This is a genomic window from Pseudoalteromonas sp. S2755, assembly GCF_005886535.1.
Classification (GTDB): domain Bacteria; phylum Pseudomonadota; class Gammaproteobacteria; order Enterobacterales; family Alteromonadaceae; genus Pseudoalteromonas.
Genome location: NZ_PNDS01000140.1, coordinates 1 through 57,671 on the forward strand (window position 1 = coordinate 1; position 57,671 = coordinate 57,671).

A 57,671-nucleotide genomic window follows, 5' to 3' on the forward strand; every position below is an offset into this window, starting at 1 on the left:
TCTAACCAACTGAGCTACGGTCGTACAATAACATTTTCTTATTAAATTTTTTCAGGTCTGTGCCTGTCAACGCGTTGTAATATATAGTGACTCAGCTAACGGATCAAGCGGCTTTCCGTAATTTTTTGATTGTTTGCCTTTTTTTTGTTCATACTGGAGGGATTTCACACAACTCGTAAAATTTTTGCCACCATTTTACGTGTGCTTTCGCAGAATCTTTAAGGTTATCCAAGTGTTGTTGAAGCGTGAGCGGATCGGCAACGTTATTATTTTGATACAATAGGTGGATGGGTTGCCAGGCTGCGATCAATTCTTCCATAGAACGAGAGAGCACCGCCTGATAAGGCTGAAGAACGGATAAATAATACTTGTTGAAGATATTGCTTATGATCTTAGCCTGCTTTTTGTTTCCGCCACTTTTGCAAATATCATCTCTCAGCCTAAGTTGTTTTAATTGACGTGTGGTCGCATTATTCAGTTGAGCTTGTTTACGGACGCTCGTCACCAAAGATGAGATAAATCGCTGAGAAAGCACTTTTAAAGCGGGTGTGAGTGTGACTGGGTTGAGATTTTCTGGCGTGTCTAAGTGTATTGCCAGCTCTGCGAGCTCGTTAACTGCCTCTAGCATGTTGCTGTGGGCTGCTGGCGACTCTAGTGGCACTTCTTCAGCGATTAACAAGCTCAAACTTGCCAACTCTCTTTCAAATGTCATCATATGAAGAAAGTAAAGTGGAAGCTGTTGTTTCTTTTCCTGTATTGCTTGGGTGAATGTTTGTTTCAACTCGTCGCTTGTGTTTGGGTGCTGAATGCAGTGAGGCGCTTGCTGAATAAATAAGATGGTGTATTTCAAGCGCTCGCTTGGGTAACTTACTTTCCCTAATTGATTATTTTGCGCAGCGATGAGATTTGTGACTTTGCAGTGTCCAGCGGTCGCGATGTCTAACATAGAGATAGTTAGCTCACTTGTCGGCAATGGTACTTTTTGTACCTCCGGATTGTAAAGTGGTGCAGGGAGTACCACTTCTATGTCAGTTACGCTCGCCAAACGTTGTTGATATTCAACAGCAATATCGCTCGGCTGCTTGCTGCAGCCGGCCAAAGTAAATAGTATTAGCGTACTAGCTATTCGCTTGACTAATCTCAAATTTCACCCGTTTGTTTACGCATGTCACCAATAATACTGCCGCCGTACTCAAGCCAATAATGATACCAATCCAGAAGCCTTGAGGACCCATTGCAGGCGTTATTAGATCGGTTTTTGCTAATACATAGCCTAATGTAAACCCAATTAGCCAATATGATACAAAGGTAACCCAAGATATTGGTTTAGTATATTTGAGCCCCCTTAACACACCATTTGCCGAGACTTGTAATGCATCGGGTAATTGATACAAACAAGCCAGCACCATAATGCTGGTTGCAAGAGCGGCTACTTCAGTATTGTTGGTATAGAGCCAAACAATCTGATCTCTTCCTATATACGTAATGAGTGCGACAAATAGTGCAATTAAGGTGGCCAAGAGAAACGCGGTATTGACTGAAAGCTTAAGCTGATCTAGCGCTCCTTGTCCAGTTAGATTACCGATCCGTATCGCAATAGCCATCGACAAACTTAATGGCATCATAAACAGCATGGTAGTGACGCTAGCTGCGATTTGGTGACCGGATACAGAAATAGGGCCTAGATCCGCAATAAATAACGGAATGCATGCAAATAGCGTCACTTCAAAGAAGGTTGCCAATGCAATTGGAAAGCCAAGTGCTGCAACATATTTCATCATAGAGAGACTGGGTTTGGTAAAACCGCTGATGAGGACTTTTCCATCTATGTGTTTACTCCTCAAGCTATACACCCACTGAGCAATTGCCATTGACCAAAGCACGATGGATGTAGCTAGGCCACAGCCCGCACTACCAAGCGCTGGCGCGCCAAATTTGCCATAGATGAAAATATAGTTAGCAACGACATTAATACAAAGACCAACAATACTGATGTAAAAAGCAGGCTTTGTTTGCCCGACCCCTTCGGTGACATTGCGGTACACCGTAAAGATCAAAAAGCCCAATAGACCCCATTTCACAAAATCAATATAGCTTTGAGCGAGGGTCTGAACATTCTCACTTGCCCCGATATTTGAAAAAACCATAGAAGTAAAGTTCGCTAAAACCAAACCGACGGTAAAAAGCGCTAAAGCAAGATACAAGCTTTGCTGGAAAAATAGTTTGATCCCTGCGGTGTCTTTAGCGCCATGGCAATGCGCAACAATACTGGTAAGTGCTAGCAAGATCCCCTGTAAACTAAAAATCAAAGGGTTCCAAACACCCGTAGCAATAGAAAGAGCAGCCAAGTCCTCAGCACTGACTTGACCTGCCATCATCGTATCAACGACGGTCATTAAGACTAAAGTAACTTGAGCGAGAAAAACAGGGAGCGCAAGTTGAAGCAAGCGTCTGGCTTCCCAAGTTGAAAAATTCATGATGAGATACTACTTAAGGCGTAAAAACGTTAGTTTATTTTAGTGCTTTGTTTTTAGCAAAACTTTGTGGCTAGCAGTCACAACTATTTTTATCTAGTTGGATATTAAAAACAAATTAAGTACATCTCTTAGTGCGATTTCGCTACAATCTCAAGGATAAATTAAGAGGGTAGATATGTTTACAGGAATTGTACAAACAAAAGCGACTGTGGTGTCAGCGAAACAGGTTGATAATATATTAAAATTAGTTATTTCTGTTGGTGCTAAATACCTCGATAAACTGACCTTGGGTGCGAGCATCGCAATTAACGGATGTTGCCTAACTGTGGTGCATTTCGAACAGCCAGAAAACGATGTGGTAGGGCAAGTTTGCTTTGATGTGATTGATGAAACATTGAGACTCACTAACCTAGGTGAAGTACAAAGAGGGGCACAGGTAAATTTCGAGCGCTCGATGACGTTTGGGACGGAACTGGGCGGACATATAATTTCAGGCCATATTCAAACAAGCGCGAAGATAAGTGAAATACATCGGAACGAAGGCAACTGTAGGATGCATATAGCCTTGCCAGAAGCGTGGCATAAGTATGTTATGTATAAAGGCTTTATCGCAGTTAACGGTGCGAGTCTGACAGTAGGAGAGCTTGACCATAACGGCTTTTGGTTACATCTAATACCCGAAACACTAGCACTTACAAATCTAGGCAAGATGGATGTGGGAGACTGTGTAAATATTGAGGTTGACCAACAAACCTACACAATTATTAATACCGTTGAAAACTACATGAAGAAGCAAACTTTATTGAAGCACAGCTAGTACCTTGCCTGAGTAAAACCCTTTAAGTCTATCTTTAGGCGAAAAAGTAATGGCTGAGGTTGTACCAACTTGACAAGCAGCTCGTAAATGAGCTGCCCGTTATCTATATGGCGCCTCTGCTGTGGTTAAAACACTTGCTCGTCATCGCTATCAACTCTAAGTTCAAGCTTATTGTGCAGTTGGTCTAAGTGCATATTTAGGTGTATTGGATTGCAACAAGCCGCACAGTCTTCGTAGTAATCCTGATCGCCCTCACTCGTATCAAGATTAACAAAAATATGATGTCCACAATGCGGGCATTCAATACGTTGTTGATATAGGTTTTTCATTGGCCCTCCACCTGAATTGGCCAAACTAAATACCTTTTAACTATAGCGCATTGTGACGAAAATATGGCAGTTATTTGAGCAGGGCTTGCACTTGTTCTGCCGCGTCCCGTATGTACTTGCCAGCAAACAAGTTTGCTTGCACTAGAAGAGGATATAAGCGATAAATGTCTACACGCTCAGCCGCATTTTCTGCAAGTGGATAGATAGACTCATAACCACGGTAGAAGTCATCTGGCAATGGAGCAAATAGCGAAGCCATAGCAATATCAACTTCTCTATCACCATAGTAGCAAGCTGGAGAAAATAGTACGGGCTTTTGGCGGCTAAAGCCAATGTTACCATGCCAAAAGTTACCATGAACCAAAGACGGTTGAACTTGGTGTGGAAGGAGTGGTTTAAGTTGCTCTACGAATGTGTCGATATCGGTGAGGATAATCCCTTTTTCAGCCAGCAGTTGCAGCTGCCAACCAATTCTTTCTTCGGCGAAAAAAACTTCCCATTTTTTATGCCATTGATTTGGTTGGGGCAGCTCGTGAATGTAATTGTCTTCTTCTAGGCCAAACATTTCCTGTTCATGACGTTGGTGCATTTTAGCTAGGCTTTGGCCACACTCAAGCCAATTTTCATTGCGATGATCAAGCTCTAACCATTCCAGCACAATAAAGCAGAACTCAACACTCGTCCCCAGGGTAATTGTATCGGCAACGAGAAAATCAGAGTCACGGATGAGCTTTTCTCGATTAGATGCCTCACACTCAAACCGCTCTAAAGCCTGAATCGGAGCTACTTTGACTAAAAATTGATGGGTATCATCTGCAATCTTATAAAGCTTTTTAGACCCATAACTTTTTAAGGTTTGCTTTGATGAAAGCTCAAACGCGTCATGGAGAGATTCAGAGATTTGTTGGTTGACTTTGTTCCACATAAGTTAGATCCAACATATTCACTTATTCTAAAATATGGTTGAAATTCTCAAGATCACAAATACTTGAGGCCTTTTTCTAAAAAAAATAAAATATCGCGTCTGTCATTTTATCCAAGGGAAGTACATTGAATAAAAATATCATCACCAATCTACTGGCGATACTGCTAACAGTTACTGGGTTCACACTAGAAAACGATGTGCTGTTTTCGATAGGATTGTTTGCACTATCTGGCGCATTGACGAATTGGTTAGCGGTACATATGTTATTTGAGAAAGTACCTTTCCTCTATGGTTCGGGGATTATTACGCTTAAGTTCGAATCGTTTAAAGCGTCGATTAGAGAGCTCATCTTGAGCGAGTTTTTTAGTAAAGAGAAACTAGAAAAGTTTCTTGACAAGGGGCATCCAAAGTTTGACTTAGCGCCGATAGCCAATAAAGTCGATTTAAATCCGGCGTTCGACCGTTTGTTAAGTGTTATTGAAGCGTCTCAATTTGGCACGATGCTACAGATGTTTGGAGGGGCTGAAGCGGTACAACCGCTTCGAGAGCCATTTATTGAGAAAATGCGATTAGCAATAGTTGAGCTCGGTGAGCAGCCTGAGTTTGATGCGGCGATTAGTGAATCGCTCAGTAACGGTCTACTTGGTGATGATTTACATCACACGATTGAAAAAGCGGTGGATGAGCGACTTAATGAGCTAACGCCGAAAATGGTAAAAGAGATTGTACAAAACATGATTAAGACTCACTTAGGCTGGTTAGTTGTGTGGGGTGGAGTCTTTGGGGGTCTATTCGGATTATTGGCTGCAGTTGTGTAGCTGATTAATGAAAAAGGCGTAGTCAGGGATTTCTACGCCTTGCTTTTTTGTTTACAAAAATGTCGACATGACTACTTAGATCCTGAGACAAAAATGGTCTTTTTATCTAGTTTAGCGATGTCTTGAATACTGGTTTCTACAGTGCTGTCTACACCAAGGAAATCCGCAGCTTTATTAAACCCGTAGGTTGCTGCAAACTTGCCAACTGGCATATCATTGCAGTGCAGCTTTTCTTCTACAACACGTCTTTTTAGGTGGTTCTTTTTAATGGTGTGGAACAAGTGAATCTTATTGTCTTTGACTACCGACATACAAACTTTAGTCGCTTTACTATTATCTGCAGCAACGAAGTCTGCCGCAGACGCGGTACCTGCGATCAGAAGTGAGGTTGCACATACTAAATTGAACAGTTTCATGGTTAGCTCCTTGGCTATCTCTAGGACACGTTCTTAGTATTATCAAAGTTACCGCAGAATGCTGTAAATCAAATAATTCTGAATGTAATAGAGTATGTCAAATGTGTGCAGACTTTCTATCTACCTGTAAAGTATTAAGTTATTTTATTTCTAAGGATACAAATAATAAAAATTTTTTTCATCATTAAATACTATTATCGATAATTTAACACCTCGTTCTTAGATTTGCTTCCGCTTTGTTACTTATGCCTCTTGATGTGTCAAAACATGTCAATATTGACGCTAATTTACATTCGGTTGTGATAACTAAGCTTTTCTAAATTACTCACTGATGACAACATGCGTTATAATGTTTGGACGTTCGTCGTAATTACTTGTCACTAAAACTCATAATTGCGTAAAGTGCGATTGCATGAGTTAAAGTCACAAAAAAACAATAGAGATGACAAAAATGTATAAATTTACTCCCTCCTTAGTCGTAGCTGGCATCGCCGCAGCTTTGATGGGTTGTCAGGACAACGGCCCACATAAAGAAAAAGTTACTATTGAGAAAAATCCATATCCAAGTACATACAAGCCTTTACCCTCTCAGTCGACCCTAATTACTAATGCAACCGTTCTGACCGGAACAGGTGAAAAGATAGAGCAAGGTGATGTATTTATTGTTGACGGTAAAATCAAGCAAGTTGGTAAAGACCTATCTGTCACCGCAGACATCACCATTGATGCGGAAGGTAAATGGGTAACACCTGGCATTATCGATGTACACTCTCATTTAGGTGCTTACCCCAGCCCAAGTGTAGAATCGCACAGTGATGGCAATGAAATGATTAACCCTAATACTTCTCAAGTATGGGTTGAGCACTCTGTATGGCCGCAAGATCCAGGCTTTAACCGAGCTAGAGAAGGGGGGATCACGACGTTACAAATCTTACCTGGCTCTGCAAATCTATTTGGTGGCCGAGGGGTTACCTTAAAAAATGTGCCAGCATCAACAATGCAAGCGATGAAATTCCCTGATGCGCCATATGGATTAAAAATGGCATGTGGTGAGAATCCAAAGCGTGTATACGGCTCTAAAGGTGTCGCGCCTTATACGCGTATGGGTAACATGGCTGGATACCGTGAAGCTTGGATTGAAGCTGGTGAATATAAGCGCGCGTGGGAACAGTACGAAGCTGAATATGCTGCTGGATTGAATCCGGATGCGCCAAAACGTGATATCAAGTTCGATACGCTTCGTGGTGTGCTAGATGGCGAAATCTTGATCCATAATCATTGTTACAAAGCGGAAGAAATGGCAATGATGATCGACTTGTCCAAAGAGTTTGGTTATCACGCAGGGACGTTCCACCACGGTATTGAAGCATACAAGATTGCAGATCTGTTAGGTGAAAACGGTAACTGTGCTGCGCTTTGGCCAGATTGGTGGGGCTTTAAGATGGAAGCCTATGATATGGTTCAGGAAAACGTTGCAATCGTTGATGCAGTGAAAAACTCATGTGCAATTGTTCATTCTGATTCAGACACCACAATCCAACGCTTGAATCATGAAGCTGCAAAAGTGATGAACACGGCTAACCAGTCTGGTTTTAACATCAACGAGCAGCATGCAATTAAATGGATCACCTCGAATGCTGCGAAATCGTTAGGTATTCTGGATAAAACCGGATCGCTTGAGCAAGGCAAACAAGCCGACGTAGTAATTTGGAACACCAATCCGTTCAGCGTGTACTCTCGTGCAGAGCAGGTCTTTGTAGATGGTGGTAAAGTCTATGATCGTCACGATGAAAAATATCAAGCGGTTAGTGATTTTATGTTAGGTCAAAAGTAAGGAGTTGATGAGATGAAAACCATGAAACTAACCATGATCACTAGCGCATTGCTAGCTCACTCTGTTGCTTTTGCCAATGTTACCGCAATTACCAATGCAACAATCCATACCGCAACAGATGCTGGCGTACTTGAAGGTGCGACCCTAGTTATCGAAAACGGTAAAATAAAAGCGATTAACCCAGATAATGTAACTGCTGATGTAACGATTGACGCCAGCGGTAAGGTTGTTACTCCAGGTTTTATTGGCTCAATGAACCAACTTGGTTTAGTTGAAGTTGGTGCTGTTGCCGCTTCTCGTGATGCTGGTGACGACGATGCCGGAGTAGACTTTGACGCAAGCACCGCATTTAATCCACGTAGTAGCTTAATTGCCTATGCAAGAAAAGGCGGTGTAACGCAAAACTTTGTTGCACCATGGGGTGGTAAAAGTGAGTTTGCAGGGCTCGGTTTTGTTGTTGACTTATCTGGTAAATTTAACAGTGTGACCGACAAGCAAACAGCGTTAATTATTCACCTGGGTGCCAAAAGCAAAGGGTCTCGTGCAAAAGCGTTAGATAACGTTGTTAAAAAGCTTGAAGCACAGCAAGAAAAGCTTGCTAAGAAAGACAAAAAAGACGAGGGAAAACCGAGTTCAGAAGAACAAGTGTTAACGCAAGTGCTCGCGGGTGATATGCCAGTGGTTGCAACACTTTCAAGAGCGTCGGATATTCTTGAAGCGATTAAGCTAAAAGAAAAGTTTGGTTTAGATCTGATTATTCAGGGTGCTGATGATGCAGTGGTAGTCGCTGAGCAATTAGCTGAGGCGAAAGTACCTGTTATTATGAGTGCGGTATCAAACCTACCAGCTAGCTTTGACTCAATGCATGCAAGTCTAGATAACGCAGGTAAGCTTGAGAAAGCGGGTGTCAATGTCATCCTGTCAATTGGTGGCGACGGTAGTCATAACGTCTACCAGCTACGTTTTGATGCGGGTATTGCCGTAGCAAATGGCATGAGCCATGAAGGTGCACTTAAGGCGGTTACCGCTAACCCTGCGAAAGCGCTGGGCATTGATGGCGGTGTGATTGAAGCTGGTAAACGTGCAGACATCGTAATGTGGAGCGCGGATCCTTTCGAATTCAGTACCACAATCGATAAAATCTGGATCAATGGTGAGGAAGTCTCTACTGAATCACGCCACGATAAACTAAGAGACAGATATACGACAGATTCTGATATGCCAAGAGCGTATACGAAGTAATGCTTTTAAATTAATATAAAAAGGCCTCATTGAGGCCTTTTTTAATTCGGTTTGTCCCGTCCTAAATACACTTGGCGGGTTTTGGCAATCCTGCTATTTTTGTTGCTTGTTTGGCTGGACCTTTTGGAAATAGCTTATATAAATAGATGCTATTACCTTTATCTTCGCCTAGCGCTTTAGCCATTGCCTTTACCAGCATGCGGATCGCGGGGCTGGTGTTGTATTCGAGATAAAAATTTCTCACAAACTCAATGACTTCCCAATGTGCATCTGAAAGCTCAATATTTTCTTCTGCGGCTAAAAGGGGTGCTAAATCTTTAGTCCATTGAGTATGATCTAGCAAATAGCCTTGTTTATCTGTTTCGATAGTTTGGTTGTTAAATTCTAGCATGGTGATTACCAAGTAATTGAATTGTTCATAGTAATGGTCAGCTCAACCCAATCTTTGTCAGAAATAAGCTTTACTCCGGCTTCTGGGACAATGCCTCTGGCATTGGCGCAAGTTTGCAGCATCACCACATTTGCATCCCCAGCTGAGATACGCGTTTGACCAAAGCAGCCATCATTACATAATAAAATAGTGTCGTGATGGGATACAAACTGCAGCTGATCGCATGCTTCGATACTAGAAATAATATGTAGCGTACTCATAATGTCACCACAAAGTCATGTTGTTTGATTAACGCGAGGATCTCATGTTGATTTTTGACTTCAGTATCAACAGCAAGGGAGTGTGGTGATACGTTAAACTCATTCATAGCTGACTGACAGGCGTAAATCCGCTCGACATCATAAATTTCCAAAGTTTTTAATTGCTTAAACATATCTTTTAAACCCAGTATGGGCGCATTGAGGGTTTTTTGGAGCGATAGCACAGCAGGACCAGTAAAAAGCCAACTTACTTGCTGATCAATTGCGGCATAGATTAGTGCGACATCGAGCGCTTCTTTAAGACTATTTTGGTCAAACGGACTGGTTTGAGAAATAATTAACACGGTTTTACTCATTTAAACTGTATCCACTTATCTGACTTACTCGAGATCATGGCAAACTCGGCAAGGCCAGCAACGGTGAAAGGGCTAACGTCTTCGATGCTAACGCCGCGCTTTTCCGCAGCGGTGACACACAGCAACAGGGGGATCCCTTTATCTTTGATGCGTTGCCAAAGTGCGTTGATTTGCAATTCGTCGGAAGCGTGTACGATATTTTGACTGGCATGATAGACACCATCTTGGTATAGAAAGATACACGCGACTTGATGGTCACTTTTAATAGCGGCATCGACATACCGTTCTAGTAAAGTTAACTTTGACTGTGCAGCTACGCCAAAGTGCACTGATATGGCTATTTGACTCAAATTTTACTCATAAAAAAAGCCCCGTAATGGGGCTTATTTTATCAGAAATTCTGAGTTAGTCATCCGACGCGCCTAAAAGGGCAAGGATACTGGTAAATAAGTTATAAATACTTAAATACAAGCTCACAGTTGCAAGCACGTAGTTTGTCTCGCCGCCGTTAATGATGCGGCTTGTATCATAAAGGATAAAGCCAGACATTAATAACACGACTGCCGCGTTAATTGCCATAAACGCGATGCTTGATCCAATGAACAAGTTTACTAGGCTTGAGATAATAACCACGATTAAACCAACCGTTAAAAAACCACCCATAAATGAGAAGTCTTTTTTCGTAGTTAGTGCATAAGCAGATAAACCGAAGAAAATTAATGCTGTTGTGCCTAGCGCTTGTGCTATCAACATGCCACCATTTGGTAATGCAGCATAGTGATTAAGCATAGGCCCAAGGCCGAAGCCTAGAATACCAGTAAATAAGAATACAAGACCGATAGCAGAAGATGAGTTTGCTTTTTTACCGATAACAAATAGCAAACCAAATGCAACTAATGAACAAACAATACCAGTGAACGCTGGTAATGCCATCGTCATTGAAATTGCGGCTGTTACTGCACTAAACGCTAATGTCATTGCCAATAGGAAGTAAGTGTTTTTCAACACTTTGTTCGTTTCCATTGTCGACATAACAGGTTTTGCAGTGTTGTATGAATGATTGAATGCCATGATTCAAGCTCCTTAATAAAACATGCTAGTCCCAAAAATAACTGAGATAAGAGTATCAATTGTTATATGTTGGGGCAATGATTTCTGGATCAATATCTGTCGTTAATTGCGTCTCTACGGTAATATTTAGTCAATACGTAAGACTTTGAATATTTTCAAAAGTTCGCTGAAATATCAAAAATACGCATAATCTTGACTGGTTCTTAGACGATTAAGCCAAATTTTACGCAAACGATCAAATAATTGAAAAAAAAGCTTCACAAGCGCATAGGGATTCTCTATTATTCGCCCCGCTGCGGAGAGATGGCTGAGTGGTTGAAAGCACCGGTCTTGAAAACCGGCATACGTTAATAGCGTATCTAGGGTTCAAATCCCTATCTCTCCGCCACTTATTTTAGATTCATGCTTGTAAGCGTGGACCATAGGTTTTGGAGAGATGGCTGAGTGGTTGAAAGCACCGGTCTTGAAAACCGGCATACGTTAATAGCGTATCTAGGGTTCAAATCCCTATCTCTCCGCCATATTTAAAGCCCTCATGTTTGAGGGCTTTTTTGTTTTTGATATCTGAAACTTCCAGTCATCAGCATAACTCTCGATAAAAATACCTATTAGACCAAAGTCGGCTAGTGCCGAGGCACTGCTTGCACAATACTCAATGGTATTGAATGAATAATAAGTGTAGAGAGTGTTGAATATGAAACAAGTTAGCAAAGGAATTGGGTTCTCTTTATTATCACCGTTAATCGTAGGTGGTGTGCTTGGGATTTACTACAGCTTTACACTCGGTCGCAGTGAGATGTTCTTTAACTTACTACTGAGCGCAATTTCTAACGCATACATAGTTGGTCTTGCTATGTGTCTATTCGTCGTTCCCGGATATATCCTTATGTTTAGATACAACAAGGTGCAATATGGTGGTTTGTTAACACTAGGATTACTTGGTGGTGCGATATTTAGCTATCTTTTCGCTGTACAATCGGGGGTCGGTTTCATTGTTAACGCCTTAATGTCAATGCTCGCCGCGGGGCTATTCTTGTTTGGTTTGCGGGCAGGTCATCGTAAAACTGAGTGATAATTAACCGAGCAGTGTCAGTTTTACAGATAATTAATACTTTTTCAGTCGAAAAGGTTTTAATTATTTCTCCGAAAGAGTACCTTTAGCTTTTGTCGTTTAATTCGTGAATTTGATGGTAATGCAAAAGCAAGACTTTTATCAGACTTTAGTTAAACAAGCTCAAGGACTAATCAGTGGTGAACACAATGTGATTGCCAATATGGCAAACTTGAGTGCGCTTTTATTTACAACTCTTGAAGATATCAACTGGGCGGGCTTTTATCTTATGGATAGCGCTGAAGAGTTGGTTCTTGGGCCATTCCAAGGTAATCCAGCCTGCATCCGTATTCCTGTTGGTAAAGGAGTGTGTGGCACGGCAGCAGCAACCTGTGAAACGCAATTGGTTGAGGATGTTCATGCGTTTGCAGGCCACATTGCTTGTGACGCTGCATCAAATTCAGAAATCGTGATCCCTGTTTTTAAAGGTAATAAAGTGATTGCTGTGCTAGACATTGACAGCCCTAGTCTGGCAAGATTTGACGAGCAGGATAAGATCGGGTTAGAAGCGTTAGTTAAAGTGTTTGAGGAAACGCTTTAATGAAAGATATGCTTCAGGTACAAGATTATTTGTTTTCTTACGCCGATGTTGGTGATTGGGAAGGCGAAGAAGAATTTGTTGCAGAACGCTTAAATGAACTTATTCATCACGCATGGGATTTGCTTCCCGAAGATTTAGACTGTGACACAATAGATAGGCTCATTGAAGGTATTTGGGAACATCTTCGCGGTGATTTAGCGCTTCTTGAAGCAGATATAGAAGAGCTAATTGACTGGGTTACACACTATATAAACTCGTCGCTCGATGAGCAGATGTAATTAATAGGTTTAAAAATGGAAACCACAAACAAGCTAAAAGACACAAATGAAGTATTAGACTTCTTATTTTCAGAATTTCCTAACTGCTTCAAGCAAAAGGAAGGGATTAAGCCGCTAAAAGTCGGTATTTTCAAAGACATCGCTGAGCGTATAGAGGGATCTGACAAAGTCAGTAAAACTCAAGTACGTCAGGCGCTTCGTAAATACACTTCAAACTGGCGTTATCTCGAAGCAGTTACTAAAAACGAGTTTCGTGTAGACCTAGACGGCAATCAAGCAGAAAAGGTTGAACAAGAGCACATTGAGCACGCAGAAAAAGCATTGGCTGAGAGCCGTGCAAAAATGGCTAAGCGTAAAAAGCCACAGCGTCCAAACAATCGCGATGGCGAAACAAAATCTTACAAAAAGAAACCTCACTCTAGGGATCGCCAAGACCAAAAACGCCCTAAAATGAGTAATAAACCTGCTGAAGTTAAACCAAAGCGCAGTGGTAAAGTTGAACCTTTACCGGCTGAACAGGTCAAGGTTAATAACAAAGTTAAAGTTAAACTTGGTCAAGCGCTTGTTAACGCTACTATCACCGAAGTCAAAAATGATGAAGTGCACGTAGAGCTTGTAACAGGAATGCAAGTTAAAACTAAAGCAGATAGCCTATATATCCAGTAAGGAGTTGTATATGAGTAAAAAGTTACCACTCATTTCCCTAGTCGCCGCGTTCATATCGAGTGTTACTTTAGCCTCAACAAGCACAGTCACTATTAAGGACTTGCCGATTCTCAAACCTGAAGCGCAACACACAACGGCTAGTAAACGAGTGACTAACCTATTTACTCGACAACACTACAAACGCTTCAGCTTTGATGACAGCTTATCGGATAAAATCTTTGATCGTTACGTAGAAGCCATCGACTTTAATAAGTCTTTGCTTCTACAGTCAGATATCGATAGTTTTCAACAATATCGTAAACAATTTGATGATGCATTGATCTCAGGAAAACTGGGCTTTGCTTATGATATGTTTAATCTAAGCATGAAGCGTCGCTTTGAGCGCTATGATTTTGCGATTGGCTTACTCGACAAAGAAATGAATTTTGACAAAAAAGATGAGTTCATTTTTGATAGGGAAGAGCAAAATTATGCAACCGCGACAAGCGAACTTGACGAATATTGGCGCCAGCGCGTCAAATCTGATGCGTTGCGCTTAAAGTTGACTGGCAAAAATTGGGAAGAGATCAAAGAAGTTCTTACCAAGCGCTACAAAAACGCGCAAAAACGTCTAGTCCAAACGAACAGTGAAGATGCATTTCAAGTTATCATGAATGCGTTTGCACGCAGCATTGAAGCGCACACTTCCTATCTCTCGCCACGCCGAGCTGAACAGTTCAAAATGGATATGGACTTAGAGCTGGAAGGTATTGGTGCGGTATTAAGTTACGATGAAGATTACACTGTGATCCGTAGTTTAGTTCCTGGCGGCCCTGCGGACAAAACCGAAAAGCTTAAGCCGGATGACAAAATCATCGGTGTAGCACAAGATGACAAAGAATTTGTCGATGTTATCGGCTGGCGTTTAGATGATGTGGTCGATTTGATCAAAGGCCCTAAGGGGACCAAGGTTCGACTTCAATACCTCAAAGGTACTGATAGTCACGGTACACCTAAAGTTGTTGAAATTGTTCGTGACAAAGTAAAATTGGAAGATCGCGCAGTTAAATCTTCTGTCTTTGAGGCTAAGTATTCTGAACTACAAAGCAAAATAGGCGTGATAGAAATCCCGAGTTTCTACAATAATCTTTCTCAAGATGTAAAAACTGAAATTGCAAAACTTAAAGAAGCTAAAGTAGATGGAATTATTATCGACCTTCGCCAAAATGGTGGAGGTTCGCTTTACGAAGCGACCCAGCTATCCGGCTTATTCTTTGATCAGGGTCCAGTTGTTCAGATACATACCGCTTATAACCGCGTTGAAAGTCAGCAAGATAGAGACGGTATTACCTTCTACGATGGACCTTTGACTGTTTTAGTTGATCGTTACAGTGCATCTGCATCCGAGATTTTTGCTGCTGCAATGCAAGATTATGGCCGAGCAGTGGTGATTGGTGAGCAAACTTTTGGTAAAGGCACCGTGCAACAACATCGTGGTCTTGGTAAAAACTACGATTTATTCGAAAACCCTTTGGGAAGCGTAACTTACACGATTGCGAAGTTTTACCGTATCGACGGTGGCAGTACACAACATAAAGGTGTGATCCCTGATATCTTGCTACCTTCGGCAATCAACCCGGAAGAGTGGGGGGAAAGCCAAGAGGATAATGCTCTACCTTGGGATAGTATCGTTCGTGCAAAATATGCGAGTTTAGATAACTTATCGCCAACTATACAGTACTTGAGCAAACGTCATGATGAGCGAGTAAAAGTTGAGCCGGAGTTCAAATATATTTACAAAGATATTGAAGAATACAAAGCACGAAAGGACGATAAAGCGATTTCTTTAGTGGAAGCTGAGCGTATCAAAGAGCGTGAAGAGCGCGATGATCTGGTATTGAAACGAGCTAATGAAAGGTTGAAGCGTCTCGGTTTGGAGCCAGTTAAAGATTTGGACGATGCACCTGATATTATTTCGGAGTTAGACCCTTACCTTGAAGAGGCAGCGCTTATCACGCAGGACCTAATTTCATACGGGCGGATTGCCAAAAACGAAGTTAATAAATAATAAAAGGCGCTTCAAGCGCCTTTTATTATGCCTTTTACACTTACTTTTACTTTACAAATTTTGTTATCATCTGCCAGATTTTCTAAGCTGATACTCTTTTGAGGCTTTTTGAGAATGGTGCGTGGCTCGACCACTGGCAACCTAGCTACTCAAAACGGCTCAAAACGGTATACTGCAAATAAAATAATTATAAGCATGGGTCGTCGTGCGTAGGAGTATTCCTTTTGAAACAACAAAAACAGCCGTCATTTATTGACGCTCTTATACCGATCACATTATTGGTCGCTTTGCTCGGTGCTGCGGTGTACCTCTATGGTGACAGTTCATCATCAGGTCCAAATCAAATAGCCTTGCTTTTTGCAACATTCACTGCGGCGCTCGTCGGCCTAAAAAATGGTTTTACGTGGAAGACGCTTGAAGAAGCGATGATAAAGGGGATCACTATCTCTCTTGGTGCCATTATCATTTTATTGATGGTAGGTGCCCTAATAGGTACTTGGCTGCTGTCTGGTACCGTTCCTACACTGATTTATTATGGACTACAAATTATCAATCCAAGTTGGTTTTATGCCGCGAGTTGTTTGATTTGTGGGATTGTGGCGATGAGTATAGGTAGCTCGTGGACGACGGCCGCAACCATAGGTGTAGCGCTATTAGGTGTAGCGACAGGGCTTGGCTTGGATCAGGTCGTAACCGCAGGTGCAGTCATTTCAGGCGCATATTTTGGCGATAAGTTAAGCCCATTATCTGAAACCACGAACTTAGCGCCTGCAGTTGCCGGTAGTGATTTATTTGATCATATTCAACATATGCTTTGGACCACAGTACCTAGCTTTGTAATCGCACTTATCATATTTATTGTCATGGGCTTTAATGCTGAAGTGTCAAGTGAAGCGGGGCGAATAGATGAAATTGTTTCGATACTACAAACTAATTTCAACATAAACCTGTTAATGCTAGTTCCTTTGCTGGTGCTGCTTGGGCTTGCTATCAAAAAGATGCCTGCTTTTCCGGCGATTTCAATCGGCGCTGTGATGGGGGCGATATGGGCAGTGCTGTTCCAAAGTGACCTAATTGCAAGCCAAATTGACGCTAGTCAAGGGGAGTTAGTGGGTTATGTGAAATTGGTGTGGGCGACTTTCTTTGATGGTTTTACGTTACAAACAGGCGATGCAAAAATGGACGACCTGTTAAGTGGTGGTGGCATGTCATCAATGCTTACGACAACTTGGCTGGTGATGACGGCATTGATGTTTGGTGCCATTATGGAAAAAACTGGCTTACTTGATGTCTTTGTACGCAGTATTCTTAAAATTGCAAAAAGCACGGGTTCACTGATTGCCTCGACTATTGCAACTTGTATTGGTACAAATTTAGTGGCAGCGGATCAGTACATCGCGATTGTTGTCCCTGGTCGTATGTTCAAAGAAGAATACAAAAAGCGCGGTTTGAAGAGTGTAAACCTCTCTCGTACGCTGGAAGATGGTGGCACAATCACCAGTCCACTGATCCCTTGGAACACGTGTGGTGCATATATGCAAAGTGTGCTACTGATCAATCCGTTTGATTATGCCATGTACGCGTTCTTTAACTTGATCAATCCTGTGCTGGCTGTTATATACGCGTATCTCGGTATCAAAATCCTTAAGATTACGCCACCAACGGTAAACGCGGAAGAACCAAATGAGAAAGTAGGCCGAGCGTAAAGTAGCGCATTTGCAATCTTGCTCAGGCCTTTTCCAACAGGTCAAATAGAAATAAAACGCCTATCCTTAGAATTGGCGATATCAAACTTGTTTTATCACTCGCCCCTTTTTGGGGCGTTTTTGTAAGGACTATATATGACTCAAAAACCACAAGCTAAATTTCTTAAAGATTACCTTGCACCAAGCCATACCGTTGATGCGCTTTGTTTGACCTTTGAGTTAAGCCCAAGAAATACCATTGTGACTGCAGTAAGTCAGTTTGTCGCGGTAGGCGATGCGACACAATTAATATTGGATGGTGTCGACTTAGAATTGGTGTCTTGTCAGGTAAATGGTGAAGAGTGGCAAAGCCTTGAAAAATCCGATTCTGAGCTGATCCTTTCTAACTTGCCAGAGGCTTTTGAGCTCAAAATTGTCACTAAGATTTCACCGCAAACGAATACGTCGCTTGAAGGCTTATACCTCTCTGATGGCGCATACTGCACGCAATGTGAAGCAGAAGGTTTTAGAAAAATCACCTACTTCATGGATAGACCGGATGTATTGACGACTTACACGGTGACTATCATTGGTGAATCAAAGTATCGTTACTTACTCTCAAATGGTAATAAAGTCGAAGAAGGGAGCCTAAGTGATGGTAGACATTTTGCAAAATGGCACGATCCACATAAAAAACCAAGCTACTTGTTTGCCTTGGTTGCCGGCGATTTTGATGTATTAGAAGACAACTACATCACTAAATCGGGTAGAGAAGTGAAGTTGGCGCTATTTGTCGATAAAGGCAATTTACATAAAGCTCCCCACGCTATGACGTCACTAAAAAAAGCCATGGAATGGGATGAGACAAGGTTCGATTTGGAATACGATCTCGATATATACATGATTGTCGCAGTTGATTTTTTCAATATGGGGGCAATGGAAAACAAGGGCCTAAATGTTTTTAACAGTGCCTGTGTGTTGGCAAGCCAAGAGACTGCGACAGACCGAGACTTTCACACTATTGAATCGATAGTTGGACATGAATACTTCCATAACTGGACTGGGAACCGGGTTACTTGTCGTGATTGGTTCCAGCTTAGTCTAAAAGAAGGCCTGACCGTATTCAGAGATCAGGAGTTTAGCAGCGATCTAGGTTCCCGAGGCCTAAACCGCATCGACGCAGTAATGGCGATGCGTACGCATCAGTTTGCAGAGGATGCGGGGCCAATGGCGCACCCAATAAGGCCACAGCAAGTTATTGAAATGAATAACTTCTATACTGTGACTGTTTATAACAAAGGTGCTGAAGTGATCCGTATGATGCATACCTTGCTGGGGGAAGCAAACTTCCAAAAAGGGATGAAGCTCTACTTTGAACGTCACGATGGACAAGCCGTTACGTGTGATGATTTCGTCAATGCAATGATGGATGCCTCTGGAGTTGATTTAACGCAATTTAAACTATGGTACGAGCAATTTGGTACGCCAAGAGTAAAAGTGTCAACCGAGTATGACAAACAGACTCAAACATATGCAATTACGGTGAGCCAAAGCCATTCTGATTGCGATCCCGTAAAAGCGCCACTACATATTCCATTTAAGCTAGAGCTTTTGGATGAGCAAGGTGAAAGTATCCCGTTGCTAACAAAGCACGGAGAAATAAAGCGAGCGTTAGATATTACTGAATTTGAACAGCGGTTTGAGTTTGAGCAAGTTGCACGTAAACCGGTTCCTGTATTACTAGAGGACTTCTCAGCACCTGTGGTTATGGAGTACAGCTACACCATTGATGAGTTACTACACATATTGCGTTTTGCGCGTAGTGATTACGCTCGTTGGGAAGCAATGCAGCAAATTTTTATGAGTGAAGTTAAACGCACGGTTACATCAGACGATTTTGAACTGGATTCAAAAGTCCTCGGTGCCTTGTCCTCATTGGTGGAAGCGTTAGATGGAGACCTTGCACTACTGGCTGAGTTATTGACTTTACCAACGTTTGATACGTTAGCCAGTCAATTTGAAATTATCCCAGTAGACAAACTCGTTTCAATTTCCGATGCATTTGAAATGCAAATTGCGCAATCACTTCAAACGATGTTTGAACACGCTTATTTCTCTTTACAAGACTCTGGCTCACTAGAAGCAAAGGATGTTGCGATCAGAGCCTTTAAAAATAAAGCGCTTTATTACTTAGCGAAAACAGACTCTGATAGTGTTGACAACGCGCTAGATAGTCAATTTTCATCAAACAATATGACCACTAAGCTGGGATCACTAAAAGCGGCTGTCGCCGCGCAGCACACAAAGATGGAAAGCTTGTTCAGTCAATTTGATAGTCAATGGCGTCACGATAGCCTAGTCATGGACAAATGGTTTGCATTAAGTGCAAGCTTATCTAATGACGAGGTGATATCGAATATAAATACGCTTTATGGGCATCCTTGTTTTGATAAGGGCAATCCCAACCGCGTTCGTGCATTGATAGGAAGCTTTGCAAGAAGTAACCCCGCGCAATTCCATCGTACAGATGGCAAGGGCTATGCGCTATTAGGTGACTTATTAGTGGAGCTAAACAACATCAACCCACAAAATGCGTCTCGTATGATCACGCCGTTCATGTCATGGAAACGCTATGATGAAACGCGCCAACAGCTGATGCGCGTACAGTTGAACCGCTTGGCTAACTTAGAAGGCTTAAGCGACGACTTATATGAGAAGGTAGAGAAGGCGCTAGCGCAGTAGATGAAAGAGTACTTCTTTTACATGGATTTGAGCTACGATAAGTGCCTCGGTTACTACTACGGGCACTATACTTCCGTGCAAGTGATTGAAGATGGGGGGAAGAGTATTCGCTTCCCCGCAGAGCGTATTCGCCCCTTTATTTCATCCATTGGGATCAGGGGGAGATTCCGTCTTATCTTGGATGATAGCAATAAGTTTCTATCGTTAGAAAAAGTCACTTAATCGAAGAAGAACTGCAAAACATATTTTATTTTTGTTAAATGAGTTTGTTATAAGCTTGAAATACGTGTTATAAATTATCTGGTAGGACGTCTTACCAAGAGTAAAATACGCCCCTAGAGGCGAAAAAGCGTTGATTTAGTTGAGCAGTATTTGTATTTTCGCGGTTTCGCTTCTATCGTTTAGACAACAAAAAACAATAACTCTAAGAGCTTAAGCTCTAGACATGACCCGCCAAAAGGGGGAGAAATAATGATAAAAAGATCGCTCTTTGTGAAAAACAAAATCATGCTCGGTCTTAGTGCGGCAGTAATGGGAGCTGCCGCCACGTCAGTACACGCGGCCAGTTTTGAGGTTGGTGATTTCGAAATTACCTTCGACTCGACTTTTTCTTATGGTCAAAGCATTCGCGTTGAAGATCGTAACTTTGATTTCATCGGTAAAAGTAATCATCCACAGTTTAACTGGGATGGTTATAAAGCAACCACTGGCAACACCATCTATTCTTCGTCACAGATCTGGTCACAACAGGGGGCCTATTCAAATAATGGTGATGCTGGTAACCTAAATTTTGACTCTGGAGATACTTTCTCTCAGTTGTTAAAAGGTACCCATGATTTAGCAATTACCAAAGATAACTATGGTTTGTTCACTCGTTTCATGTATTTCTATGACTTTGCGATGGAAGATGGGGATTTTGCGTATAGTAACCCTGTTTCCGGCAAAAAAGTGGATCCATGTGAAGACGACGATACCAGAAAACAAGTCTGCTCTGATTTACGTTTACTAGATGCGTTTGTTTGGGCGGATTTTGACCTGAATGATGGCAAAAACCCGCTCTCTGTTCGTTTAGGTCAACAAGTCGTTAACTGGGGTGAAAGTACGCTTATTTCCCATGGCATTAACGTCAACCCGGTGGATATTGACCGTTTGAAAGCGCCTGGCTCTGAAGTAAAAGAAGCCTTTATCCCTGTAGGTATGCTTTGGGCATCGATTGGTTTATCTGAAAACGTCAACCTTGAAGGTTTTTATCAGTATCAATGGCATGAAACCAGATTGCCGGCAACAGGTAGTTACTTCTCAACCAATGATTTTGCATCTGAAAATGGTTATATGCAAAATGTTCAGCTTGGTTTTACCTCAAATCCTGATATCGATTTGTATCACTTAACGGATGCGTTAAACAGCTTATATGCTGATGCAACGGCCGCATTGGTTGCTCAAGGCGTCGTGCCGACAGCAGAAGCAGTAGGTAGTGCCGCAGCGTCCATGTATATGGCTTATCCGACTAAAGTGGCGCTTAAAGGAAAAGGGAATAACGGTAAGAGCGAACCTGATGATGGTGGTCAGTACGGTTTACGCTTAGGTATTTTCTCTCCAGAGCTAAACGACACTGAATTTGGTTTATACTATATTAATTACCATAGCCGTAGACCTTTGATTTCTGGTAAAGCATCTAATTTTACACAGCAAGCGATAATGGCGGATTTAGCTTACATCGCACAAAATCAAATTACTGCAGACAATATCACTAACCTAAATGCCTTTACTCAAGCGCAAATTACCTACCCAGAAGACATCAAACTGTATGGCTTAAGTTTTAATACTGCGATTGGTGAAACCGCATTTGCTGGTGAAGTGGCATATAGACAAGATGAACCACTGCAGATAGATGACGTTGAACTACTTTACGCGGGTATGGTTGAGCAGTTGGCTGCTGCGGGTCTGCGTGATGATTTGGCTGGTTTATCTCAGCTTAGTCAAGGTGACGATATCGCTTATGTGGGTCCTGGTGAAGTCGCGCAAGGTTATATTTTGCGAGACACTATTCAAGCACAGTTTACTGCAACACATTTGTTTGGCCCGTCGTTAGGCGCAGATAGCTGGGCAGTGGTTGGTGAAGTCGGTGCTGTTACCATCAAAGACATGCCAGAGTACGATGAGCTTCGTTTGAATGTTTCAGGTACTGGCCGAAGTGGCACGATTGAGGGGCTTTCTGGCCGAGATTACAATCTTATCCACCAAGCGGTTTCAAACGGTCCAGAGACCAACCCATTCCCATCGGCTTCTGCATGGGGCTATCGCCTTATTGCTAAGGGTGAGTATAACAACCTATTCAGTGGTGTGAATTTTTCTCCACGCGTAGTGTTCTCACATGATGTTAACGGTATCACCCCGGATCCTATGTTCTTATTCATTGAGGATCGTAAATCGCTAGGCATTAATCTTAACTTTAACTACCTAAATTCGTGGTCATTTGATTTTGGCTATAACACGTTTTGGGGTGGTGGTAAGACGAATACCTTTGCAGACCGTGATTTCATCTCATTTAACATTAAGTATTCAATTTAAGGGCTTTCGATATGTTTAGAAAACCTACATTTATCGCAGCAACAATAATTACAATGCTGTCTGCCAGCAGCGCTATGGCTAAAATGAGCGCTGACGAAGTTGCACGTTTAGGTAAAGACTTGACGCCTATCGGTGCAGAGAAAGCGGGTAATGCTGATGGCAGTATTCCGGCTTGGAATGGTGGGATCACAGCGCCGCCAGCTGGTTATGAAGTGGGCATGCACCATCCAGATCCATTTGCTGATGACAAAGTATTGTTCACAATTGATAAATCAAATTTAGATAAATACAAGTCACTGCTAAGCCCAGGTCAGATTGCACTATTTGAAACGTACCCCGAAACGTTCAAAATGAACATTTACCCAACTAGACGCAGCGCTTCTTATCCACAGTTTGTGTACGATGCAACAAAGAAATACGCATCTACAGCAGAGCTTATCGAAGGTGGTAACGGCATTAAAAATACTGCTATCGGTATTCCGTTTCCGGTGCCAAAAGATGGCTTAGAAGCTATCTGGAACCATCTATTGCGTTTCCGTGGCTTGTCGATTGCACGTTTCGGCGGTCAAGCTATGCCAACGGAGTCAGGTGCTTACAACATTATCGGTTTCGATGAGCAATTACTGGTTAAGTACTCTGCAACAGATGCAACGCCTGAAGCGTTGCAAGAGTCAAATATCCTGTTTAAGTTTAAGCAGCAAGTGACAGAACCTGCACGTCTTGCTGGAACTGCATTGCTTGTACATGAAACCATGGACCAAATTTTGACACCTCGTCAGGCTTGGACCTATAACGCAGGCCAGCGTCGTGTAAGACGTGCGCCAAACGTTGCATATGATGCACCAGGAACTGCGTCAGATAGCTTACGTACAACAGATGACTTTGATATGTTTAACGGCTCTCCAAACCGTTATGATTGGAAACTTGTTGGCAAAAAAGAGATGTATATCCCTTACAACAGTTACAAACTACATAGCGACAAGTTGAAGTATGATGATATCTTGATGGCCGGTCATATCAACCCTGAACACGTACGTTACGAAAAACACCGCGTATGGGTAGTTGAAGCTAACCTGAAAGAAGGTACTCGCCATATTTACAAAAAGCGTGTGTTCTATATTGATGAAGATAGCTGGCAAATCCACGTAACGGATATCTATGATAACCGTGACCAGATGTATCGCGTTGCGATGGCACATGGTCTTAATTACTACGAAGTGCCGACGCATTGGAGTACGTTGGATGTCTATCATGATCTAAACTCTCGTCGCTACCTTGCGATTGGGTTAGATAACGAAGAAGACATGTATGACTTCAGTCAGTCTTTCAACGATAACGAGTTTACTCAGGGTGCGCTGCGCCGTGAGGGTCGCCGTTAATCAAATATTATCAGGCTGAAGCAACCTCGCTTCAGCCTTCTTCCTCCTTTCCTCTCACAACTCGAGTGTTTTCTCATGATGAAGAAGTTAGTAGCAGCCTCGATTTTAACTATGGCGCATGTAGCAGTAGCCGAAAGTAGTGATCAGATTTCAGCAAAATCAGCCCTGATGGTCGCTCACCCAGAACAAACGCTTTTCACAGATATTACAGATAGCGGTGATGCGTTAATTGCGGTAGGTAAACACGGCACAATAATTATTAAACAAGAAGGGCAAAACTGGACGCAGGCAGAGGTGCCAATTCAATCACTGTTGACCTCTGTGACATTCAAAGGCAAAGATATTGGTTGGGCTTGTGGCCACGACGCTAGCATAATCAAAACCACAGACGGTGGTAAAACATGGGCACTAAAACAATATCTACCAACATTGGAAAAGCCTTGTCTTGATATTGAGTTTATTGATCAACAACACGGCTTTGCTGTGGGTGCTTATGGCATGTTTTTTGAAACCACTGATGGTGGTGAGTCTTGGACAAAACGTTTTATCAGTGAATTTGTTCATCCCGATGATGTCGACTACTTAGCCGATTTAAAAGAGCAAGACCCCGCGGCATACGAACAAGAAACGGCGTTTATTCTTCCCCATTTTAATCGCCTGTTAATCGCCGAGGGCATGATGTACCTTGCCGGTGAAATGGGACTTGTGGCACAAAGTGATGACTTAGGAAAAACATGGCAAAAATTTGAGCCTTTTTATCGCGGTTCATTTTTTGCTGTTGATCAAACCTCAGATAACCAACTTATTGTTGCAGGCCTTAGGGGCAACGCATTTATTGGCAATGCACAGCAAGTAGTGCAACTTGATACTCAAAAAACGGCGACAATAAATAGTATTGCCCACAAAGATAATGTGACCTATATGTTTGCTAACAGCGGCGTAATATTCACGTTGAAAGCAGGTAAGCTAACCTCAAAACAACTAAAAACCGGCCACTCTATTTTAGCAGGTGTGGTTAAAAAGAATCAGCTAGTTCTAGCGACGGAGCAGGGGATTGCTGAGGTAGAGGTGAAAAACTAATGCAAGCGTTATTAAATCAATTGGTATACACCATTTTTAGGCATCGTATTACCGTCGTGTCTTTTTTCGTACTGACGACGATATTTTTGGGCTTCAAAGCCACACAAATTCAGCTCGATGCCTCATTTAACAAAAATATTCCACTAAATCATGAATACATGAAAGTTTACTTGAAGCACGAAAAACAGTTTGGTGGTGCAAATAGTATTCTTATTTCTGTTTGTGATAAAGATGGTGACATCTTTAATGAGCCATTTTTCACTCAGCTAAAGGCGGTGCATGATCAGCTTTATTTTATCCCAGGCGTTAATCGTCCATTGGTAAATTCAATCTTTGCTCCTAGTGCGAGATTCGTTGAAGTAGTGGAAGACGGCTTTGCTGGCGGGCCTATTATTCCAGCTAATTTTCAACCCACCGAACAAGGCCTAGCAGTTGTAAAGCAGAACATTGAAAAAGCAAAAGTTGTGGGTCGTATGGTTGCGAGTGATTATTCATGTGCCATGGTAACCGCACAGTTAATGGAGACCGATCCGCAAACTCAAGAGAAACTTGATACCTTAGCTTTTGCGCAAAAACTAGAATCTGAGGTCAGAGAGCCACTTAGCACTGACAAGGTGAGTATCCATATCATTGGCTTTGCAAAGATGGCTGGTGACATTGCTGATGGCGCGAAAGGTGTAGTGCTCTTCTTTGCATTAGCGATTGCTTTTACCTTTATTATGGTTTGGATGTTTTGTAAGAGCTTTAAGTTAACCTTATTACCTATCGCCTGTTCATTTATTGCTGTGATTTGGCAGATGGGCTTACTCAGTACTTTGGGTTTTGGTGTTGATCCCATGTCTATTTTGGTGCCTTTCTTAGTATTCGCCATTGGCGTGAGTCACGGTGTGCAAATGATCAACGCGATAGGTAAAAAAGTAGCGCAAGGGGTAAGCTGCAAAGTGGCTGCTGAAGCGAGTTTTAAAGCATTACTTATCCCTGGTGGCATTGCTCTACTTTCGGACACCGTTGGCTTCTTAACCTTACTGGCAATCGACATCGGCATTATTCGTGAACTTGCTATTACTGCCAGTTTAGGGGTTGCGGTTATCATCTTTACTAACTTGGTGCTGCTTCCTGTGATGGCGTCGTTCTTTGAGTCTGCAAATATTAAGCGACTTGGTGATGGTAAAAACGCCAGCCATGGTATGTTTGAGGCAATGCGAGAGGCCTTGGTGAAAACCACAGACAAAAAAGTGGCCAGAGTGATTTTACTTATCAGTGCAGTACTGTTCGCATTTGGCTACTGGCAATCTGAAAAAATGCGTATTGGTGATTTACATGCTGGTGCACCGGCGCTGCATGAAGATGCCAGATACAACCAAGACACTTTCCTTATCTCTGAGCGTTATGCCATTTCTTCTGATATCTTAAAGGTCATTGTCGAAGCAACACCTGCGGCTTGTACTGAACACGATACAATGGAGCGTATTAGTCGTTTTCAATGGCGAGTAGAAAACTTACCGAGTGTACAATCAGCAGTTTCTTTAAGCTCCGTTGCACAAGCGGTTAATGCTGGGTACAACGAAGGTAACTTAAAATGGCAGACGTTACCAAGAAATACCGCTTCATTAGTTCAAGCTACCTCTCGAGTGGAGACAAGCTCAGGACTACTTAACGGTGATTGTTCGGTGATGCCTATTATCATCTTTATGGAAGATCATAAGGCCGAATCTATCGACCATGTGATTGCAAAGATCAAAGCGTTTTCAGAAGAAGAGGGAACTGATGACGTTGCTTTTAAATTAGCATCAGGTCCAATCGGGGTAATGGCGGCGACGAATGAATCTGTTTCTGAGGCACAAGTCCCTATGATGATTTACGTGTACGGTGCCGTGATCCTGTTGTGCCTAGCCAGCTTTAGGAGCGTTCGAGCGACTATCGCAGTGGTACTACCTCTGTATGTAGTATCAACGTTGGCTCAGGCGCTTATGGTGCAGCTTGAAATCGGTTTAACGGTATCGACGCTACCGGTAATTGCTTTGGGTGTGGGAATAGGTGTCGATTACGGCATTTATATTCTATCCTCTATGATGGGACAGCTTAAGCAAGGTATGCCGTTGTCGGTTGCCTACCGAAATGCGCTTGCTGAACGAGGCAGTGCGGTACTGTTTACTGGTATCACGTTGGCTATTGGAGTAAGCACATGGATTTTCTCTGCGCTTAAGTTCCAGGTTGATATGGGTATCCTTTTAACCTTCATGTTCTTGGTAAATATGCTGGGTGCTGTGCTGCTTTTACCGGCAATTGGAACGCTTATCTGGTCTGACCAGAAAAAATAATGTGAATAATTGTGCTCCTTTTTATTTGGTATTGGCGATTTATATCTATTTTTTGTGAATAGATGAGCAAACAGCTGAAAAGCTTGAAATGTTTTCGTCAAAAAGGCTGTTTATTAGCGTCAGAAAGGTTAGAATTTACCTGACTCCACGCTAATAAATGGCTGTACAAATAATCTACCGTTCAAAGGTGGTATAGATTAAGGAACACATAATGACACAAAATGAAGGCACAGCTTCTGTTATCCTAGATAACGTCTGCAAGCTTATCCATAAAAAAGTCCATGCTGACAAAGTGTCACTTGTCGAAACGTTTGCCAAAACCTTGTACAGCAATATGTCTAAAGAGGATTTGGCACATCGTAACGACAGTGACTTATACGGCGCAGCATTGAGCCTTTGGAATGCCCTTGATAAAAACAAGTCTGACGATGCCGTCATTCGCGTTTTTAATCCTGAGGTTGCAAAGGATGGATGGCAATCATCGCATACGATTGTCGAGATAATCGCTAAAGATATGCCGTTTTTGGTTGATTCAGTACGCATGGCGATGAATCGCAAAAACATAGTCTCTCACCTATTACTTCATTCTCCACTTAAGTTACAAAGAAATGATGCTGGTGCAATCACCGCAGTTTCTAACTTAAAAGCAGAACAAGAATCTACGTCTACTAAGACCGTATTCTTTATCGAAATCGACAGGCAAACAGATGATTCGGTGATCGCTGATTTTACAGCTGAGCTTGAATCTGTCTTAAATGATGTTTCTGTTGCGGTTGCTGATTGGCTGCCAATTCGCGATAAATTGGTGAGCGTAAGTAAAGAGCTGCCGACCCGTCATTATAGTTGTTCAAAAGAAGAAGTTGCTGAAGCCGTCGAGTTTTTAGACTGGCTGGTTAGCGACAACTTTACCTTTATGGGCTACCGCCAATATGATTTGACTCCAGTTCAAGGTGACTATGAGCTGAAGCCAGTTGAAGGCACAAGTCTCGGACTGATGAAAAACTCAGGTGATGACCACAGTCGTTTATTGTCTGAATTGCCTGAAGTTGCGCGCAAAGAAGCACGTAGTAACAATTTGCTGATCTTAACCAAGACGAATTCACTTTCACGCGTTCATAGGCCAGCGTATATCGACTATGTTGGTATCAAGCGTTTTGATGATGAAGGTAACGTGATTGGTGAAGACCGTTTCATTGGCTTGTTCTCTTCTAGCTTCTACAACAACAGTGCGGTAGATGTTCCGGTACTTAAGAGTAAAATTAACCGTATCATGGAGCAATGTGACTTTGCTAAAGGCACACATGCATACAAGGCGGTACTTAATATTCTTGAAACCTATCCTCGTGATGAGTTAGTACAAGCACGTGAAAGCGAGCTACTTGAAGTGGCAATGGGCGTTTTGCAAACTCAAGAGCGTGACATGTGTCGCCTATTTGTGCGTAAGGATGTGTATGGTCGTTTCTTCTCTTGTATGGTTTATGTGCCAAGAGAGCGATATAACACAGCGTTACGCCGTGAAACTCAACAATTGCTAGGCCGTGCATTTAAGTCTAGCGACAAAGTAGAGTTCACCACCTTTTTCTCTGAATCAACACTAGCGCGTACGCATTACATCGTGCGTGTTGATGACAACAATATAGATTACAACGTGAAAGAAATCGAAAATAACTTGGTAGAAGCCGCTCGTACTTGGGAAGACAAGCTACAATCAGCACTTCTTGAAAGAACAGGCGAGTCTCGTGGTAACGAGTTAAACCGCAAATACACGAATGCGTTCCAGTCTGCATATAAAGATCAAGTTTTGCCAAGCGCAGCAGTTGTAGACATTGAAAAGCTAGAGCAACTAAATGACGACAACAAACTTGAGATGCTGTTCTACAGACCTCAAGAAGAAGCAACATCGCAGCTTGTTCGTTTGAGTCTGTTCCACAAGGCAGAGCCTATTCATCTATCAGACGTGATGCCAATGCTTGAAAACTTTGGCCTACGTGTTATTGGTGAAACTCCGTACGCCGTGAAGACAACTGATGGTCAAGTAAACTGGATCATGGATTTCTCTATGCTTATTGACAGCAAAGGGATCACTGATTTTGATAAAGTATCAGCACGTTTCCGCGCAGCATTGACTAATGTGTGGAATAACCGCCTAGAAAACGACGGTTTCAACCGTTTAGTGTTATTAGGTGGTCTAACTGGTCGTGAAGCATCTATCTTACGTGCATATGCTAAATATATGCGCCAAATTGGTGTGACGTTCTCGCAGTCTTACATCGAAAATACATTTGACCGTTACCCGCACATTGCAGCGATGATCGTTGATCTCTTCGTGAAGAAGTTTGCACCGAAGAAAGTTGCCACTGAAAAGGCACTTCAGAAGGTTATTGATGCAATCTACCTTGAGCTTGAAAACGTAGCGAACTTAGATGATGACCGTATCATGCGTTTGTACGTTGATATGATCAATGCAACGCTGCGAACTAACTTCTATCAAAAAGAAGCAGACGGCACGAACAAGTCGTACACGTCATTCAAGATCCAGCCAAGTGCAGTGCCAGATATGCCATTGCCATTACCAGCGTTTGAAATCTTCGTATACTCTCCACGCGTAGAAGGTGTTCACCTACGTGGCGGTAAAGTGGCTCGTGGTGGCCTGCGTTGGTCAGACCGTCGTGAGGATTTCCGCACAGAAGTACTTGGCTTAGTCAAAGCACAGCAGGTTAAGAATACGGTTATCGTACCTGTGGGTTCTAAAGGCGGTTTTGTTTGTAAACAACTTCCAACTGAACGTGAAGCATTCTTCAAAGAAGGCCAAGAGTGTTACAAGATCTTCATCCGTGGTCTACTAGACATCACAGATAACATCGTACATGGTGACATTGTGCCGCCGGTGGATGTTGTACGTCACGACGAAGATGACCCATACCTAGTTGTCGCAGCAGATAAGGGGACAGCTACCTTCTCTGATATCGCAAACGGCATCGCTGAGTCTTACAACTTCTGGTTGGGAGATGCGTTCGCTTCTGGTGGTTCAATCGGTTATGACCATAAGAAGATGGGTATTACTGCTAAAGGCGGTTGGGAATCGGTTAAGCGTCATTTCCGTGAAATGGACATTGATTGTCAAACAACTGATTTTACAGCAGTTGGTATTGGTGACATGGGTGGTGACGTATTCGGTAACGGTATGCTGCTATCTAAGCACATTCGTTTACAAGCGGCATTTAACCACATGCACATCTTTATCGATCCAAACCCAGATGCGGCAAGCTCGTATGTAGAGCGTGAGCGTCTATTTAATCTGCCACGTTCAAGTTGGGAAGATTATAATAAGGATCTTATCTCCGAGGGCGGTGGTATTTTCTCTCGTGCAGCGAAAGCAATTACGCTAAGCGCTGAAATGAAGAAGATGATAGGCACTAAGAAGTCGAGCATGACACCAAACGAGTTGATCAAAGCATTGTTGAAGATGCCAGTTGATTTACTTTGGAACGGTGGTATCGGTACTTACATTAAGTCTAAATCTGAAACTGATGCTGAAGTAGGCGACCGTGCAAATGACGCGCTACGCATCAACGGTGGTGAGCTTGGAGCGAAGATCTTTGGTGAAGGTGGTAACTTAGGTGCTACTCAGCTAGGTCGTATCGAGTTTGCTTCAAACGGCGGTCGTATTAACACCGACTTTATTGACAACGTAGGTGGTGTTGCCTGTTCGGATAATGAAGTTAATATCAAGATCCTACTTAACGGCCTAGTTGCTGAAGGTGAATTGACGAATAAGCAGCGTAACGAATTACTGTATTCAATGACTGATGAAGTATCAGAATTGGTACTGAAAGATTGTTACCGCCAAACGCACACGCTTTCGATTACTAAGTCTAAAGGTCCTGCAACGCTGAAAGAAAAAGTACGCTTTATTCATGCACTTGAAAAAGAAGGCAAGTTAAATCGTGCAATCGAATTCTTACCAACTGATGAAGAGCTAGCAGAGCGCGCGGCGGCAGGTAAAGACCTAACACGTCCTGAGCTATCTGTATTAGTTTCTTACTCTAAGATGGTATTAAAAGAGACATTAGTTGTTGATGAGATCTCAGAAAATCCATACTACCGTCAGTTGCTAGTGAACTCGTTCCCAGCACCGCTGCGTGAGCGCTTCAATGCTGCGATGGATAATCACCCGCTACGTAAAGAGATCATTGCAACGAAACTTGCAAACAATATCGTTAACGATATGGGTCTAAACTTCATGGTTCGTATGCACGAAGAGACAGGTGCAACGGATGCAGAAATTGCGGTTTGCTACTCAATTGCAAGTGCAATCTTTGAAATGAAGGAAACGTGGTCAGCGATTTCTGCGCTTGATAATAAGATCCCAGCAGCAGTTCAAACGGAAATGCTATATCAATTACGTCGTACGGTTCGCCGTTCAACGCGCTGGTTCTTGCGCCACCGTGATAAGTCTCAAACCATCGAGCAAACTATCGCGTTCTTTGCACCAACATTTAAAGATTTAAGTACAAATCTACACAACTACATGGTTGCAAATGAAAGCGAGCAGATCGTTGATAAAGCGCGCGACCTTGAATCTCAAGGTGTACCAGCTGAGATTGCACTGCGTATTGTGTCACTTTCAAGCTTGTTCTCGGTCATGGACCTAGCGGAAGTGGCGCATAACTCAGGTCGTAAGATCGGTGTTGTGTCTAATACCTACTTCACGCTCGGTGCAAACATGGGTCTACATTGGTTCCTTGACCAAATCACGGCTCAACCTGTTGCAAACCATTGGCAGGCGCTTGCTCGTGCTTCATATCGTGAGGAGCTTGATTGGCAACAGCGTTCATTGTCAGAGGTTGTATTAAACAGCTTTGCTGGTGATGACAGTGATATCAATGAACAAATTGAACAGTGGATGGATAAGCAAGCAGGCTTACTACACCGTTGGCAGCAAATGTTAACTGAGTTTAAGACGTCGCAAAGTCATGACTTTGCTAAGTTCTCAGTTGCACTTCGTGAGCTAATGTTACTAAGCCACAACTGCGATACTTCCAAATAATCCAGAAATCGCTACAATACCCCAGCTTTGACTGGGGTATTTTTTTGTCTAATGCCATTGGCATAATCCATTTAGCTAAAGTCACAAAACGGTGATTTTAGCTAAGTCGATTACGTTACCAATACTGAGGAGCTACCATGTTTTACGATCTTGCGCGTCGTTTTATGTTTAACAAAGATGCGGAGTGGGCACACGATTTTGCCCTAAACAACCTGCGCCGCTTTACGAATACGCCAATGAGCCTTGCATGGTCTCAATCAGTTCAAGACAAACCGGTTAATTTTCTAGGGTTAGAGTTTAAAAATCCAGTCGGGTTGGCCGCCGGTCTTGATAAAAATGCCGAGTGTATCGAAGCATTTGCACAAATGGGTTTTGGTTTCATTGAAGTGGGAACTGTCACGCCGAGACCACAAGCGGGTAACGACAAGCCTCGGATCTTTCGTCTACCCGAAGCAAATGCGATTATTAATCGCATGGGATTCAATAACAAGGGCGTTGATTACCTAGTCAACAACGTAAAAGCAGCAAAATACGATGGGATCCTTGGGATCAACATTGGTAAAAATAAAGATACACCGAATGAGCAAGGTAAAGATGACTACATTCACTGTATGAGAAAAGTATTTGAGCATGCCTCATATATCACTGTGAATATCTCTTCACCAAATACACCGGGTCTGAGAGATCTACAATATGGCGAGGCGCTGGACGATCTATTGCAAAGCCTAAAAAATGAACAGATGGATCTTATCGCCAAGCATAACAAGTCAGTGCCTATGTTGGTAAAGATCGCACCAGATGTCGATGGCGTTCAGTTAACCCAGATCGCAGAATCATTAGTTAATAATCGTATCGATGGTGTTATTGCAACTAACACAACATTAGCCCGAGATGCGGTAGAAAACCTAGAGTACGGTAATGAAGCAGGTGGTTTGTCTGGTAGACCTGTTCGTGAAAAATCGACGCATGTTGTCAGCGAATTGAAGCGTATTACCGACGGTAAGCTACCAATCATCGGTGTAGGTGGTATTGACAGTGCGGAATCTGCAAAAGAGAAATTTTCAGCTGGTGCTGATTTAGTACAAGTCTACACAGGCTTTATTTATGAAGGGCCAGCGCTTGTTAAAAAGATCGTTTCGTCCTTATAAGGATCGGTCATATAACCAAATGATCCAAAACAAAACGTTATTATAAAAAATTTCATCATTGCGTTTTTCGCGTTATACTCCCACTTACTAGTTGAGCTAATTGGTTGGTGGGAGAGAAGTTTTGCAAGCTTCAAAAGAGTGGCAATGGATCCGCTGCACAGAAAGGAACAGGTTGTTAATTGATTTGGGTGACGAGCTTCAGCTTTGCACGCCTTTTCGTTTGCGCCACCTTACTGAAGACTCCACCGTTAATCCTAATTTTAGTCTCAGCGAAGCTGAATTTTATCAGAGTGTATTTTCCTACCTTTGCGGTTTTGGTGTTTGGAACGAGCCCAGATGCTGCCAAATCGCTTTAAATGCCACTGCGGCAAAGTTTCACCTACAACCTATGCAAGCAAAAAGCTGGTTTTTTAAGCCATATTTTGGTGGGGAACCTGTGAGTGAGGCGGTTGTGTGTTTAAATTCTAAGTTAAGCCGCGGCGAGTTTCTAATTATCGAGCATGATGGTCAGTCAAGTCTTTGTTTAAGCCTAAACGAGCAGTTTATGCTTGATGAGGGAATAGAGCTTGAACAATTTCAAGCGATAAAAGTACTGAACGATCGGTTAGCGCCTCTTGTATTAACACATCGGGTACATCAAAGCGCATAGCCAAGTTCATCCCATCGTTTTATTGACCAGCAATTATTCCCTGTATTAATCTGTACCTAAGTTTGCAGATCTAGGGAACAGAATGCGCTGCCTTTGCGATAAAACATTAAAACTAACTTATGCCGACGCTGAAGGACATTGCGGTTATCAATGTCAGTCATGCGGTGCCATTTGGCTGCCGCGCAAATTTATTGATTCCATTAAACATACTTATCACTTTAGTTATACCGATTTTATTGCAAAGCGGTCGTTGGTTGAGCGTGACGTTTTACAATTATGCCCTGATGATGGTGATACACTTAAAGGCTATACGCTCTTTGAAGCTAGTTTTAGTGAGTGCGGGTGCTGTGGTGGCGTGTGGTTTGAAAAAGGGGAGCTCCATAACTTACTACAAAATTACGAAAGCAAGAGTTCGGACATAAGCGCGCTAGATAAGTTAGACTTTCTGAACTTGCTAAATTTTTAACGTAATTTATCCCCATACAACTAAGCTCAACTAATAACTAACGATAACTTGTGTGTTATACTGCGCCCAGTTGAAATTTAAGGGTATTCAAATTGCAATTTATCGCATTGACATCTATTGGTGTAGAGCAGTTACTGGTTGAAGAGTTAACCGAGTTTGGTTTTGAAATAAATAAGCAAACCGTTGGTTCAGTTAAGTTCACAGGTGCTAATCTAGACGTACAAAAGTTCTGTATGATGACACGATTTGCAACGCGCGTGATGTTGCTTATCGATGACAAACCAGAAGTGAATGACAAAGATTCTCTCTACAAGTTTGTTCGTTTTCAGGCATGGCAAGATTGGTTTAGCCCAAAGCAGACCTTTGCAGTAGAGTTTAATGGTACGAATAATGCGCTTAAAAATACGCAATTCTCTGGTCTGGTTGTTAAGGATGGGATCGTTGACTACTTCAATGACCTGTTTGAACAACGTCCAGATGTTGACAAACAGACACCGGATATTCGCATCATAGCGAAATTATCTAAGCAAGGCTGTGCGCTATATATCGATTTTTCGGGACCTCGCTTATCTGATAGAGGTTATCGTGACAAACAAGGTAAAGCGCCAATTCGTGAACATTTAGCGGCAGCGCTGGTTAAACGTAGCGGCTGGCTTGAAGATACTAATAAGCCACTTTTTGATCCCTGCTGTGGTTCTGGCACGTTATTGATTGAAGCAGCTTCTATGGCACTTGGCTTACCTACTAACCTAAATAAAGACTTTGCCTTTAAACGCCTGCCGAGTTTTCGTGAAAGTAAGTTCACCGAGCTTAAAGCACAATTAAAGGTACAGCCAGAGCAAAAGAGCTTATGGCTGATCGGTAGTGATATCGATGAACGTGTGCTGTCAATTGCTGAGCGTAATGCCAAGCGCGCAGGCGTTGAGTCACATATAAAGTTTAAGTTTGAAGATGCCAATCAGCTTAGCCTTGCTGCTAAACGTCCCGGCACTGTGCTGAGTAACTTGCCTTATGGTGAACGTCTAGGAGGTATGGCCGAAATTATTACGCTATATCGCAATATGGGGATCGCCTTTAAAAAGCACTATAAAGACTGGAATTTGGCGTTACTTGCAAGCGAAGAAAGCCTGTTAAAAGTGTTAAAATTGGCGCGTAAAAAGTCTTATAAATTCAAGAATGGCCCACTAGATGTACTACTTAACCTGTATGAAATGAATGAAATGCAGGTACAGCAAAATAAACAGAGCAGCGGTCTTAATTTTGAAGGCTCGATTGCGTTTGGCAACCGTTTGAAGAAAAACCTGCAGGGCTTAAAATCTTGGCTGAAAAAAGAAGGCATTAACGCGTATCGGGTTTATGACGCGGATATTCCAGAGTACAATGTTGCAGTTGATGTATATAACGACAGCGCAGTAATCTTTGAATACAAAGCGCCAAAAGAAATTGACGATAGCGTTGCGCAAAAACGTTTGCAAGACGTGATCACACTTACCGCCGAGCAGCTGAATATCGACCCGCTAAACATCGCGGTAAAAGTAAGAAAGCGCCAAAAAGGTCAAGAGCAATACAAAGCCCTGGACAAGCAAAACCGTACTGAGGTAGTAGAAGAGTACGGTGCTAAGTTCAAGGTTAACCTATTTGATTATCTTGATACGGGTCTATTCCTAGACCACCGCTTAGCTCGCAAGTTTATTCAGCAACATTCGAAAGATAAACGTGTGTTAAATCTATTCGCGTACACAGGTAGTGCTTCTGTGCACGCCGCAGTTGGCGGTGCAAAGTCTGTTACCACAGTAGATATGTCAAAGACCTATCTAAAGTGGGCTGAGGAAAACTTTGAGCTAAATGGTTTGAAGAATCCACGTTTCAGATTTGAGCAAGCGGATTGCTTAAAATGGCTTGAAAGAGCCGTTGGTCAATATGATCTCATTTTCTTAGACCCACCAACATTCTCTAACTCTAAGCGTATGTCTGACGCATTTGACGTACAAAGAGATCATTTAAAACTATTTAGTTGGGTAAAGAAAATATTAGCACCGAATGGTGTACTGCTGTTTTCTAATAACAAACGCGGATTTAAAATCGATGAAATGGGACTTGCGGCACTTGGCCTAACCGCTGAGGAATACTCATCACAAACTTTGTCTTTGGATTTTAAGCGTAACAAGCAAATTCACAACAGCTGGTTGATCCGTCATGATTAAATGTACCTTATTCCACACCGATGGTTGTCATCTTTGTGAAGAAGCGTTGGCGATGTTAATTCAATTTTTGCCTGAAGCCGAAATTGAACTCGTCGATATCGTCGATAGTGAAGAGACGATGACGGAATATCAATATAGAATTCCAGTGATTAAAAAAGGCGAGACAGGTCAGGAACTTGGCTGGCCTTTTACTCAACAACAACTACAAGAATTTATAGAATAATATGGATCTCATTCGAATTGCTAAAGCCCAACTGGCTTTTGGCTCACACCCTATACTTGACCAAGCTGATGCCGTTATTGAATCAGGCGAGCGCGTTTGTATTGTGGGCCGAAATGGTGCTGGTAAATCAACGCTATTGAAAGTACTTGATGATCAAGTTCAACTTGATGATGGTGAAATCAACCGTGTTGGTGGATTAAAAGTTTCAAGGCTAGAACAAGACCCACCAAAGGGCGCAAATGGGTCGGTTTTTGATTATGTTGCGAACGGTTTACCTGATGTCGCTGAGCTGCTCATTGAATTTCATGAAGTCAGTGAAAAACTGCAAACCAGCCAGTCAGATAAACTGATGACCTCGCTTGAGCGCCTGACTCAGCGCTTGGAAAGCGAAGACGCGTGGCGTTTTGAGTCAAGGATCAAGCAAGTGCTTAGCCAGTTGCAATTAGATGCGAATATGCGCCTAGAAGAGCTCTCAGGTGGCTGGCTACGCAAAGTCGCTCTGGCCAAAGCGTTGGTGAGCGACCCAGACTTGTTGCTACTCGACGAGCCGACCAACCACCTTGATATGCAAAGTGTTATCTGGCTTGAGCAATTCCTGAAAGAGTTTAAAGGGGGGATCGTATTTATCTCTCACGACCGTGCCTTTATTCGCGCAATGGCAACCCGAATTTTAGATTTAGACCGTGGCAAGTTGGTTTCATACCCAGGGGACTATGCGCAATATCTAGAACAAAAAGCCCATGATTTAAAAGTGGAAGAGCAACAGAATGCCTTGTTTGATAAAAAGCTTGCCGAAGAAGAAACTTGGATAAGGCAAGGGATCAAGGCCCGTCGAACCCGTAACGAAGGGCGTGTGCGAGCACTAAAAGCGCTTCGTGTTGAGCGCAAGCAACGCATTGAGCAACAAGGTAAGACAGACTTCAACATCGAGACGGCAGATCGTTCCGGTAAGCTGGTTTTTGAAGCAAAACATTTAGACAAGGCATTCCAAGAAAAATACATTGTGAAGGACTTTTCAACGCTGGTGATGCGTGGTGACCGTATTGGCTTGGTCGGTCCTAACGGAGCGGGTAAAACCACGCTGTTAAAAATGCTTTTTGGTGATATTAAACCTGATTCAGGCAGTGTAAAACAAGGTGTGAATCTTGAAGTTGCGTACTTTGATCAATATCGAGAAAAATTGGATGAAGAAGCAACCGTGCAGGATAATGTCGCAGAAGGCAAGCAAGAAGTAATGATGGGTGGCCGCTCGCGTCATGTGCTTGGCTATCTGCAAGACTTTTTATTTCCGCCAGCGAGAGCTCGAACCCCAGTAAAGGCATTATCAGGTGGTGAAAAAAATCGCTTGTTGCTTGCAAAGCTTTTCCTTAAGCCTTCAAATATTATTGTGCTGGACGAGCCGACCAATGACTTGGATATTGAGACGCTTGAGTTACTTGAAGAAATCTTAAACCAATACCAAGGTACAGTGCTGGTCGTTAGCCACGACCGAGAGTTTATCGATAATACCTGTGGCAGTGTTTGGGCGTTCGAAGGCGAAGGCTTGGTGACAGAAATTGTTGGCGGTTATAGTGACTTTGAGCTGTATCAACAAAGACGTGAGCAGCAAAAGAAAGAAGCGCAAAAGGTTCATCAAGAAAAACAGCAACAAGCCGAGATTAAAAAAGCAGCTGCGCCTGCTCGTTCAAATAAACTGAGTTACAAATTAAAACTTGAATTAGAGTCGTTGCCCAGTAAAGTAGAGGAACTTGAAGAGGCAGTGAACAAACAACAAGCACTGGTCAGCGATCCAGACTTCTTTAAACAAGATCAAGAAACGACCCACAAGGCATTGAACCATTTGACTGAGCTAGAGTCGAAGCTGGAAGCCGCGTTTGAACGCTGGGAAGAACTAGAAGCATTACAGAATCAGCAGTAAGGATTAAAATGAAATTTAAACTTTTAGCCGCGAGTGTCGCCGTAGCCCTTTCACAACAGGCGACCGCTGCCACCTATCAGTTAACTGAATTACCAAGACATGATAATAGCAAATATAGCTACGTGTCGGATGCTAATGAAGCTGGAGATGTGATTGGTCACGCTTCCAACTTATTTGGTGTAAAGATTGATGTGTCGTATATCGACTTCGATGATTCAACACTAAAAAATTATTACGACAGTACAAAAAAGCAGTATGAGCTGATCGAAGAAGAAATCACCTTCACACTAGAAGATATTCAAAATAATGATGCAGCTAATACGAATGCTCAAGCTCATGCATTTATGCTGTCTTATGTTATGAATTCGAGTAGAGTAGTTAGCCAAGAGTATCAAAGAATTGAAAGAGCAATTTCTTTGACATATAACAACAATACCGCAGAAGAGTTTGTGGTGTTTGATGAACAATCTCCTGATTACGAAGGACTTACTCGCTCGGTTACTAACTATCTTACAAGCATCGCAGAAGACGGGACAATAGTTGGCTGGGGCTCTGCACCTTTTAAAAAGATAACTTTTACTCCTGAGGGTGAAACAGAAGAAGAAACTTACTTTGTACGTGATTGGCGAAATAAAGGTATTTTAGTTACACCAGCTGGAGAGAAAATTAGGTTAGAGCCTGCCTTTACAGAATACGGCGGTTTTTCTCTCGCCACTGATATCAAACAAACTGCAGATGGCGGCTATATTGTTGTGGGACAAAGCTCGACGTCGTTATCGCAAAGAGCAACAGAAAATATAGAAGACAGTTGTGACGGTGTAGATGAGCCAGTTGATGTGTGTATTCAAAGGCTGACCTCGCCATATCATACTCGAGCGTATAAGTGGACGTTTGATAACGATTTTAACTTAGTCAGCGCAACCGATCTTGGGCTTGGCTTTACACCTGATGAAGATGATGAGCGAGCCTATTCAAGCTTGGCTTTGGCAACTAATGCGGACGGCTTAACTGTTGGTGAGTCCCGAGTGCGTCGTCAAAGTAATAATGATTTATTGCCATATGGACAGGCTGTTTATTATAAAGATGGTGAAATCAAGCGCATCAAAGAAGTTGAAAGCTTCATCGAGTATAGCCAAGCAGTTGATGTAAATGACAATGGCACGATTGTTGGTGTGTTTGGTCGGTCATCAAATGGCTCAAGAGATTATGACTCAACCGGTTTTTATTTTGATACGAAAACATCAGAATTTAAAGAGATGCCTGCATACTTTGAGGGCTCGGCGACAGCAATCACAGATATCAACAATAATGGCTTTGTTGTAGGCCAAGGTGTTACAGAAAAGAGTGGCTCTAACCGTCGTCGCGAAGCGTTTTTATATGAAATCGGTGCAGAAAAACTAGTTAATTTAAATTCACTTCTTCCTTGCAAGAGCGATTCTTTCCCCTACACCATTGCAGAGGCCGTGAAGATCACGGATGACAACAAGATATATGCGATTGCAACCAAAACGGTTGAAAGACGCAATACGTTGGGTGAAATTGAGAAGGACAGTAAGGGTGAGACTGAGTATGAATCGGTAAGCTTACCTGTTCTACTTACCCCAATTTCTGGCGAACCAGAAAACTGTACACCACCTGAAGCAGAGACATATGAGCGTCAATCTGCAAGCTGGTCTTGGCTTAGTTTACTCGCGTTACCACTAGTGGCGCTGAGAAGACGTCGTAAAGCCTAGAGTACAATTTAGACGATAAAAGCCCGGAAGGGCTTTTTTTATGTGTGAAAAGAAATATAGGTAAGTTCAATTCGATATTTAGTTCAAGCTGTATAAATCTTAACTATACTGATATTAGTCTTGGCCGCGACTTTGCCAAGCTTTGTTTACTGAGCGTCGCCATAGGTAATCGATACCGAAAAAGCCGACAATGGCGGCAAGTGTTGCGCAGATCAAAGAGCCGACGATAAATGCAGGCCCAATCGTTGTCAGACTTTGTGCAAGCCATTCCCAACTCGCCTCAAAATGGAATGGTTGTTGTTCTTGGCCAAGAGCAAATACACCGACTAAGTATGAGCAATAAAATATAGGCGGCATTGTGAGTGGGTTAGTGATCCACACGAGTGCAATAGACAACGGCAAGTTGACGCGAAATGGAATCGCTAGTGCTGCTGCCAGTACCATTTGAAAAGGAACAGGGATGAATGCGAAAAATAGCCCCACCGAAAATGCGCCGCGTGCTGAGCGCCGGTTTAAATGCCAGAGGTTGGCATCATGCAGTAACTTACCAAAGATTTTTAATGATTTCTGTTGTTTGATTTTATTATGATCAGGTAAAAAGCGTTGAATCGTTTTTTTCGCCATTTGCAGCTGCCATCTACTTGGATTCTGATATGTTTTGGAATAATTCTGGGTTGCTTCAGTGCGGTATTTCTTCTCGACAATTGGCGATTAGCCGCAATAAGCATATTCCTCTACTTCATGGGCCGCTATTCTAAGCTTTTTTGTCCTATATTGGCAGGGTTTATTTTAGGGATTTCCATTGTTCTTAGCCATTACTTTGTTTTTTATCAGTTAAAAACACCAGAAATGTGGCAATCGCAGCCTGTAACTGCTTCGGGTAAAGTTATTGAGGTTGATAATTCTGTGATTGGTGAAGCGTTAAAGGTACAGCTAGAGCAAGTTGACGGCTATCAGTTTGCGCGTTGGCGTACGGTAAATGCAAAGCTTTATCGTGACTCATCAGCGCCTATATTGACAGTTGGCGACCACATTGAGTTTACGGTAAAGCTTAAGCGTTATCGTAGCCGAGTTAATATCGGACTTTTTAACGCTGAATTGCATGCGTTTAGAAAGCACATGTATTTTAAGGGCAGCATCAAAACAATCAATTTGGTAGTGAAGGACACTACGTGGCGAAATAACTACCGCTTATTCATAGATAAAAAGCTAAACGGGCTCAGTTATGCTTGGCTGTATTATATTTTGTTAACCGGCGATACAAGCAAAGTCGACTTTGAAAACAAAACACAATTTAGAAGTCTAGGTTTGAGCCATTTGTTAGCGATTTCAGGGCTGCATATCGGGATGGTATTTGCCATCGCGTTTTTGCTGATAAAAGTCGTGCTGTATTGTATCCCGGTAATAATCTCCCAGGCAGCCAACTTGCATCAGTGGTGTTTAGTTTTTGCATTACTGTTGTGTTTTGGATACGTCATTCTCTGCGGCTACAGTGTATCGGCGACTCGAGCTGTGATCATGGCAATGGTATGGGTTGCCTGTTACCTCTTTGCTGTGCGACTTAAAGCGCTTCAAGTGTTAACGGTTGCGTTGACAATCGTCTTGGCGGTAGACCCGTTTTCGCTACTTAATCCTGGTTTATATTATTCCTTTTTTGCGGTTGCTATCATCGTAACGTTAGTGACAAAAGTTGGTCGAGGTATAGGTGCAAAACTGCTTGCGTTAATTAAGTTGCAGCTTGCGTTATTTATCTGCCTGTTGCCACTTAACCTATATTTCTTTTCTGGTGCGAGTATTATCTCACTGGTTGCGAACATCATGGTGATCCCGTTGATTTCTGTGGTTGTATTTCCGCTACTACTGCTTCATGTTACTGCGTTGCACGCTATTGGTTGGCAACTTCCACTTCACTTAGTTGATAATGGTTTAGTGGCTCTTTTTGAGCTGTTGCAAAGCGCTCCTCTAAGTTGGGTAGATATACCCAGCGTTTCGTCCGTGTTTCTCATAACCAGCTACTTAAGTGCTTTGTTGCTTTTTTTATTCAGAGATTATCTCGGTTTATTACCTGTATTATTTTTCCTTGTTCAGTATCAATTTCGAGTTTATCCACTATGGCAAATCGATATCTTTGACGTGGGTCACGGAACGGCAGTGTTAGTTTCTCGTGATAACAAAGGGCTGCTCTATGATGTGGGGGCTAAGTATTTTGGTTATTTTTCGATGTTCGAGTTTGTGATCAAACCCTATCTTTTAAATAATCGAATTACGCTGCAAGATACCATCATTAGTCATAACGATGGTGACCATAATGGTGGCGTTGACGACCTCATTGCTTTTGATGGCGGGAAGTCGTTACAGCGTTTTCACCCAGCAAGTGTTGCTGATAGTTGTGTGCTAGGAATGCATCAATTTCAGGGACTAGAGGTATCTGTGATCTGGCCTCAAGAAATGTCGAACAATGACAACAATAACTCTTGTGTGGTTCGTATCTCTGATGGGCAGTTTACGCTTTTATTACCAGGAGATATTGAGAAAGTCATTGAAGCTAAGTTACTTACTCTAGAAAAAGAAGCACTCAAAGCCGACATTTTACTGGTTCCACACCATGGTAGTGGCAGCTCTTCAAGCGAGCAGTTTATTCAAGCAGTTGACCCGGATATTGCGATATTTTCTCGTGCCTTTTATTCGCCTTGGAAAATTCCCAATGAGAACGTGATTGAAAGATACCAAAGAGTAGGGAGCACGCTATTGGATACCGCCTTAGATGGCCATATAAAGATCTCAATTTTTGCTCAAGAAATCACAGTTGAACGAGCTCGAGAAGTGGAAAATTACTGGTTTCTCAGATAATCCATTCAGTTTTAACGATTTGAAAGTTACAATAATGCCATATAGAAAAGTAGAGGCTGGCAATGCAACCAACCGACAAGCAGATTTACGCTAGATTATTTAGCTATGTAAAAGACTTTAAACTCGCTGCCGTATTTTCAGTAATTGGCATGATAGGGTACGCTGCGATGGACGCTTCGTTCGTTGCCTTAATGGATCCATTTATCGATGAGGGTCTCACTGCAGGCAATCGCGATGTACTAAAACTAGCGCCCTTTGTTGTCATCGCGTTAGTTATTGGTCGCGGTATATTTAACTATATGGCATCGTATTGCTTGTCTTATGTTGGGTCTCAGGTTGTTCGCACTTTGCGACAGCAACTATTTGAACACATGTTGTATCTACCCGTGTCGTTTCATGATCAACACTCTAATGGCGAACTGATATCAAAAATCACTTTTGACACAGAGCAAGTACAGCAAGCCGTCACTAAGGCGCTTCAAGTGCTGATCCGTGAAGGTGCATTTGTGTTTTTCTTACTTATCACGATGTTTTATGCAAGTTGGCAGCTCTCGCTTATTTTCTTAGTTGTGGTACCAATCGTGGCGGTGATAGTTACGGTGGTGTCCAAGCGTTTTAAGAAAATTTCCAAGAATATTCAAGATGCGATGGGAGAAGTGACGAAAAGCTCTGAGCAAATGATGGCGGGTCATAAAGTTATTCATGGGTTTGGTGGTCAAGATAAAACCATCTCTCACTTTGCTAAAGTTAATAATCATAATCGCCAGCAACGCGTAAAAATGGATGCGACTAAAGCGCTGAGCGTGTCTATCATCCAAATCATAGCGGCGAGCGCAATGGCGGTGATACTCGCGATTGTCGCAATGCCTTCTATGGTAGATAAAATTTCATCGGGCACCTTTGTCACTTTGATCACCTCTATGATGATGATGCTGCGTCCTTTAAAACAACTTGCCAATGTGAATAGCGACTTACAACGCGGGATCTCTGCAGCGAAAAGTGTGTTTGCGGTGATTGATCTTGAAAAAGAAAAGGACACTGGCACGCAGTCTTTATCTCGTGCTCAAGGTAACCTAAAAGTCAAAGACTTAACCTTTACTTATCCATCTAAAAACGATCCGGTAATTGAGTCATTAAACCTTGAAATCAAAGCTGGGCAGAGCATTGCGTTGGTTGGTAGAAGTGGCTCAGGAAAATCAACGATTTCTAATCTCTTACCGCGTTACTATGATATTGAAGCGGGCAGAATCGAGTTAGATGGTACGAATATAAATGATTACCAGCTTGCGGATCTACGCGCGCAGTTTTCCATCGTGTCGCAGCAAGTGGTGTTGTTTAACGACACCATTGCAAACAATATTATGTACTCGTTAAAGCAACCCTTATCGCAAGAAGCCCTCGAAAAAGTAGCAAAACAAGCCCACGTCTGGGAGTTTGTTAAAGATCTTCCTGAGGGCCTAAATACTGTTGTTGGTGAAAATGGCGTGATGCTTTCTGGCGGACAACGACAACGTATCGCCATCGCGCGTGCTATCGTAAAAGATGCACCAATCCTCATTTTAGATGAAGCCACATCAGCACTAGACACGGAATCTGAGCGTTTGATCCAACAAGCGTTAGAAGAGCTAATGGCCGACAAGACAACCATAGTAATTGCCCATCGGTTATCGACAATCGAGCGTTGCGACTGCATCTATGTGCTAGATAAAGGCAAGATCATCGAACAAGGCAAGCATGCTGAATTGGTCGCGCAGGAAGGGGTTTATCATGCACTTTGCAAAATGCAGTTTGGTGAGCAATAAATGGCATCAAAAATAGAGCAAAGTTGGTATAAAAAAGCGGGCATACTAACACTATTATTGCTTCCGTTAAGCCTGATATTCGGGCTTATTAGCTCGATAAGAAAGGGGCTTTATAAACTCGGTTTTTGCTCCGCGTATCGCTCGCCTGTTCCGGTTATTATTGTCGGTAACATCAGTGTGGGCGGTAATGGCAAAACGCCATTTGTGCTTTGGTTAGTCCCTTTTCTTGAAAAGCTTGGTTTTAAGGTTGGGGTGATCAGTCGAGGCTACGGTGCGAAACCTAGCTCAACCCCGTTTTTGGTCACTGAAGCGACCTCAACGGAAGAGGGCGGTGATGAACCTTGTTTACTCGCCAAACGATTGAAATGCCCAGTGATGATTGGTGCTGATAGACAAGCCAGTATTGAGAAATTATTGGATAGTAGCGATGTAAACATCATCGTCAGCGACGATGGGCTACAGCACTATAAATTGGCGCGAGATATTGAATTCTGTATTGTTGATGCTGAACGGCGCTTTGGGAATGGCTTGTGGATGCCAGCAGGGCCCCTTAGGGAGTTACCTAAGCGTATTCAGAGTGTCGATCTTGCCGTATATAATGGTGGGTGCGAAAGTTACTCCTATACGCTAGAGGCGGTTGGTTTTTTTCGTGTTACAGATGATAGTCCAGCATCCAATATTGAAATGGCTGGTGCTTCAGTCTGTGCTATCGGCAATCCCGTGCGATTTGAAAATACGCTACGAGATAGGGGGATTGTTCTGAGTGAAAGCCTACATTTTGCGGACCATCATCCATATCAAGCGTCCGACTTCTCGCAAATCGATAACGGCGCTATTTTTATGACAGAGAAAGATGCGGTAAAGTGTCGCACATTTGCAAAAGATAATTGGTATTACCTCAAAGTAGATGCCAAACCTACATCAGCGCTTGAAAAAGCGGTATTAAATTTACTTAAAAAGAAAGAGATTTATCATGGCCTTTGATACCAAATTACTAGAAATAATTGCCTGCCCAGTATGTAAAGGCAAATTGAGATATGACAAAGAAAACAAAGAGTTGATCAGCACAGCAGCTAAGCTTGCGTATCCAATTAAAGACGACATTCCTGTGTTATTGGAAAACGAAGCGCGCGAGCTGAGCAGCGATGAGGTTGAGCAGTGGAATTCGTAGTCGTTATTCCGGCGCGTTACGCTTCAAGCCGGCTGCCTGGTAAACCGCTTGCTGATATCGGCGGCAAACCAATGATCCAGCGTGTTTACGAACAGGCGATTCAATCTGGCGCTGCAGCGGTTTATATCGCAACCGATCACAGTGCGGTATTTGAGGCAGCGCAACACTTCACTGATAATGTGCTTATGACGCGTGAAGATCATCAATCTGGTACTGAGCGACTCGCCGAAGTTGTTGAACAACTGGGGCTGAACGAACAAACCTTGGTGGTCAATGTACAAGGTGATGAGCCACTGTTAGAGCCTGATAACATCGCACAAGTGGCAGCACTACTGCATCATTCTGATGCACCGATGGCGACTTTGTGCGTTGATGTGGAAGATGTAGAAGAGGTGTTAAATCCGAATGCGGTGAAAGTGGTGTCTGATATTCAAGACAACGCACTGTATTTCTCTCGCTCGTCTATTCCGTTTCAGCGCGACAGTATGTTAACGCTCGACAAAAATAACATTCCAGTGAGTCACTTTAAACGTCATGTTGGCATATATGCTTATCGTGCGGGCTTTATTCAAACCTATTTATCGCTAAGTGTTTCACCGCTAGAGTTGCAAGAGTCACTAGAGCAGCTACGCGTGCTGTATCATGGATACAAAATTAAGGTCGCTAAAGCGGCTAAGCCAGTGCATGCAGGAGTCGATACTCCCGAAGATTTGGCACGAGTTCAAGAGATACTGAATGGAAAAGTATAAGCTCATTGCAGACGAGGCAGACTATGTAGTTGCATACAAACCTCAAGGTGTGAGCTTCCATAGTGAGGATGGTGCAGGTTTTGTTGCCTTACTGACGGAGCAATTAGGCTATCCCTTATTTGCGGTTCACCGCCTTGATAAAGTCACATCGGGACTCATTCTTTTAGCGAAATCTAGCGAGGCTGCAAAGCAGTTGACGAGCCTGTTTTCCGCCCGAAAAATAGATAAATTTTACTTGGCGTTAGTCAGTGCTAAACCGAAGAAAAAGCAAGGCTGGATAAAAGGTGATATGGCTAAGTCGCGTAGAGGCACTTATAAACTGGTTAAAACTAAGCTAAATCCTGCGGTGACTCGATTTTATTCATGCTCTGTTGCGAGCAACCTACGCGCTTGTATCGTTAAACCGTTTAGCGGTAAAACACACCAAATTCGCGTGGCACTAAAAAGTATCGGTGCGCCAATTTTAGGTGATTTAGCCTATAGTGGAGAGCCTGCTGATAGAACGTATCTTCACGCATTTTGCCTTGAATTTGAGTGGCAAGGTAACCATCAACGTTATCAAGCGGCGCCTGAAGGTGAGGGTGCATTTGGCCATTTATTGGCACATGAAATCTTTGCAAGTTGGCAAAATCCAAGTCAATTAGAGTGGTAACATGACGGATTCGAATAGAGAACTAAGATTTGGCGGCATTGGTCGGTTATACGGTAACGCCGAGTTAGAAGCATTAAGTAAAGCACACTTTTGTGTCATTGGTATTGGTGGCGTTGGCAGCTGGGCTGTAGAAGCGCTAGTGAGAACGGGCGTAGGTAAGATAACGCTTATCGATATGGATGATATTTGTGTAACTAACATTAACCGCCAGTTACATGCTCATAGCGAAAGTATCGGCATGCAAAAGATTGAAGCAATGCGAGATCGCTGTCTTGCTATTAACCCAGATTGTGAAGTTACCTTGATCGATGATTTTTTGATGTTAGATAACATTAGAGATTACATTCAAGGCTTTGATTATGTTATCGACTGTATCGACGCAGTTAAAGAGAAAGCGGCGCTAATCGCGCATTGTAAGCGTAATAAAATACCGGTGATCACCACAGGAGGTGCAGGTGGTCAAACCGATCCGAGCCAGATCCAATATGGGGATGTGGCAAAGACAACCCATGATCCGCTGCTGGCAAAAGTACGTTATATTCTCAGAAAACAATATAATTTTAGCGATAATCCAAAACGTAAATTTGGCGTGGATTGTGTGTATTCCACAGAGCAACTCGTTTACCCAAGTACCGACGGCACCGTGTGCAAGGCAAAGCAACAAGCTGAAGGTGGGAAAAATATGGACTGCGCGACCGGGTTTGGCTCTGCTACTATGGTAACCGGGAGTTTTGGTTTTTTTGCGGCGTCCAAAGCAATACGCAAGTACCTAGATAAACAAAACAAAAACAGCGAATAAGTGTGCTCGTTCGAGCACCTTATATCACTTTATTTTAATAACTCCGCCTTTGCTTGGATCTGTTCAACAATCGCACGTATACCATTACCTCTTGATGGGCTTAGGTGAGCAATTAATCCAAGCGACTCAAACAGTTCATAAGCATTAAACTGACTTGCTTGCTCTGGCGTTTTACTTGCGTACGCTGCAATGATGATTGCAAGTAATCCTTTGACAATACGCGTATCTGAGTCAGCAATGAGTACGAGCTGCTGCGCGTTTTCATCTAAATCCAGATAGAGCCAAACTTTACTATCACAGCCTGACACTAACGCTGAGTCGACTTTCAGCGCATCAGGAAGCGCTGGAAGTTGTTTACCTAGCAGCATAATTTCACGGTACTTGGCTTGCCAGCCATGACTTTCAGATAATTTTTTTGTGATATGTTCAATATTCATAAGTTTAATCTAATAATTCTATTGTGGCATTTAACGCATTAATAAAATGCTCAATATCATCTTGGTTATTATAAAAAGCCAAACTTGCACGCACTGTCCCGTTAACCTTGAGCATTTTCATTAGAGGCTGAGTACAATGGTGTCCGCTTCTGACTGCTACGCCGTATGTATTGAGTAGTGTGGCAAGATCGTAGTGATGCTCGCTTTTATAGTTAAAACTGACTACGCCAACATTGTTTTGTGTATCGCCATAAACCGTGATGCCTTCAATCTGTTTTAGCTTTTCTAAAAGGGCGTGGTAGAGCGTTTGCTCATATCGTTGAAGTGCACTGGGATCAATCTCGTTTATATAATCTATCGCTGCAGCAAAACCGATAACGCCAGAAATATTGGGCGTGCCGGGCTCAAACTTACCAGGTGCCTCTCGATAGCTGGATCGCTCGAAGCTCACTTCTCTTATCATTTCGCCGCCGGTTTTGTATACGGGGAGCGCATTTAGTTGCTGGTATTTACCATAAAGTCCGCCGACACCTGTTGGTCCAAGCGCTTTATGAGCTGAAAAAACATAAAAGTCGCAATCCAGTGCCTTCAGATCAGGCCTTAAATGCAGTAAAGACTGAGCGCCGTCGATAACCGTGATAGTACCTATGGCCTTGCAAACCGAGATGAGCGATTCAATTGGGTGAATATTCCCAAGTGCGTTTGAAACATGGCCCATCGCTAACACATCAGGTTTATGCTGCTTTAACAGCGCAATAGCGCCTTGCTCATCGAGGACGCCGTCTAACATAGGTAACACTAGTAAAGTTGCGCCAGTACGCTGACAAGCTTCTTGCCAAGGCACTATATTAGCGTGATGTTCGAAGGGACTGATGGCAATGACGCTGTCTGAATTGAAGCATGCACTCAGGCCATAAGCCAATAAATTTAGTGATTCAGTTGCGCCGCTGGTCCATACTATTTCTCGTGTTTCTACATTTAAAAAACTGGCAATTGTTTCTCGGGCACTTTCGTAGCGAACGGTGGCGTTTTCACTCAGCGTGTGTAAACCTCTATGTACGTTTGAATTCTCATCTTGATAAAAAGTTTTTATGACATCGATGACTTTGTTCGGTTTTTGCGCAGTTGCAGCGGAGTCAAGATAGCAAAGCGGCTGTCCATCAAGTTGTTTGTTCAAAATTGGAAAGTCGTTGCGCAGAGATTGAATGTCAGTCATAACGTACCTGAGTTAATTGAGCTGCGCGATTCTAACGAATACGCGACGATATTAAAACAAAAAAGGCCGCATTAAGCGGCCTTTTCAAACACAATAACGAGATTATCTGTCGTTTTGTGTTTTGTAGTCGCGAGACGTGTAGCCTTTGTAAAGCTGACGCGGACGACCAATTTTGTGTCCTGGTTGAGAAAGCATTTCATTCCAGTGTGAAATCCAACCCACAGTTCGAGACATCGCGAAGATAACCGTAAACATGCTTGTTGGAATACCGATTGCTTTAAGAATGATACCAGAATAGAAGTCTACATTCGGGTACAGCTTCTTCTCAATGAAGTAAGGGTCTTCTAGGGCAATCTGTTCAAGTTTCATTGCAACGTCAAGCAGTGGATCTTGAATGTTTAGCTCTTTAAGTACTTCGTGGCACGTTTGACGCATTACTGTCGCACGTGGGTCAAAGTTCTTATAAACGCGGTGACCAAAGCCCATTAGACGGAACGGATCGTTCTTATCTTTTGCTTTTGCAACGTACTCGTCAATACGGTCGACAGAGCCGATTTCTTCAAGCATAGTTAAACATGCTTCGTTTGCGCCACCGTGTGCAGGGCCCCAAAGTGATGCAATACCTGCTGCGATACATGCGTAAGGGTTTGCACCTGAAGAACCAGCAAGACGAACGGTTGAAGTTGATGCGTTTTGCTCATGATCTGCGTGAAGCATGAAAATACGATCCATTGCTTTAGCAAGTACCGGGCTGACGTTGTAGTCTTCAGCTGGCACAGAGAACATCATGTGAAGGAAGTTTTCTGCGTAGCTCAAGTCGTTACGTGGATATACGAACGGTTGGCCAACGTTATACTTGTACGCCATTGCGGCAATCGTTGGTAGCTTAGCTACTAATTTGATTGCACAACGCATACGTTGATCTTCATCAGAAATGTCCAAATCTGAGTGGTAGAACGAAGATAACGCACCAACTACACCACATAGCATTGCCATTGGGTGTGCATCTACACGGAAGCCTTGGAAAAACGCAGCAATTTTCTCGTGCATCATTGTGTTGCGAGTGATCTCATCTGAGAACTCAGCTAGTTGTTCTTCGCTTGGTAATTCACCGTTTAATAATAGGTAGCAAAGTTCAATATAGTTAGAATTTTCAGCAAGTTGCTCAATTGGATAACCGCGATGAAGCAGTACACCTTTGGCACCGTCAATGTAAGTGATAGACGAGTCACAAGAGGCAGTCGACATAAATCCTGGGTCATACGTAAATAGGCCGTGAGCACCTAAAGAGCGAACGTCAACTACGTCTTGTCCAGCTGTACCTTCGTAAATTGGTAACTCAATCGGATCGTGACCATCAATATGGACTGTGGCTTTTTTATCTGCCATCTATTTGTCTCCTATTTAATAACAATATTCTGATTGTTATGTTGTGATACTAATGTTAAGCAAATTCAGATCATTCTAACTTATAACCTAGGTTAAAAGTCAATTTTTCTGTGATTTATGCATAAATGTATAATAAATATTCTACGGCGATTAAATATTAGACCATTCGCTAATTCGCAAGCGTCTCTATCTAAACAAGAATTGTAAAAGGGCGCATAGCCTTATATACTGTCAACGGTTTTATACCGTATCGTCTGTGGGTAAACCTATTTTTACATCAATTTTTACACTCGAGTGAACTTTTTGGTGTCCTAATTGGTTTATCTAGAGTGTGCCACCTACATTTGCAATATGTAGGTGGGTTTCATAAAAACAAGTAGATGAGCTCCTTTGTGGGCAAAGATGGGCAAGTAACTGTGAAAAAGCAAAGACCTGTAAATCTAGATCTTACGACTATATCTATGCCGCCAACGGCTAAAGCGTCGATTCTTCACCGTGTCACCGGTGTTGCTTTCTTCTTCGCTTTGACCTTTGTGATTTGGGCTTGGTCTGAATCCCTTTCTTCTCCTGAAGGCTTCGAGTTTGTAAAAGAACTGATGTCTGGCTTTATCGCGAAATTCATCGCGTGGGGCACCCTAACTGTATTGTCTTACCACATCATCGGTGGTATCCGTCACATGATTCAGGATATGGGACATTGGGAAGAATTAGAATCAGGCAACAATAGCGCGAAGATTGCACTAGCACTTTGGGTTATCGTAGCAATTTTGGCTGGAGTATGGATATGGTCTTAAATCAAGCGACTCTAAAGCGTGATGGCGTACAAGACTACGTGTCACTACGTACAACTGCGTTAATTATTCTAGCTTACGCGGTATTCATCGTAGGCTATCTTCTAATTACTCCTGAACTGACTTATGAAGCTTGGTCAGGGTTGTTCTCAAACTTAGCTGTGAAAGCAGCAACGATGATCACACTAGTATGTATCATGGTACATACACGCATCGGTTTGTGGCAGGTTTTAACCGACTACGTTAAGAACTCAACAACTCGTACTATTCTTGGCTTTGTATTAAACCTTGTGGCTCTAGCTTACGTAGCTATTGGTCTGTTTGTTCTGTGGGGTGTTTAAGTGAAATATAACGTACGTGAATTTGACGCAGTTGTAGTCGGTGCAGGCGGCGCGGGTATGCGCGCGGCACTTGCTATCTCGGAATCAGGCAAAACTTGTGCTCTTATTTCAAAAGTTTTCCCAACTCGTTCTCATACCGTATCAGCACAAGGCGGTATCACCGTTGCGCTAGGTAACTCGCATGAGGATAACTGGGAATGGCATATGTACGATACGGTTAAAGGGTCAGACTACATTGGTGACCAAGATGCTATCGAATACATGACCAAAACGGGTCCTGAAGCTATTACTGAGCTAGAGAACATGGGACTACCTTTTTCTCGCTTTGAAAATGGTCGTGTTTATCAGCGCCCGTTCGGTGGTCAGTCTAAGAACTTCGGTGGTGAGCAGGCAGCACGTACAGCTGCGGCTGCTGACCGAACTGGTCACGCATTACTACATTGCTTGTATCAGCAAAATGTGAAAAACAAAACAAATGTGTTCTCAGAGTGGTATGCGCTTGATTTAGTTAAAAACGACAAAGGCGACGTCGTTGGTGTTACCGCGATTGACATAGAAAGTGGTGAAGTCGTTTATTTCAAGTCTAAAGCTGTGGTATTAGCAACGGGTGGTGCAGGTCGTATTTACGCATCTACTACTAACGCACACATTAACACTGGTGATGGTGTTGGTATGGCGGTGCGTGCTGGTATTTCAATGCAAGACATGGAAATGTGGCAGTTCCACCCAACCGGTATTGCAGGTGCAGGTACGCTTGTGACTGAAGGCTGTCGTGGTGAGGGTGGTTACCTTCTGAACAAAGATGGTGAACGCTTCATGGAACGTTATGCGCCTAACGCAAAAGACTTAGCTGGTCGTGACGTTGTTGCACGTGCAATGATGACTGAGATCCGTGAAGGTCGCGGCTGTGAGGGTCCTTGGGGTACGCATATCAAGCTTAAACTCGATCACCTTGGTGAAGAGATGCTAAACCTACGTTTACCTGGCGTATGTGACCTTTCTAAGACGTTCGCGCATGTTGACCCTGCTAAAGAACCAATTCCGGTTATCCCAACATGTCACTACATGATGGGTGGTGTACCAACGAATGTGAATGGCCAAGTATTAAGTGTCAGTGAAAATGGTGATGAGCGTATCATCGAAGGTTTATTCGCTGTAGGTGAAATCGCGTGCGTATCAGTACACGGTGCAAACCGCTTAGGTGGTAACTCGTTGCTTGATTTAGTTGTATTTGGCCGTGCGGCAGGTAACTTCCTAGGCACGTACCTAAACAACTTCGAGTCTAGCGGTGAGGCATCAAAAGATGATGTTGATAACGCGTTCGCACGTTACAATCGCTGGGAGTCGTCTGAAGCTGGGAAAGGTGAAGATCCAGTACAAATTAAAAAAGACCTCCAAGAGTGTATGCAGCTTAATTTCTCTGTATTCAGAGAAGGCGATGCAATGGCTGAAGGCCTTAAAGAGCTTAAGGAAATCCGCGAGCGTCTTAAGCATGCTCGTCTAGATGACAAGTCATCTGAGTTCAATACGCAACGTATTGAGTGTTTAGAACTAGATAACTTGATGGAAACAGCGTACTCGACAGCAGTAGCCGCTAACTTCCGTACAGAGAGTCGTGGTGCACATTCACGTTTTGACTTCCCAGAGCGTGACGATGAGAACTGGCTGTGCCACTCAGTTCATCACCCGGGGTCTGATTCGATGACTAAGCGTGAAGTAAACTTTGCGCCTACAACTCGTGAAGCCTTCCCTCCAAAAGCACGTACATACTAGGAGCTAAGCGATGGCGACTTTAGAATTATCAGTTTATCGTTACAATCCTGATGAAGATTCAGCACCGCGTATGCAGGACTATACTCTAGAAGTAGAGGAAGGTCGTGACATGATGGTGTTGGATGCTCTGATGCAATTAAAAGAACAAGATCCAACTTTATCTTTCCGTCGTTCGTGTCGTGAGGGCGTTTGTGGCTCTGACGGCGTAAACATGAATGGTAAGAACGGCCTTGCCTGTATTACTCCAATTTCTGCGGTGCAAAAAGGTGGAAAAGGCAAGATCATTATTCGTCCATTACCGGGTTTACCAGTAATTCGTGACCTAGTAATTGACATGAGTCAGTTTTATACGCAATACGAGAAGGTTAAGCCATTTTTGATCAACGATAAGCCAACTGGTGGTGAAGAACGTCTTCAGTCTATTGAAGAACGTGAAAAGCTAGATGGCCTGTACGAATGTATTCTTTGTGCATGTTGTTCAACGTCTTGTCCTTCTTTCTGGTGGAACCCAGACAAGTTCATCGGTCCTGCGGGTCTTCTACATGCTTATCGTTTCTTGGCTGATAGCCGAGATACAGCGACTGAAGAACGTCTTGCTGGACTTGATGACGCGTTCAGCGTATTCCGCTGTCACAGTATTATGAACTGTGTTAGCGTATGTCCAAAAGGTCTTAATCCAACTAAGGCAATTGGACAAATTAAATCAATGTTGTTAAACCGTTCGGTATAACACATACTACTAGCTAAGATGGCAAGCAAAAGCTTGCCATCTTGTTTTCGTTTGAGTTTCTGCGCTAGATAAAAGGGCTAATAGATGCACGAAGGTGTGATGAAGGCATGGCTAGAATCTTCGCATTTGTACGGCGGTAACGTTGCGTACGTAGAAGATCTATATGAGGCGTATCTAGATGATGCAGCTTCAGTGCCAGAAGAGTGGCGAGAGGTGTTTGATCAACTACCTAAAGTTGATGGTGTGGATGTTGACACTAAACATTCAGAAGTAAGAGCGCAATTTGCGGAGCTTGCTAAAAACAAACACAGAGAAGTCGTGGTATCCGCAGAAGGGTCTGCTGATGCCAAGCAAGTTAAAGTTCTGCAGTTAATTAATGCATTCCGTTTCAGAGGTCATCAGAACGCTAACCTAGACCCGTTAGGGATTTGGGAAAGAGAGCGCGTTCGCGATCTTGACCCTGCTTTTCATGATTTAACCGATGCAGACTTAGATAAAGAATTTAACGTTGGCTCTTTTGCTTGTGGCAAAGAGACAATGAAACTCAAAGACTTGTACGCTGCGCTTAAAGCGACATACTGTGGCTCTATTGGTGCTGAGTACATGCACATCACGTCTACCGAAGAAAAACGTTGGTTACAACAGCGTTTGGAATCGTCCTTCTCGAAGCCACAATTCGACAAAGAAACCAAACTAAGAATCTACAAAGGTCTGACTGCTGCAGACGGCTTAGAAAAGTACTTGGGCGCAAAATTCCCAGGCGCTAAGCGTTTCTCTCTAGAAGGCGGTGATTCACTTGTGCCTATGCTGAAAGAGCTTATTCACCGTGCTGGTGAAAGCGGTCAGCAAGAAGCCGTAATTGGTATGGCTCACCGTGGTCGTCTAAACGTACTAGTGAATGTACTGGGTAAAAACCCACAAGAACTATTTGACGAGTTTGCTGGTAAATACGGCGAACACGCAGGTTCCGGTGACGTTAAATACCATATGGGTTTCTCTTCTGACTTCGGTACGAAGGGCGGCAATGTTCATATGGCATTGGCATTCAACCCATCTCACCTTGAAATCGTAAACCCAGTAGTAATGGGCTCGGTACGTGCTCGTCTTGACCGTTTGAATTGTCAAAGTGGTTCTAAAGCATTACCAATCACAATTCACGGTGACTCTGCAATTGCAGGTCAAGGTGTCGTACAAGAAACGTTTAACCTATCGCAAACACGCGCCTACGGCGTTGGTGGTTCGATCCGCATCGTAGTTAATAACCAAGTTGGTTTCACTACGTCAAAACGTGAAGATACTCGTTCAACTGAATACTGTACCGATATCGCCAAAATGGTTCAGGCACCTATCTTCCATGTGAACGCGGATGATCCTGAAGCCGTTGCATTCGTTACACAAGTTGCACTTGATTTCCGTAACAAGTTTAAACGTGATGTGGTGATTGACTTAGTATGTTATCGTCGTCACGGTCACAACGAAGCGGATGAGCCAAATGCAACGCAACCGCTGATGTATCAGAAGATCAAAAAGCACCCAGTACCTCGTCAGTTATATGCTGATCAACTTGTACGCGAAGGTGTCATTTCTGAAGACGATGCGAAACAAATTGCAGACGAGTACCGAAATGGTCTTGATAAAGGTGTTTGTGTCGTAGAAGAAATTCAAAAGGAAACCAAACACTCATCAGATTGGTCTAAGTATGTTGGTCACGATTGGGATACGCCGTATGAGCCAAAAGTTGCGCTAGATAAACTTAAAGCGCTTGGCGAAAAAATTGCGAGCTACCCAGAGTCACATAAAGCACAATCTCGCGTTAAAAAGATTTACGATGACCGTAAACTTATGGCGCAAGGCGAAAAAATGCTTGATTGGGGTATGGCCGAGACATTGGCTTACGCAACCTTGGTTGATGAAGGCACTGATATTCGTCTTACTGGTCAGGATTCTGGTCGCGGCACGTTCTTCCACCGTCATGCCGTAGTACATAACCAAAAAGACGCGTCTACTTACCTTCCGCTACAAAACATTCGTGAAGGACAAGGGCTGTTCGAAGTGTACGATTCAGTACTATCGGAAGAAGCGGTACTTGCATTCGAATATGGTTACGCGACAGCAGAGCCAACGTCATTGGTACTGTGGGAAGCGCAATTTGGTGACTTCGCCAACGGTGCTCAAGTCGTATTCGACCAATTCCTAAGTTCAGGTGAGCAGAAGTGGGGTCGT

The 57,671-nt window shown here is 42.9% G+C and carries 50 protein-coding genes and 2 tRNA genes (1 of these 52 running past the window's edge); 38 read left to right on the plus strand and 14 right to left on the minus strand.

Annotated elements, in window-relative coordinates; translation table 11 throughout:
* Positions 1–148: 148 nt before the first annotated feature.
* Together CWC03_RS19785 and CWC03_RS19790 are read right to left on the minus strand one after the other, a co-directional pair.
* Positions 149–1,144: a DUF3080 family protein gene (locus tag CWC03_RS19785; protein WP_138583339.1), complete on the minus strand. Its 996-nt coding sequence runs from the start codon at positions 1,142–1,144 to the stop codon at positions 149–151.
* Entirely contained in the window at positions 1,119–2,477 is a 1,359-nt protein-coding gene (locus tag CWC03_RS19790) for an MATE family efflux transporter (RefSeq protein ID WP_138583340.1), read from the minus strand. Before CWC03_RS19790 ends, CWC03_RS19785 begins: the two co-directional genes overlap by 26 nt.
* A gap of 175 nt (positions 2,478–2,652) precedes the next feature.
* On the opposite strand from CWC03_RS19790, the gene CWC03_RS19795 reads away from it, so the two are divergent.
* On the plus strand, positions 2,653–3,294 hold the full coding sequence (locus CWC03_RS19795) for a riboflavin synthase subunit alpha (RefSeq protein ID WP_138583341.1): 642 nt from the start codon (positions 2,653–2,655) through the stop codon (positions 3,292–3,294).
* A gap of 125 nt (positions 3,295–3,419) precedes the next feature.
* Here CWC03_RS19795 and CWC03_RS19800 read toward each other — a convergent pair whose 3' ends face one another.
* Together CWC03_RS19800 and CWC03_RS19805 are read right to left on the minus strand one after the other, a co-directional pair.
* Positions 3,420–3,623, minus strand: coding sequence for a CPXCG motif-containing cysteine-rich protein (locus CWC03_RS19800; protein WP_010604612.1), 204 nt, complete (start codon positions 3,621–3,623; stop codon positions 3,420–3,422).
* A 70-nt stretch (positions 3,624–3,693) separates the two neighbouring features.
* Complete coding sequence (locus CWC03_RS19805) at positions 3,694–4,548, minus strand: fructosamine kinase family protein (RefSeq protein WP_138583342.1); 855 nt, start codon at positions 4,546–4,548, stop codon at positions 3,694–3,696.
* A 125-nt stretch (positions 4,549–4,673) separates the two neighbouring features.
* On the opposite strand from CWC03_RS19805, the gene CWC03_RS19810 reads away from it, so the two are divergent.
* On the plus strand, positions 4,674–5,366 hold the full coding sequence (locus CWC03_RS19810; protein WP_138583343.1) for a DUF445 domain-containing protein: 693 nt from the start codon (positions 4,674–4,676) through the stop codon (positions 5,364–5,366).
* Positions 5,367–5,437: 71 nt separating this feature from the next.
* On the opposite strand, the gene CWC03_RS19815 is transcribed toward CWC03_RS19810, so the two are convergent.
* Positions 5,438–5,782 carry a DUF3718 domain-containing protein gene (locus CWC03_RS19815; protein ID WP_138583344.1) on the minus strand — a complete coding sequence of 115 codons (345 nt, stop codon included), beginning with the start codon at positions 5,780–5,782 and terminating at the stop codon, positions 5,438–5,440.
* A gap of 451 nt (positions 5,783–6,233) precedes the next feature.
* Between CWC03_RS19815 and CWC03_RS19820 the strand changes: the two genes are divergently transcribed.
* Together CWC03_RS19820 and CWC03_RS19825 are read left to right on the plus strand one after the other, a co-directional pair.
* The gene (locus tag CWC03_RS19820; RefSeq protein WP_138583345.1) at positions 6,234–7,616 is read left to right on the plus strand and encodes an amidohydrolase; all 1,383 of its coding nucleotides are present in this window, start codon (positions 6,234–6,236) and stop codon (positions 7,614–7,616) included.
* A gap of 12 nt (positions 7,617–7,628) precedes the next feature.
* Positions 7,629–8,858 carry an amidohydrolase family protein gene (locus tag CWC03_RS19825; RefSeq protein WP_138583346.1) on the plus strand — a complete coding sequence of 410 codons (1,230 nt, stop codon included), beginning with the start codon at positions 7,629–7,631 and terminating at the stop codon, positions 8,856–8,858.
* Positions 8,859–8,919: 61 nt separating this feature from the next.
* On the opposite strand, the gene CWC03_RS19830 is transcribed toward CWC03_RS19825, so the two are convergent.
* Genes CWC03_RS19830 through CWC03_RS19850 form a run of 5 tightly spaced genes read right to left on the minus strand, consistent with a single transcriptional unit; the run spans position 8,920 to position 10,936 of the window.
* Complete coding sequence (locus tag CWC03_RS19830) at positions 8,920–9,249, minus strand: TusE/DsrC/DsvC family sulfur relay protein (protein WP_045989037.1); 330 nt, start codon at positions 9,247–9,249, stop codon at positions 8,920–8,922.
* Positions 9,250–9,254: 5 nt separating this feature from the next.
* Positions 9,255–9,509 (minus strand): DsrH/TusB family sulfur metabolism protein, encoded by a 255-nt coding sequence (locus CWC03_RS19835; protein ID WP_138583347.1) that lies wholly within the window; start codon positions 9,507–9,509, stop codon positions 9,255–9,257.
* Entirely contained in the window at positions 9,506–9,865 is a 360-nt protein-coding gene (locus tag CWC03_RS19840) for a DsrE family protein (RefSeq protein WP_138583348.1), read from the minus strand. The genes CWC03_RS19835 and CWC03_RS19840 overlap by 4 nt, the downstream gene beginning before the upstream one ends.
* Positions 9,862–10,215, minus strand: coding sequence for a sulfurtransferase complex subunit TusD (gene tusD / locus CWC03_RS19845; RefSeq protein WP_138583349.1), 354 nt, complete (start codon positions 10,213–10,215; stop codon positions 9,862–9,864). The genes CWC03_RS19840 and tusD overlap by 4 nt, the downstream gene beginning before the upstream one ends.
* 55 nt (positions 10,216–10,270) lie before the next feature.
* Positions 10,271–10,936, minus strand: a complete 666-nt coding sequence (locus CWC03_RS19850) for a Bax inhibitor-1/YccA family protein (protein WP_010604622.1) — start codon at positions 10,934–10,936, stop codon at positions 10,271–10,273.
* A 297-nt stretch (positions 10,937–11,233) separates the two neighbouring features.
* Here CWC03_RS19850 and CWC03_RS19855 point away from each other — a divergent pair.
* From CWC03_RS19855 to CWC03_RS19960, 22 genes are all read left to right on the plus strand, one after another.
* Positions 11,234–11,324 (plus strand) — tRNA-Ser (locus CWC03_RS19855).
* Positions 11,325–11,366: 42 nt separating this feature from the next.
* Positions 11,367–11,457: transfer RNA gene (locus tag CWC03_RS19860), tRNA-Ser, on the plus strand.
* A gap of 173 nt (positions 11,458–11,630) precedes the next feature.
* Positions 11,631–12,008, plus strand: coding sequence for a hypothetical protein (locus CWC03_RS19865; protein WP_138583350.1), 378 nt, complete (start codon positions 11,631–11,633; stop codon positions 12,006–12,008).
* Between the two features lie 121 nt (positions 12,009–12,129).
* Entirely contained in the window at positions 12,130–12,588 is a 459-nt protein-coding gene (gene msrC, locus CWC03_RS19870; protein WP_138583351.1) for a free L-methionine (R)-S-oxide reductase MsrC, read from the plus strand.
* Positions 12,588–12,866 carry a hypothetical protein gene (locus tag CWC03_RS19875; RefSeq protein ID WP_138583352.1) on the plus strand — a complete coding sequence of 93 codons (279 nt, stop codon included), beginning with the start codon at positions 12,588–12,590 and terminating at the stop codon, positions 12,864–12,866. The genes msrC and CWC03_RS19875 overlap by 1 nt, the downstream gene beginning before the upstream one ends.
* Before the next feature lie 15 nt (positions 12,867–12,881).
* On the plus strand, positions 12,882–13,532 hold the full coding sequence (gene proQ / locus CWC03_RS19880) for an RNA chaperone ProQ (protein ID WP_138583353.1): 651 nt from the start codon (positions 12,882–12,884) through the stop codon (positions 13,530–13,532).
* Positions 13,533–13,542: 10 nt separating this feature from the next.
* Complete coding sequence (gene prc, locus CWC03_RS19885) at positions 13,543–15,579, plus strand: carboxy terminal-processing peptidase (protein ID WP_138583354.1); 2,037 nt, start codon at positions 13,543–13,545, stop codon at positions 15,577–15,579.
* Positions 15,580–15,803: 224 nt separating this feature from the next.
* The gene (gene nhaC, locus CWC03_RS19890) at positions 15,804–17,285 is read left to right on the plus strand and encodes a Na+/H+ antiporter NhaC (protein ID WP_138583355.1); all 1,482 of its coding nucleotides are present in this window, start codon (positions 15,804–15,806) and stop codon (positions 17,283–17,285) included.
* Positions 17,286–17,420: 135 nt separating this feature from the next.
* Positions 17,421–20,006, plus strand: coding sequence for an aminopeptidase N (gene pepN, locus CWC03_RS19895; protein WP_138583356.1), 2,586 nt, complete (start codon positions 17,421–17,423; stop codon positions 20,004–20,006).
* Positions 20,007–20,228: a DUF2835 domain-containing protein gene (locus tag CWC03_RS19900; protein ID WP_010604628.1), complete on the plus strand. Its 222-nt coding sequence runs from the start codon at positions 20,007–20,009 to the stop codon at positions 20,226–20,228.
* 249 nt (positions 20,229–20,477) lie between these two features.
* On the plus strand, positions 20,478–22,577 hold the full coding sequence (locus tag CWC03_RS19905; protein WP_138583357.1) for a DUF1302 domain-containing protein: 2,100 nt from the start codon (positions 20,478–20,480) through the stop codon (positions 22,575–22,577).
* A gap of 11 nt (positions 22,578–22,588) precedes the next feature.
* Entirely contained in the window at positions 22,589–23,956 is a 1,368-nt protein-coding gene (locus tag CWC03_RS19910; RefSeq protein WP_017218691.1) for a DUF1329 domain-containing protein, read from the plus strand.
* Between the two features lie 78 nt (positions 23,957–24,034).
* Positions 24,035–25,036: a WD40/YVTN/BNR-like repeat-containing protein gene (locus tag CWC03_RS19915; RefSeq protein WP_249314088.1), complete on the plus strand. Its 1,002-nt coding sequence runs from the start codon at positions 24,035–24,037 to the stop codon at positions 25,034–25,036.
* A complete protein-coding gene (locus CWC03_RS19920; RefSeq protein ID WP_138583358.1) occupies positions 25,036–27,357 on the plus strand; it encodes an efflux RND transporter permease subunit in 2,322 nt (773 codons plus the stop codon). Before CWC03_RS19915 ends, CWC03_RS19920 begins: the two co-directional genes overlap by 1 nt.
* A 211-nt stretch (positions 27,358–27,568) precedes the next feature.
* Complete coding sequence (locus CWC03_RS19925; RefSeq protein WP_138583359.1) at positions 27,569–32,407, plus strand: NAD-glutamate dehydrogenase; 4,839 nt, start codon at positions 27,569–27,571, stop codon at positions 32,405–32,407.
* Positions 32,408–32,544: 137 nt separating this feature from the next.
* Positions 32,545–33,555, plus strand: coding sequence for a quinone-dependent dihydroorotate dehydrogenase (pyrD, locus tag CWC03_RS19930; protein WP_138583360.1), 1,011 nt, complete (start codon positions 32,545–32,547; stop codon positions 33,553–33,555).
* A 121-nt stretch (positions 33,556–33,676) separates the two neighbouring features.
* Positions 33,677–34,204, plus strand: a complete 528-nt coding sequence (locus CWC03_RS19935) for a cell division protein ZapC domain-containing protein (protein WP_138583361.1) — start codon at positions 33,677–33,679, stop codon at positions 34,202–34,204.
* A gap of 82 nt (positions 34,205–34,286) precedes the next feature.
* Positions 34,287–34,670 carry a zf-TFIIB domain-containing protein gene (locus tag CWC03_RS19940; RefSeq protein WP_138583362.1) on the plus strand — a complete coding sequence of 128 codons (384 nt, stop codon included), beginning with the start codon at positions 34,287–34,289 and terminating at the stop codon, positions 34,668–34,670.
* A gap of 92 nt (positions 34,671–34,762) precedes the next feature.
* Positions 34,763–36,874, plus strand: coding sequence for a bifunctional 23S rRNA (guanine(2069)-N(7))-methyltransferase RlmK/23S rRNA (guanine(2445)-N(2))-methyltransferase RlmL (gene rlmKL / locus CWC03_RS19945; protein ID WP_138583363.1), 2,112 nt, complete (start codon positions 34,763–34,765; stop codon positions 36,872–36,874).
* On the plus strand, positions 36,867–37,097 hold the full coding sequence (locus CWC03_RS19950) for a glutaredoxin family protein (protein WP_010371514.1): 231 nt from the start codon (positions 36,867–36,869) through the stop codon (positions 37,095–37,097). Before rlmKL ends, CWC03_RS19950 begins: the two co-directional genes overlap by 8 nt.
* 1 nt (position 37,098) lies before the next feature.
* A complete protein-coding gene (gene uup, locus CWC03_RS19955; RefSeq protein ID WP_138583364.1) occupies positions 37,099–39,015 on the plus strand; it encodes an ATP-binding cassette ATPase Uup in 1,917 nt (638 codons plus the stop codon).
* A gap of 8 nt (positions 39,016–39,023) precedes the next feature.
* On the plus strand, positions 39,024–40,748 hold the full coding sequence (locus tag CWC03_RS19960; protein WP_138583365.1) for a DUF3466 family protein: 1,725 nt from the start codon (positions 39,024–39,026) through the stop codon (positions 40,746–40,748).
* A 114-nt stretch (positions 40,749–40,862) separates the two neighbouring features.
* Here CWC03_RS19960 and CWC03_RS19965 read toward each other — a convergent pair whose 3' ends face one another.
* Positions 40,863–41,372, minus strand: a complete 510-nt coding sequence (locus tag CWC03_RS19965) for a DUF2062 domain-containing protein (RefSeq protein WP_138523862.1) — start codon at positions 41,370–41,372, stop codon at positions 40,863–40,865.
* Between CWC03_RS19965 and CWC03_RS19970 the strand changes: the two genes are divergently transcribed.
* The 7 genes from CWC03_RS19970 to tcdA all read left to right on the plus strand — a co-directional run bounded on the left by CWC03_RS19970 (position 41,373) and on the right by tcdA (position 48,771).
* Entirely contained in the window at positions 41,373–43,598 is a 2,226-nt protein-coding gene (locus tag CWC03_RS19970) for a DNA internalization-related competence protein ComEC/Rec2 (protein ID WP_249314090.1), read from the plus strand.
* 62 nt (positions 43,599–43,660) lie between these two features.
* Positions 43,661–45,400: a lipid A export permease/ATP-binding protein MsbA gene (gene msbA, locus CWC03_RS19975; RefSeq protein WP_138583366.1), complete on the plus strand. Its 1,740-nt coding sequence runs from the start codon at positions 43,661–43,663 to the stop codon at positions 45,398–45,400.
* Entirely contained in the window at positions 45,401–46,384 is a 984-nt protein-coding gene (gene lpxK, locus CWC03_RS19980) for a tetraacyldisaccharide 4'-kinase (protein WP_138583367.1), read from the plus strand.
* On the plus strand, positions 46,374–46,571 hold the full coding sequence (locus tag CWC03_RS19985; protein WP_010371492.1) for a Trm112 family protein: 198 nt from the start codon (positions 46,374–46,376) through the stop codon (positions 46,569–46,571). The genes lpxK and CWC03_RS19985 overlap by 11 nt, the downstream gene beginning before the upstream one ends.
* Complete coding sequence (gene kdsB, locus CWC03_RS19990) at positions 46,559–47,320, plus strand: 3-deoxy-manno-octulosonate cytidylyltransferase (RefSeq protein ID WP_138583368.1); 762 nt, start codon at positions 46,559–46,561, stop codon at positions 47,318–47,320. Before CWC03_RS19985 ends, kdsB begins: the two co-directional genes overlap by 13 nt.
* On the plus strand, positions 47,307–47,972 hold the full coding sequence (locus tag CWC03_RS19995) for a TIGR01621 family pseudouridine synthase (RefSeq protein WP_138583369.1): 666 nt from the start codon (positions 47,307–47,309) through the stop codon (positions 47,970–47,972). The genes kdsB and CWC03_RS19995 overlap by 14 nt, the downstream gene beginning before the upstream one ends.
* Before the next feature lies 1 nt (position 47,973).
* Positions 47,974–48,771, plus strand: a complete 798-nt coding sequence (gene tcdA / locus CWC03_RS20000; RefSeq protein WP_138583370.1) for a tRNA cyclic N6-threonylcarbamoyladenosine(37) synthase TcdA — start codon at positions 47,974–47,976, stop codon at positions 48,769–48,771.
* 29 nt (positions 48,772–48,800) lie between these two features.
* On the opposite strand, the gene CWC03_RS20005 is transcribed toward tcdA, so the two are convergent.
* The 3 genes from CWC03_RS20005 to CWC03_RS20015 all read right to left on the minus strand — a co-directional run bounded on the left by CWC03_RS20005 (position 48,801) and on the right by CWC03_RS20015 (position 51,813).
* Positions 48,801–49,208, minus strand: a complete 408-nt coding sequence (locus CWC03_RS20005) for a SufE family protein (protein WP_128728237.1) — start codon at positions 49,206–49,208, stop codon at positions 48,801–48,803.
* A gap of 4 nt (positions 49,209–49,212) precedes the next feature.
* Positions 49,213–50,424 (minus strand): aminotransferase class V-fold PLP-dependent enzyme, encoded by a 1,212-nt coding sequence (locus tag CWC03_RS20010; protein ID WP_138583371.1) that lies wholly within the window; start codon positions 50,422–50,424, stop codon positions 49,213–49,215.
* 102 nt (positions 50,425–50,526) lie between these two features.
* Entirely contained in the window at positions 50,527–51,813 is a 1,287-nt protein-coding gene (locus CWC03_RS20015) for a citrate synthase (protein WP_010371472.1), read from the minus strand.
* 416 nt (positions 51,814–52,229) lie between these two features.
* On the opposite strand from CWC03_RS20015, the gene sdhC reads away from it, so the two are divergent.
* The 5 genes from sdhC to CWC03_RS20040 all read left to right on the plus strand — a co-directional run.
* Positions 52,230–52,607 carry a succinate dehydrogenase, cytochrome b556 subunit gene (gene sdhC, locus CWC03_RS20020; protein ID WP_125252744.1) on the plus strand — a complete coding sequence of 126 codons (378 nt, stop codon included), beginning with the start codon at positions 52,230–52,232 and terminating at the stop codon, positions 52,605–52,607.
* A complete protein-coding gene (sdhD, locus tag CWC03_RS20025; protein ID WP_138583372.1) occupies positions 52,598–52,945 on the plus strand; it encodes a succinate dehydrogenase, hydrophobic membrane anchor protein in 348 nt (115 codons plus the stop codon). The genes sdhC and sdhD overlap by 10 nt, the downstream gene beginning before the upstream one ends.
* A complete protein-coding gene (sdhA, locus tag CWC03_RS20030) occupies positions 52,946–54,718 on the plus strand; it encodes a succinate dehydrogenase flavoprotein subunit (RefSeq protein WP_138583373.1) in 1,773 nt (590 codons plus the stop codon).
* A gap of 10 nt (positions 54,719–54,728) precedes the next feature.
* Positions 54,729–55,448 carry a succinate dehydrogenase iron-sulfur subunit gene (locus CWC03_RS20035; RefSeq protein WP_138583374.1) on the plus strand — a complete coding sequence of 240 codons (720 nt, stop codon included), beginning with the start codon at positions 54,729–54,731 and terminating at the stop codon, positions 55,446–55,448.
* A gap of 84 nt (positions 55,449–55,532) precedes the next feature.
* Positions 55,533–57,671, plus strand: partial view of a 2-oxoglutarate dehydrogenase E1 component gene (locus CWC03_RS20040; RefSeq protein ID WP_138583375.1) — the 5' portion only. Its footprint extends 675 nt past the window's final position; the window shows 2,139 of its 2,814 coding nt (coding positions 1–2,139); the start codon lies at positions 55,533–55,535; the stop codon falls past the right edge of the window.

What these genes read in the sequence shown, in the direction of transcription:
- CWC03_RS19790 (WP_138583340.1), bottom strand. Translation starts at nt 2,477, where the DNA reads ATGAATTTTTCAACTTGGGAAGCCAGACGCTTGCTTCAACTTGCGCTC.
- CWC03_RS19795 (WP_138583341.1), top strand. Translation starts at nt 2,653, where the DNA reads ATGTTTACAGGAATTGTACAAACAAAAGCGACTGTGGTGTCAGCGAAA.
- CWC03_RS19800 (WP_010604612.1), bottom strand. Translation starts at nt 3,623, where the DNA reads ATGAAAAACCTATATCAACAACGTATTGAATGCCCGCATTGTGGACAT.
- CWC03_RS19805 (WP_138583342.1), bottom strand. Translation starts at nt 4,548, where the DNA reads ATGTGGAACAAAGTCAACCAACAAATCTCTGAATCTCTCCATGACGCG.
- CWC03_RS19815 (WP_138583344.1), bottom strand. Translation starts at nt 5,782, where the DNA reads ATGAAACTGTTCAATTTAGTATGTGCAACCTCACTTCTGATCGCAGGT.
- CWC03_RS19820 (WP_138583345.1), top strand. Translation starts at nt 6,234, where the DNA reads ATGTATAAATTTACTCCCTCCTTAGTCGTAGCTGGCATCGCCGCAGCT.
- CWC03_RS19825 (WP_138583346.1), top strand. Translation starts at nt 7,629, where the DNA reads ATGAAAACCATGAAACTAACCATGATCACTAGCGCATTGCTAGCTCAC.
- CWC03_RS19830 (WP_045989037.1), bottom strand. Translation starts at nt 9,249, where the DNA reads ATGCTAGAATTTAACAACCAAACTATCGAAACAGATAAACAAGGCTAT.
- CWC03_RS19835 (WP_138583347.1), bottom strand. Translation starts at nt 9,509, where the DNA reads ATGAGTACGCTACATATTATTTCTAGTATCGAAGCATGCGATCAGCTG.
- CWC03_RS19840 (WP_138583348.1), bottom strand. Translation starts at nt 9,865, where the DNA reads ATGAGTAAAACCGTGTTAATTATTTCTCAAACCAGTCCGTTTGACCAA.
- CWC03_RS19850 (WP_010604622.1), bottom strand. Translation starts at nt 10,936, where the DNA reads ATGGCATTCAATCATTCATACAACACTGCAAAACCTGTTATGTCGACA.
- CWC03_RS19865 (WP_138583350.1), top strand. Translation starts at nt 11,631, where the DNA reads ATGAAACAAGTTAGCAAAGGAATTGGGTTCTCTTTATTATCACCGTTA.
- msrC (WP_138583351.1), top strand. Translation starts at nt 12,130, where the DNA reads ATGCAAAAGCAAGACTTTTATCAGACTTTAGTTAAACAAGCTCAAGGA.
- CWC03_RS19875 (WP_138583352.1), top strand. Translation starts at nt 12,588, where the DNA reads ATGAAAGATATGCTTCAGGTACAAGATTATTTGTTTTCTTACGCCGAT.
- proQ (WP_138583353.1), top strand. Translation starts at nt 12,882, where the DNA reads ATGGAAACCACAAACAAGCTAAAAGACACAAATGAAGTATTAGACTTC.
- prc (WP_138583354.1), top strand. Translation starts at nt 13,543, where the DNA reads ATGAGTAAAAAGTTACCACTCATTTCCCTAGTCGCCGCGTTCATATCG.
- pepN (WP_138583356.1), top strand. Translation starts at nt 17,421, where the DNA reads ATGACTCAAAAACCACAAGCTAAATTTCTTAAAGATTACCTTGCACCA.
- CWC03_RS19900 (WP_010604628.1), top strand. Translation starts at nt 20,007, where the DNA reads ATGAAAGAGTACTTCTTTTACATGGATTTGAGCTACGATAAGTGCCTC.
- CWC03_RS19905 (WP_138583357.1), top strand. Translation starts at nt 20,478, where the DNA reads ATGATAAAAAGATCGCTCTTTGTGAAAAACAAAATCATGCTCGGTCTT.
- CWC03_RS19910 (WP_017218691.1), top strand. Translation starts at nt 22,589, where the DNA reads ATGTTTAGAAAACCTACATTTATCGCAGCAACAATAATTACAATGCTG.
- CWC03_RS19915 (WP_249314088.1), top strand. Translation starts at nt 24,035, where the DNA reads ATGAAGAAGTTAGTAGCAGCCTCGATTTTAACTATGGCGCATGTAGCA.
- CWC03_RS19920 (WP_138583358.1), top strand. Translation starts at nt 25,036, where the DNA reads ATGCAAGCGTTATTAAATCAATTGGTATACACCATTTTTAGGCATCGT.
- CWC03_RS19925 (WP_138583359.1), top strand. Translation starts at nt 27,569, where the DNA reads ATGACACAAAATGAAGGCACAGCTTCTGTTATCCTAGATAACGTCTGC.
- pyrD (WP_138583360.1), top strand. Translation starts at nt 32,545, where the DNA reads ATGTTTTACGATCTTGCGCGTCGTTTTATGTTTAACAAAGATGCGGAG.
- CWC03_RS19940 (WP_138583362.1), top strand. Translation starts at nt 34,287, where the DNA reads ATGCGCTGCCTTTGCGATAAAACATTAAAACTAACTTATGCCGACGCT.
- CWC03_RS19950 (WP_010371514.1), top strand. Translation starts at nt 36,867, where the DNA reads ATGATTAAATGTACCTTATTCCACACCGATGGTTGTCATCTTTGTGAA.
- uup (WP_138583364.1), top strand. Translation starts at nt 37,099, where the DNA reads ATGGATCTCATTCGAATTGCTAAAGCCCAACTGGCTTTTGGCTCACAC.
- CWC03_RS19960 (WP_138583365.1), top strand. Translation starts at nt 39,024, where the DNA reads ATGAAATTTAAACTTTTAGCCGCGAGTGTCGCCGTAGCCCTTTCACAA.
- CWC03_RS19965 (WP_138523862.1), bottom strand. Translation starts at nt 41,372, where the DNA reads ATGGCGAAAAAAACGATTCAACGCTTTTTACCTGATCATAATAAAATC.
- msbA (WP_138583366.1), top strand. Translation starts at nt 43,661, where the DNA reads ATGCAACCAACCGACAAGCAGATTTACGCTAGATTATTTAGCTATGTA.
- lpxK (WP_138583367.1), top strand. Translation starts at nt 45,401, where the DNA reads ATGGCATCAAAAATAGAGCAAAGTTGGTATAAAAAAGCGGGCATACTA.
- CWC03_RS19985 (WP_010371492.1), top strand. Translation starts at nt 46,374, where the DNA reads ATGGCCTTTGATACCAAATTACTAGAAATAATTGCCTGCCCAGTATGT.
- CWC03_RS19995 (WP_138583369.1), top strand. Translation starts at nt 47,307, where the DNA reads ATGGAAAAGTATAAGCTCATTGCAGACGAGGCAGACTATGTAGTTGCA.
- tcdA (WP_138583370.1), top strand. Translation starts at nt 47,974, where the DNA reads ATGACGGATTCGAATAGAGAACTAAGATTTGGCGGCATTGGTCGGTTA.
- CWC03_RS20005 (WP_128728237.1), bottom strand. Translation starts at nt 49,208, where the DNA reads ATGAATATTGAACATATCACAAAAAAATTATCTGAAAGTCATGGCTGG.
- CWC03_RS20010 (WP_138583371.1), bottom strand. Translation starts at nt 50,424, where the DNA reads ATGACTGACATTCAATCTCTGCGCAACGACTTTCCAATTTTGAACAAA.
- CWC03_RS20015 (WP_010371472.1), bottom strand. Translation starts at nt 51,813, where the DNA reads ATGGCAGATAAAAAAGCCACAGTCCATATTGATGGTCACGATCCGATT.
- sdhD (WP_138583372.1), top strand. Translation starts at nt 52,598, where the DNA reads ATGGTCTTAAATCAAGCGACTCTAAAGCGTGATGGCGTACAAGACTAC.
- CWC03_RS20035 (WP_138583374.1), top strand. Translation starts at nt 54,729, where the DNA reads ATGGCGACTTTAGAATTATCAGTTTATCGTTACAATCCTGATGAAGAT.